Source organism: Pseudonocardia cypriaca, from assembly GCF_006717045.1.
In the GTDB taxonomy this organism is placed as follows: Bacteria; Actinomycetota; Actinomycetes; order Mycobacteriales; family Pseudonocardiaceae; genus Pseudonocardia; species Pseudonocardia cypriaca.
In genome coordinates this window covers 2785459-2842470 of record NZ_VFPH01000001.1, presented here as the reverse complement: position 1 = coordinate 2842470, position 57012 = coordinate 2785459, and the positions used below count along the sequence as shown (strand labels likewise).

Here is a 57012-nt window from a genome sequence, read left to right as displayed (position 1 = left end):
CCACCGCCGGTTCCTGCGCCGGTTCGTCCCCCGGGGCGCGCGCGTGCTCGAGATCGGCGCCGGGGGCAACCGGTTCACCACCGAGCTCGCCGCGAGGGGCTGCCGCGTCGTGGTCACCGACCCGTCGTCCGCCCGGCTGGCCGCCCACGAGCGCAGGGTTCGCGGCACCCCGGCTGAGCGCAGCGTGCTGCGGCGCGAGGTGCTCGACGCCACGGACGTGAGCCGGTACGCCGACGGCGAGTTCGACGCCGTGCTCGCATACGGGGGGCCGCTGTCGAGCATCCGCGGCTGTGCGGCCGGCGCCCTGCGCGGGTTGCTGCGGCTCGTCGCACCGGACGGCGTCGTCGTCGCGTCGGCGCCCTCGCTGCTCGGGTCGTGGCGCCAGCAGCCGCCCGGCCTCGACGGGCGGCCGGAGCCGGCCGACCGCAGGTACCGGTGGTCGGAGGTGGTGGCGCTCGTCCACGAGGCCGGCGGGGAGCTCGTCGACGGGAGCGCGAGCAACTGGGCGTCGGCCGGGGACCCCGGCGTGCTCGCGCACCTCGCAGCCGACCGCGACCGCTGGCGCCGCTTCCTGGACCACGAGGTCGCGGCGTGCTCCGAGCCGGGGGCGCGGGACGGCGGCACGCACATCCTGTTCGCCGCCCGCCCTGCTTGATCGCTAACGTCCGGGGCGTGTACCCGCCCATCGAGCCGTACGACCACGGGATGCTCGACGTGGGCGACGGCAACCACGTCTACTGGGAGACCTGCGGCAACCCGGCAGGCAAGCCGGCGCTCGTCGTGCACGGCGGACCCGGCTCGGGCTGCCGACCGGGCCAGCGACAGGCGGTCGACCCGAGCCGCTACCGGGTGGTGCTGTTCGACCAGCGGGGCTGCGGGCGCAGCATCCCGCACGCGAGCGACCCGGCCACCGGGATGAGCGTGAACACCACCGCGCACCTCGTCGCCGACATGGAGCGGCTGCGCGAGCACCTCGGCATCGACCGGTGGCTGCTGCACGGCGGGTCGTGGGGGTCCACGCTGATCCTCGCCTACGCGCAGCGGCACCCGCACCGCGTCTCGGAGATCGTGATCGCGAGCGTCACCACCACGCGGCGGTCGGAGATCGACTGGCTCTACCGCGGCGTCGGGCGCTTCTACCCGGAGGCCTGGGAGCGCTTCCGCCAGAGCGTGCCGCCCGGCGAGCGCGACGGCGACCTCGTGGCCGCGTACGCGCGCCTGGTGGAGCACCCGGACGCCGCCGTCCGGCAGCAGGCCACCCTGGACTGGCTCGCCTGGGAGGACGCGGTCATCTCCGCGGAGCCCAACGCCCGCACCGGCGCCTACGGCGACCGCCCGCCGGCGGCCCAGCTGGCGTTCGTGCGCATCTGCGCCCACTTCTTCTCCCACGGTGCCTGGCTGGAGGAGGGCGCGTTGCTGCGCGACGCCGGCCGGCTAGCCGGCATCCCGGGGTTCCTCGTCCACGGCCGCCTCGACATGGGCGGACCGCCCAGCACGGCGTGGGAGCTGGCCCGGGCGTGGCCGGACGCCGCGCTGGTGATCGTCGAGGACTCCGGCCACACCGGCAGCGACACGACGCGCGCACACATCACCGCCGCCCTGGACCGCTTCGCCCGCCGCTGACGGCTCCCCCGCTCCGGCGCGCCCACGCGGCCAGCTCCGTCCAGCCCATCCCCTCGACCGTCCCCCCGGCGTCGACCGCGCTGAACCGGCCGGGCCCGGTGAGCGTCACCGTCGAAGCGGCCCCCTCCGGCACCACGCTCCAGCCCTCCCGCGTGAGCAGCCTGGCCACGAGCGCCGACTCCGGCTCGGGTGCGACCACCGCGACCGGTGTCCCGCCGGGCGCCGGCCGGATCGTGAAGGCGCCCGCGACTGCGTCGAACGCGAGGCCGGGCGCGTCGAACACCTCGCCGACCGCCCCGCAGGCCACCAGCGCCTCGGGCGGCCCGGTCCGCAGGCTCCCGTCGCGGTCGAGTAGCCACACCTGGTCGGCCACCCGCAGCGCGGGCTCCAGGTCGTGGGTGGACACCAGCACGCACAGCCCGTCGTCGCGGGCGAGACGTCGCAGGAGGCCGAGCAGCCCGACGCGGGCGGACACGTCGAGGAACGCCGTCGGCTCGTCCAGCAGCAGCACGGCAGGCTCCTGGGCCAGCGCGCGGGCGACGAGTACGCGCTGGCGCTCCCCGTCGGACAGCTCCGCCACCCGCCGCCCGGCGAGCTGCCCGGCCCCCGCCGCCTCGACGGCCGCGGCCACCACGGCCCGGTCGGCGGCACGCAGCGCTCCAGTCGGACCGGTGTGCGGGTGGCGGCCGAGCGCGACGAGGTCCTCCACCGACAGCAGGCCCGGCTCGACGCGCTCGGTGAGCACCACCGCGAGCCGGCGGGCGCGCTCTGCGGGCGGCAGGGCCGCGAGGTCGGCGCCGTCCAGCGAGACGCTGCCGGCCAGCGGCGGGAGTAGGCCCGCGACGGTGTGCAGGAGGGTGGACTTCCCGGTGCCGTTCGGGCCGACCAGCACGGTCAGCTCGCCGGCCGCGGCTCGGGCGGACACCCCGGCCAGCACGGTCCGGGACGAGCGCCGTCCGGCCCGGTACCCGACCGAGAGCGCGTCGAGAACGATCACGGCGCCGCCGTTCACGAGACCGCGACCGCGAACCGCCTGCTCCGCAGCAGCACCGCGATCACCACCGGGGCGCCGACCAACGACGTCACGACGTTCAGCGGCACCACCACCTCGGTGCCCGGCGGGTGTCCCGCCACCACGCAGGCCAGCACCACCGCGGCCCCGACCAGCGCCGCGACGGGGAGCAGCACGCGGTGGTCGGAGGTGTCGACGAGCAGCCGGGCCAGGTGCGGCACCGCGATCCCGACGAACGCGATCGGCCCGCAGAACGCGGTGACCCCGCCACCGAGGAGCGCGACCGCGAGCACGACCATCGCCCGCAGCCGCCGGACCGGCACCCCGACGCTGCGCGCGTGCGCCTCCCCGAGCAGGAGCGCGTTCAGCGGCTTCACCGAGAACGCCGCCACGGCGAGCCCCGCGGCCACGACGGGCGCGAGCACAGCGAGGTCGGCCCGGCTCGTGCCGTCCACGCTGCCCAGCCCCCACACGACGAACTGCTGGGCGATCCGCGGGTCGCTCCACACGAGCACGAGGCTCACGACCGCGGTGGTCGCGGCGCCCACCATCACGCCGACCACCAGGAGCGTCACCACCGAGCGCACCCAGCGGGCGAGCACGAGCACCAGGCCCAGTACCGCCGCCGCACCCAGCGCCGCGGCACCGACGGCGCCCAGCCGGCCCACGCCCGCGAGGCCCTCGGTGAACGAGGCACCGCCGACCGCGGCGAGCGACAGCGCCACCCCCAGCCCGGCCCCTGAGCTCACGCCGAGCACGTACGGGTCGGCGAGCGGGTTGCGGAAGAGCGTCTGCACGAGTGCGCCCGCCACCCCGAGCGCGGCCCCGACAAGGACCGCGGTGAGCGCGCGCGGGAGCCGCACGGTGCCGATCAGCACGCTCCACCTCGGGTCCGACGGCGTGGCGCCCGCGAGCACCCGCACCGTGTCGGCCGGCGGGACGCTGACCGGGCCGAGCGCGACGGCCAGCACGAACAGCACGACCGCGACCGCGCCGGTTCCGGCCAGTAGCGCGCGCCGTCGCGTCACGACACCCGCCGCAGGTAGGTGTACGCGTGCCCGGGCAGCAGGTCCGGGTGCAGCACCGCGACCAGGTCGGCGAGCTGCTCGTCGGGACGGGTCACACCGCGCTCGTGCAGCTCGTTGCCACCGGTCGGGCCGATCCGCCGGTCGCGGTTCCACACCTGGCCGGTCCGCACGGCCGCCAGCTCCCCGTAGCGCGGGTCGGCCGCGGTGACGTCGGCGAGCGTCGGCCACGGCCCGTCGGCGATCCAGATCGGGGCCGCCCCGTCGGCGGTGTAGACGCTCTCGAAGTCCTTCGGGATGCCGCCCCGTGCCGGGTTGCCCGCCTCCGACCAGGTGGCGCCCGCGTCGCGCAGGAGCGCACCCGCGGTGCTCCCTCCGGTCGGTACCCGCCAGCCGCCCTCGTAGAGCTGACCGGCCAGCACCGGGACGGGCCCAGACGTGTGGACCGCGCCCGATGCAAGCGCGGCGAGGTCCCGGTAGCGCGTCTCGATGGCGGTGAACACCTGCTCGGCCTCGGCCTCCCGCCCGGTCAGCACACCCATCACCTTGATCCACTCGGCCTGCGCGAGCGGACCGCTCTCCAGGTACTCCGCCCAGCCGAGCACGGGGATCCCCGCCTCGCGCAGCGTGGGGAACGCGGGGTCGTCGGTGCCCTGGCTGAGCAGCACGTCCGGCGCGGCCGCCACCACGCGTTCGATGTCGACCTGCCCGCTGGTGGCGAACCCGGCCACCCGCCCGGCGTCGATCCGCGCCCGCACCTCGGGCCCGGAGACGAAGTCCGGCGTGCCGACGCCGGTGAGCACGTCGAGGGCGCCGATGTCGACGATCATCGGCAGCTGGGTGGTGGATGCGGCGTACACGCTGCGCACCGGTACCTCGATCACCGGCGCCCCGGCGAGCTCGGGGGGCAGCGCAGGCGCCGGAGCGCCGCAGGGCACCAGCACGGTCGACTCCGGCGGACCACCCGGGAACGGCTGGGCGACGGTCAGCACGCGGTAGCCACCAGCTTCGCGCACCGAGACGTTGGTGGCGTGCCGCAGCTCCACGGGCGCAGCCGCAGAGCTCGGCGGACAGTCCGTGGAGGGGTCTGCCGGTGCGGCCCCCGGTGCGGCGCAGGCGGCGACCACCAGCAGCACCAGCACGGCCAGCAGCGGTGCGACTCCGCGCAGCACGGCTCTCCTCACAGGCGGGGCGGGCGAGGCGTAGATCGTTCACGGGCCGCAGACACGCGGGCGGTCACCCAGGCCACCGCCTCCTCCACACTCGCGACAGCCGGCGCGTCCGGTGCCGGCGGGCGGGCGATCAGCACGACGGGCAACCCCAGCTCGCGCGCGGCCACCAGCTTCGCGGCGGTCAGCTCTCCCCCGCTGTCCCGCGCGACGAGCACCTCGATCCGATGCTCGCGCAGCAGCGCGCGCTCGGCGTCGGCCGTGAACGGGCCGCGTGCGAGCACGAGGTGGTGGCGGGGCGGGAGCGGCGGGGGCGGCGGGTCGACCGCACGCAGCAGGCACCACGCGTCGATGCCGGCGAGCGCGGCGAGGTCACCGGCGCCGGTGGCTAGGAACACCCGGCTGCCCAGCCGGGGCGCCAGCGCGGCGGCACCCCGCGCGTCGGGCACCCGGTGCCAGCGGTCCCCCGGCCCCTCGGTCCAGCCGGGCCGCCGCAGCACGACGAGGGGCACACCTGCGGCGGACGTGGCGGCCACCGCGTTGGCGGTCATGCGGGCGGCGAACGGGTGCGTCGCGTCCACCACCACGTCCGTGCCGTGCTCGCGCAGCCACCCGGCGAGGCCCTCGGCGCCGCCGAACCCGCCGATCCGGACCTCGCCGCACGGCAGTCGCGGCACCGCGACCCGCCCGGCGAGCGAGGAGGTCACGGCGAACGCGCCGTCGCGGTGCAGGACGGCGGCGAGGCGGCGCGCCTCCGCCGTGCCGCCGAGCACCAGCACGCTGGTCGGACTCACGGGCTGCGCCGCCGCAGCAGGTAGGTGTCCATGATCCAGCCCTTGCGGGAGCGCAGCTCGCCGCGCCGCCGCACGATCTCCGCCTTCACGTCCCGGAGCGGGCCGTGCACGAGCACCTCGTCGGGGGTGCCGAGGTAGGCGCCCCAGTAGATGTCCCAGAGGTCCCCCGGCAGCGCGGCGAAGGCGTCCACCGCGTCCAGCATCACGACGACGTCGTCCGCCCCCGGCGGCGGGCCCTCCTCGGCGAGCCTGCGTCCCGTCGTGACGGTGACCGGCCGCCCGACCCGGTTCAACGCGATCCGGTGCCCGGCGGCGAGCGCCTGCACGGCGCTGATCCCCGGGATCGAGACCACCTCGAACTCGACGGCGCCGCGGTTCCGGATCCGCTCCAGGATCCGCAGCGTCCCGTCGTAGAGCGCCGGATCGCCCCACACGAGGAACGCGCCGCACCCGTCGTCCGCGAGCTCGTCGGCGAGCATCCGCTCGTAGACCGCCGCCCTGCGCTCCTGCCAGTCGGCAACAGCACCCGCGTACCGTCCGGTCGGCGCGCTGCGGTCCCGCTCGGGATCGCGCGCCGTCACCACCCGGTGCGGCCGCGTGACGTGGCGGGCGAGCAGCGTGGCGCGCAGCGCGGCCAGCTCGGCCTTCGCCTCGCCCTTGTCGATCGTGAAGAACACGTCGACCCGGTTCATCGCGGCGACCGCCTGCAGCGTGAGGTGCTCGGGGTCGCCCGCGCCGATGCCGATCACGTAGACCGTGCGCACCGCCTCCCCCTATCCCGCGTCCGGGGCGTCGGGCGGCGGGACGTCCGGCACGCGCAGCACCAGCGTGCTCGGGTCGACGCGGATCGAGAGCTCCTGCGCGTCGCCGACCGGGTCGCCGTCGACCTGGCACGGCTGGGGAGCCTCGGTGCGGATCACGATCGAGCGGGCCTGCCAGTGCTCGACGCGCTCGTGGCCCCTGGGGCGCTTCGTGATCACGCGCAGGGCCACCGCGACCCAGCCCGCGAGCGTGCCCGGCGCGAGGCTCACCACGTCGAGGACACCGTCGTCGATCCTCGCGCGCGGCATGAGCACGAGCCCGCCGAGCAGCGTGCCGCTGTTGCCGACGAGGACGGTGCGGGTGCGGCGGCGCAGCGGCGGGCCGTCGTCGAGGCTGAGGGTCACGCGGATGCGCCGGCCGCGCATGGCGCGCAGGCCGGAGATCACGTAGGCGAGCGGACCGACCTTGACCTTCAACGCCTCCGGCGTGCTCTCCATGATCGCGGCGTCGAAGCCGGTGCCGGCCATCACGAGGAACACCCGCTCCTCCTGCGAGCCGTCGATCCGGATGCGGCCGACGTCGATCGCTCGGTCGTCACCCGTGAGCGCCACGCGGGTGGCGTCCGCAACGCCGTCCGGGGTACCGACGGTGCGGGCCAGCAGGTTCCCGGTGCCCGCGGGCACCAGGCCCATCGCCACGCCGGTGCCGGCCAGCGCCTCGGCCACCGAGCGGACGGTGCCGTCCCCGCCGCAGGCGAGCACCACGTCGGCGCCCTTGTCGATCGCGAGCTTCGCCTGCCCGGTCCCGGGATCCTCGACCGTGGTCTCGAGCCACAGCGGCTCGGCCCAGCCGAGGCCCGTGCAGACCGCCTCGATCCGCTGCTGCGTGCCCGGCTCGATCTTCGTGGGGTTCGCCACCACGGCGGCGAGCGGGCGGTCCTCCGGCTCGGCGGGCAACGGGTCGTGGTCGGGGGCGCGCCTGCGCCCCCGCAGCACGACGACACCCGCGAGCAGCCCCAGTACCGGCAGCGCCGCGAGCGCGAAGACCCACCACTCGGTCACGGCGGAACCCTATGCGCCGCTGCCGCTCCCGGCGCGCGGTGTAGGCCACACGACCCGACGGCGTACTCCACCGCGTGACGCACGCCGCAGAGCAGGCCGCTCCGGGGCTGGTCAGGCCGAGATGAGGGTGTGCGGGTCGGCGTAGGGCAGGCCCAGGTCGTGGGCGACCTGCAGGTTGGTGAGCGCCCCGTGGTGCGTCGAGAGACCGCCCGCCAGGGCGGCGTCCGCCGCGAGTGCGTCGGACCAGCCCAGGTTCGCCAGCCGCAGCACGTAGGGCAGCGTGGCGTTCGTCAGCGCGTAGGTGGAGGTGTGCGGCACGGCGCCGGGCATGTTGGCCACGCAGTAGAACACCGAGCCGTGGACGATGTAGGTCGGGTCGGCGTGGGTGGTCGGCCGCGAGTCCTCGAAGCAGCCGCCCTGGTCGATCGCGATGTCGACGAGCACGGAGCCGGGCTTCATCCGCCGCACGAGGTCGTTGCTGACCAGCCGCGGGGCGCGGGCGCCCGGCACGAGGACGGCGCCGATCACGAGGTCGGCGTCGAGGCAGGCCTTCTCCAGCTCGTGGCTGTTGGAGGCGACGGTGCGGACCCGGCCCGCGTAGCGGTCGTCGACCTGGCGCAGCTTGCCGAGGTCGAGGTCGAGCACGGTGACGTCGGCGCCGAGCCCGACGGCCATGGCCACCGCGTTCTGCCCGGCCACCCCGGCGCCGATCACGACGACGTTGGCCGGCCGCACGCCGGGCACCCCGCCCAGCAGCACGCCACGCCCGCCGGCCGCACGCATCAGGGCGTTGGCGCCGGCCTGCGGCGCGAGCCGGCCCGCAACCTCGCTCATCGGGGCGAGCAGCGGGAGGCTGCCGTCGGGCAGGCGCACGGTCTCGTAGGCGATCGCCGTGGTCCCCGCGTCGAGCAGGGCCTGGGTGCACTCCTTGGACGCGGCGAGGTGCAGGTAGGTGAACAGCACCTGGTCGCGGCGCAGCCGGTGGTACTCCTGCTCGATCGGTTCCTTCACCTTGAGCAGCAGGTCGGCGGCGGACCACACCTCGTCGGCGGTGGTGACGATGTGGGCACCGACCGCCTCGAAGTCGGCGTCGCTGATCGAGCTGCCGACGCCGGCGCCGCGCTCGACGAGCACGTGATGCCCGGCGCGGGTGAGCTCCTGGGCGCCTGCCGGGGTGAGCGCAACCCGGTACTCGTGGTTCTTGACCTCGCGGGGAACACCGATCCTCATGGACCGAGGATGAAGATACTGCTGACGAGCGGCAACTTCTCCGGCAGGAGATTCGGTAGATTGCGCCGATGCCGCTACCACCTGCAGGGACACGCCCCGAACGGGCGCTCCGGCCGCAGGACGTTCGCCTCGACCTCACCGACCGGGCGATCCTGCGGGTCCTCGCCGACGACGCCCGCATCTCCAACAAGGAGCTGGCCGACCGCGTCGGCATCGCCCAGTCCACCTGCCTCGCCCGCGTCCGCGCCCTGCTGGCGAACGGGGTGATCCGCGGCTTCCACGCCGACATCGACCCGCGCGCCCTCGGCCACGACCTCGAGGCCATGATCGCCATCCGGCTCCAGCCGCACGCGCGCGGCAGCCTCAACGAGCACGTCGCGGCCCTGTCCCGGCGCCCCGAGGTGCTGGACGTCTACTTCGTCGCGGGCGCCAACGACTTCCTGCTGCACGTCGCCACCGCCAGCACCGACGCGCTGCGGGCGTTCGTTGCCGACCACCTCAACCGCGACTCCGCCATCGCCGGCACCGAGACCAACCTCATCTTCGAGCACACCAGGGCGGCCGGCAGACGCGGGATCTGAGCTCCCGAATGATCCGCCCGGCCCCGTACGATCTGAGGCCATGAGTCCGGGGGGAAACGTGGACGTCGATCCTGTCGAGGAGTTCCCGCTCCTCTCACGCCTGTTGGCAGCCGCGGCCGAGCGGGGCGAGGGCACCGTTCTCGGGCTCGTCCCGCCGGGGCGGTCGCGGATCGGGCGCGTCTCGCGGGTCGACCCGGCCACGTTCGCCGAGCGGCTCGCAGCGGCCTACCGGGAGCGCTCGCCCTCGATGGTCCGCTACGCCACGCGCAAGGTCGGCGACCAGGGCCGCGCAGAGGACGTCGTGCAGCGGGCCTTCGAGAAGATCCTGCGCAGGCAGCAGGGCGACCCGCCCGAGATCACCAACATGCAGGCGTACGTGCTCACGGCCGTCTGCAACGAGATCAACCGCGAGCTGCGCGAGGTGATCCCGGCCCGCGCCAACGTCAGCATCGACGATCCCGATCGCGGCGACGACACCCCGAGCGCGCCGGTCGACGTCTCCACGCAGGTCGCCGACGCCGCGCTGCTGCGCGACGCGCTGGCCGCGCTCTCGCCCCGCGAGCGCGAGGCCGTCGTCATCCGGATGCAGTGGCAGCTGTCCGTGGCCGAGGCCGCCGAGCTGATGCAGCTGTCCACCGGCGCCGTGAAGCGCTACACCTCCGACGGGCTGCGCCGGTTGCGCGAGCGCCTCGACCCGGCCTTCGTCGCCTGAGCTACTGCCCGAGGAACTCGGCCAGCCCCGCGAGCAGGCGGTCGACGTCGCCGTCGTCGACGTAGGGCGCGAGGCCGATCCGGAGTGAGCCCGTGTCCCCGAGGCCGAGGCGGCGGGACGGCTCCAGGGCGTAGAACGCGCCCGCCGGGGCGTGCACGCCGCGTTCGGCGAGGAACGCGTACGCGGCGGCGGGCTCCCGGTCGGCGAACGTGACGAGCAGCGTGGGCGTGCGGTGCGCCGCCCGCGACAGCACGGTGACGCCCGGCAGCTCGGCGAGACCGGCTTCGATCCGCTCGCGGAGCCGGTCCTCGTGGGCCCCGATCGCGCCGAGGGCCGTCACGAGCCGATCCCGCCGGGTATCGCCGGTGCCGAGCCCGGCGAGGAAGTCGATCGCCGCAGTGGTGCCCGCGAGGAGCTCGTAGGGCAGCGTTCCGAGCTCGAAGCGCTCCGGCACGGCGTCGGGTGAGGGCAGCAGCTTCTGCGGGTGCAGCCGCTCCAGCACGGCGGGTGCCGCGGCGAGCACCCCGCAGTGCGGGCCGAGGAACTTGTACGGGGAGCACGCGAAGAAGTCCGCGCCGAGCGCCTCGACGTGCACGGGGAGGTGCGCGGCCGCGTGCACGCCGTCGACGTAGGCGAGCGCGCCCGCGCTGTGCGCCAGATCGGTGATCGCGCGCACCGGCGGGCAGGTGCCGAGCAGGTTCGACGCGGCCGTCACGGCGACGAGCCGCGTGCGCGGCGACAGGACCTCCGCGACGGCCTCTGCGGGGAGCTCCGCGGTGGCCGGGTCGAACTCGGCCCAGCGCACGCGCGCACCCACGGCCTCCGCGGCGAGCACCCAGGGCCGGACGTTGGCGTCGTGGTCGAGCGAGGTGACCACGACCTCGTCGCCGGGCGCCCAGGTGGCGGCGAGCGTGCGTGCGACGTCGAAGGTGATCTGGGTCATGCTCCGGCCGAAGACGACCCCGCCCGGGTCGGCGCCGAGCAGATCGGCGACGGCCCGGCGGGCGGCCACGACGATGTCGTCGGCGGCGCGCTCGGCGGCGGTGACCCGGCCGCGGTTGGCCAGCGGCGCCACCAGCGTGCCGGCCACCGCGTCCGCCACCTCGGCGGGAACCTGGGACCCGCCAGGACCGTCGAAGTGGGCGTAGCCCGCCCTCAGGGCCGGGAAGTGTGCGCGAACCGCCGCGACGTCGTAGACCACCCCGTCACCCTGTCATGCGCCGGGGCCGGCGATCACCAGTCCTCTGGCTCGGCGCCGCCCTCGGACCCGGGGGCCCGGTGCCGGCCCTCGCGCAGCCCGCGCTGGTAGGTGCTGAGCCGGTCCCGGACCCGGTCGGGCGCGCGGTCGGCGGGGGTGGCCTGCTGGCTGCCGTTCCGGCCGTTCTGCTCGGTCGAGCGCGGCGGCGGCACGAGCTGGTTGCCCGGGCGGCGCCGGGGCAGGCCGCTGGCCGTGGTGGGGAGCTCGGGTTCGGGGCGGGCGGCGCGGGCGGCGGCCTCGCGCCACTCGTCGTCCTGCGGGGTCTGCCAGTCGAGCGGGCCGGTGCCGCCCTGCCCGCCGCCCGCTTCGTCCTCGCGGAACCACGCGGACGCGATCGCCTCGAAGATCGGGGTGGCGTACCGGTCGTCGATCGGCTCGAGGGGCAGGTCGAGCAGCGGACCGAACAGCTCGTCCACCTGGGAGGAGGACGACGGCGAGTAGGCGGGCGCGTCGTCGAACGACAGCGACGGCCGTCCGTTGCCGTGGCCGTTGCTCGGCTCCACCACCGGGCCCGGCACCGGCGTGCTGGAGCCGTTGATGCCGCTCGGCGCATGTCCGTTGAGGCCACCGGCGTCGAAGCCGAACTCGTACGCCGACAGCGACGACAGCCCGGTGCGGTCCACCACCGGCTCCGGCGGGGGAAGCGGCGGTTCCTCCACCGTGACCACCGCCGGGGGGCAATGGACGCTCGCGACCAGCCCGGATCCGGTGGGCGGAGGGCCGCTGGGCGGACGGCGGAGCGTCACCCCGTAGCGGGAGCGGTGGGCGAGCTGCTCGGCAGCGGCTGCGGCCCGGCGACCGCCGAACCCGTCCGGGTCGTGGCGGGCCGCCCCGTTGACGAACGCGTCGACGGTGACGCCACGGTTGCCGGGCTCCACGCGGGCGACGAGCTCGATGCGAGCGCCCGGGTAGACCGCGGTGACGTGGTCGACGAGCTCGGCGAGCACGTGCACGAACTCCACCGCCGCCGCAGGCTCGACGAGGGCGGCCGGGGCGGGCCGCACGTCGACCCGGCTGGGCTCCTCGGCGAGGGCGGCGGCGTCGGCGGCGAGATCGCCGAGCCTGCGCGGCCCCGCCGACGCCGCACCGGGCTCATGGCCGGCGAGCAGCAACAGGCTCTCGGTGTCGCGCCGCATCCGGAGCGCGGTGTCATGCAGCTCGGGAAGGCCGGGCGGCTCGGAGTAGAGCTGCTCGGTGCGCAGCCGCTCCAGCAGCCAGATGTGCCGATCGAGCCTGGCCTGCAACCGCCGCGCGACCCCCGCGGCGGCATCGTCACCAACACCACGATCGCCGGCATCCCAGCGGCCGGTGCCCGCTGCGGATCCGAGGTGCGCGAGGTAGCCCGAGTCTCCCTCGTAACCCCTGTCCACCAGTCGGTCCTCTCCAACGGGTCGATGCCTCGCGCCGGCTCACGTCGAAGAGGCGTGACTCCCATCACGCTGCGGGCGGCGTGACCGGCTGCCCTGGCGACGCACGCTACCTCCCGACGGGCTCCCGCCGAACGCCAGCGGGGAGAGTGCGCTCAGGGCACGCCCTCATGCGGCGGGCGGCCCGGACCACTCCTGACCTGCACAGGACGGCACGCACCGTAGCCCATTCGGGTGCCTCACGCCTACCGGCGACTGGCGAGCGGCCGACTCGCCGCGGTCGAGTGGTAGAAGCGGTCACCGCCGATGAGTTCGGCTGCCGCGGGAGGTCACAAGTCTGCGCCAGGCGTGTCCGAACGCCTCGGACGACCGAACTGCGAGGAGGCTGCCATGACCGGAGTGCGGGTGCTGGTGGGGACGCGCAAGGGGGCGTTCGTGCTCACCGCGGACGGCACGCGCGAGCGATGGGCGGTGAGCGGACCGCACTTCGCGGGGTGGGAGATCTACCACGTGACCGGCTCGCCCGCCGATCCCGACCGGCTGTACGCGTCGCAGTCGAGCGGCTGGTTCGGGCAGATCGTGCAACGGTCCGACGACGGTGGGGCCACCTGGGAGCCGGTGGGCAACGAGTTCGCCTACGCCGGCGTGCCCGGCACCCACCAGTGGTACGACGGCACCCCGCACCCGTGGGAGTTCGCACGCGTGTGGCACCTCGAACCGTCGGCCACCGACCCGGACACGGTGCTCGCGGGCGTCGAGGACGCTGCGCTCTTCCGCAGCACGGACGGCGGGGCGGGCTGGCAGGAGCTGCCGGGCCTGCGCGAGCACGGCACGGGCTCGAGCTGGCAGCCGGGCGCGGGCGGGATGTGCCTGCACACGATCGTCGTCGACCCGCGCGACCCGGCGCGGATGCACGTCGCGATCTCCGCGGCGGGGGTCTTCCGCACCGAGGACGGCGGCGGGACGTGGGAAGCGGTGAACCGCGGCCTGCGGTCCGAGGGCATCCCCGACGCCGACGCCGAGGTCGGGCACTGCGTGCACCACCTCGCGATGCACCCGGACCGGCCGGACACCCTCTACATGCAGAAGCACTGGGACGTGATGCGCAGCGACGACGGCGGCGGCCTCTGGTACGACATCGGCGAGGGCCTGCCAAGCGACTTCGGCTTCCCGATCGAGGTGCACGCGCACGAGCCGGACACCGTCTACGTCGTGCCGATCACCAGCGACTCGCTCCACTACCCTCCCGAGGGCCGGCTGCGGGTGTTCCGCAGCCGCACCGGCGGGAACGAGTGGGAACCGCTCGCGAAGGGCCTGCCCCAAGAGCACTGCTACGTCAACGTGCTGCGCGACGCGATGGCCGTCGACTCCCTGGACACGTGCGGCGTGTACTTCGGGACGACCGGCGGCCAGGTGTACGCCTCCCGGGATGCGGGCGACACGTGGGCGCCGATCGTGCAGAACCTGCCGCCGGTGCTGTCGGTGCAGGTCCAGACGCTCTCATGAGCGGCGTCAGGGTGAAGCTGCCCGCACACCTGCGCAAGCTGGCTCGGGTGGACGGCGAGGTGCGGCTCGACGTGCCGGCTCCGGTCACGCAGCGGTCGCTGCTCGACGCGCTGGAGGCCTGCCACCCCGTGTTGCGGGGCACGATCCGCGACCACGGCACCCAGCGGCGGCGTGCGTACGTGCGGTTCTTCGCCTGCGAGCAGGACCTGTCCCACGAGGAGCCGGACGCTCCCCTTCCCGACGAGGTGGCGGCAGGGACGGAACCGTTCCTGGTGGTCGGTGCGATGGCGGGTGGTTGAGCGCTCGCACCGCCGCCGGGAGTTCAGGAACGCCACGTTCATGAACCTGAAGGACAGGAACGTGGCGTTCCTGAACCGTGGAGCAGGGGGCGCGGCGGCGTCACTCGAACCGCGACGGGTCGCCCGCTCCCCGGCGGATGATCTCGGGTTCGTCGCCGGAGAAGTCGACGACCGTGGTGGGCTCGGTGCCGCACTCGCCCGAGTCGAGCACCGCGTCCACCGCGTTGTCGAGCCGTTCCTTGATCTCCCAGCCCTGGGTGAGGGGCTCCGGCTCGTCGGGCAGCAGCAGGGTGGACGACAGCAGCGGCTCACCCAGCTCGGCGAGCAGCGCCTGGGCCACGACGTGCTCCGGGATGCGCACGCCCACGGTCTTCTTCTTCGGGTGCAGCAGCCGCCTCGGCACCTCCTTGGTGGCCGGGAGGATGAACGTGTAGCTGCCCGGGGTCGCGGCCTTGACCGCGCGGAACACCGTGTTGCTGATGTGCACGAACTGCCCGAGCTGAGCGAAGTCGCTGCACACCAGCGTGAAGTGGTGCTTGTCGTCGAGCTTGCGGATGGACCGGATGCGGTCGATGCCGTCCCGGTCGCCGAGCTGGCAGCCAAGCGCGAAGCACGAGTCGGTGGGGTAGGCGATCAGCCCGCCGTCCCGCACGATGGCCGCAACCTGCCCGATCGCTCGCCGTTGTGGATCGACCGGGTGGACGTCGAAGTACCGCGCCATGACGCGGAGAGTAGGGCCGACCCGGTCGTTTCCGCAGATCGAAACGCGGCGCGGTCGGGCCGAGGTGCCGAACCGCACACGCAGTGTGCCGGTACTACCTGGCCTTCCGTGGCGCCGCGCCCGTCCCGGCACCTCCCACCGGGCCTTCGATGGCGCCGCGCTCGTCCCGGGCAACCCCTCACCTGGCCTTCGGTGGCGCCGCGCATCGTGCGGGGCCGCCCCTCACGCCTCAAGGGCGCTGCGCGTCGCTCCGCGATCGCTGCGCGACCCTTGACCCGCGAGCCTCTACGGCCCCTGAGGGCCCGCTTCGCGGGCAGGCCCGGGCCTGCCCCTTCGGCGCGCGGCGCCACCGAAGGCGGTCTCACCACCATGATCAAGGCTTCGGCGCGAAAACGGCGAAATCCAGCCGGGAACGCGCCGAAACACCGATCATGGAGCGGGAGCGAGGCTTCAGCGGCGGTTGCGGCCAGGCTGATCGGCGCGAGGAGCACGCCAGCGTCGCGGGCGAGGCCGTCATGTACTGCTCGCGGCTGATCCGCCAGGTTCACGCACCCGTTCTCGTCCCACGCTGCCCGTCGGCCGGCAGCGTGGACCGACAAGGGGTGCGCGGGCACAAACCGGGTGCGCGACGGGCAAGAAGATGCCCGACACCGGCCGCCTGGCGGCGCCGCGCACCAAGAGGGCAGGCCCTTGGGCCTGCCCGCACTGCTTGCCCTCAAGGGGTCGCAGAGGCTCGCAGGTCAAGGGGCGCGAAGCGCTCGCGGAGCGACGCGCAGCGCCCTTGAGCTGTGAGGGGCGGCCCCGCACAATGCGCGGCGCCGCCAGGAGGCCCTGCAAGAGCACACCTTGTGACAGGAGGCGGTTCAGTACGGCTTGTCGATCGTGACCTTCTCGATGGTCCACTTCCGCGCCTGCTCGCTCAGGGTGACGCCGAGGCCGGGGCGGTCGGACAGGTGCATCCGGCCGTCGCGGATCTCGAGGCGTTCGGGGAAGAGCGGGTAGAGCCAGTCGAAGTGCTCCACCCACGGCTCGATCGGGTAGGCGGCCGCGAGGTGGACGTGGATCTCCATCGCGAAGTGCGGGGCGAGCTGCAGGTTCCGGTGCTCGGCCAGGGCGGCGAGCTTGAGGAACTGGGTGATGCCCCCGATGCGCGGGGCGTCGGGCTGCAGGATGTCGACGGCGTCGTGGCGGATCAGCTCGGCGTGCTCGGCGACGCTTGTGAGCATCTCGCCGGACGCGATCGCGGTGTCCAGGGACCGGGCCAGTGCGGCGTGGCCCTCGGCGTCGTAGGCGTCGAGGGGCTCCTCGATCCACACGAGGTCGAACTCCTCGAGCGCGCGCCCGACCCGCATGGCGGTCGGCCGGTCCCACTGCTGGTTGGCGTCCACCATGAGCGGCGCGTCGTCGCCGATGTGCTCGCGGACGGCGCGGACCCGCCGCAGGTCCGCCGCCCGGTCCGGCTGCCCGACCTTGATCTTGATGCCGCCGACACCGGACTCGAGGGTACGGGTGGCGTTGTCGAGCACCTGCTCGATCGGCTCGTGCAGGAACCCGCCGGAGGTGTTGTAGCAGCGCACGGAGTCGCGGTGGGCGCCGAGCAGCTTGGCGAGCGGCAGGGCTGCGCGCTTGGCCTTGAGGTCCCACAGCGCCACGTCGATCGCCGCCAGGGCCTGGGTGGCCGCGCCGCTGCGCCCGACCGACGCGCCCGCCCAGACGAGCTTGGTCCACAGCCGGGCGACGTCGCTGGGGTCCTCGCCGATCAGGTCGGGCGCGACCTCGCGGGCGTGGGCGAACTGCGCCGGCCCGCCGGCCCGCTTCGAGTAGCTGAACCCGACGCCTTCCAGGCCCGCCTCGGTCCAGATCTCGGCGAAGAGGAAGGCGACCTCGGTCATCGGCCGCTGGCGGCCGGTGAGCACCTTGGCGTCGCTGATGCCGGTCGGCAGCGGCAGCGTCACCGACGACAGGGTGACCGAGCTGATCCGGTCCAGGACGGCGGACATGCGGGTTCCTTCCGGGGAGGTCAGCGGACGAGGCAGCGTCATCGGACCAGGCAGGGGCGCTTGGGGTCGAACTCCCAGCCCGGCACGAGGTACCGCATCGCCACGGCGTCGTCGCGCGCACCCAGCCCGTGCTCGAGGTAGCGCTCGTGCGCGGCGGCGAGGGCGTCGCGGTCCAGCTCGACACCGAGGCCGGGGGTGTCCGGCACCGCGATGGCACCGCCCCTGATCTGCAGCGGCTCGCGGGTGAGCGCCTGCCCGTCCTGCCAGATCCAGTGGGTGTCGAGCGCGGTGATCGGCCCGGGAGCGGCCGCTCCGACGTGGGTGAACATCGCGAGCGACACGTCGAAGTGGTTGTTGGAGTGCGAGCCCCAGGTCAGCCCGAAGTCGGAGCACAGCTGCGCCACGCGCACCGAGCCGCGCATGGTCCAGAAGTGCGGATCGGCGAGCGGTATGTCGACGGCGCCCGCGCGGACGGCGTGCGCGAGCTGCCGCCAGTCCGTCGCGATCATGTTGGTGGCCGTGGGCAGGCCGGTGGCGCGGCGGAACTCGGCCATGGTTTCGCGGCCCGAGAAGGCGCCTTCGGCGCCGACGGGATCCTCGGCGTAGGCGAGGACGCCGTGCAGGTCGCGGCAGAGCTCGACGGCCTCGGCGAGGGGCCACGCGCCGTTCGGGTCGAGGGTGATGCGGGCGTCCGGGAAGCGGGCCGCGAGGGCTCGAACCGCGGCCACCTCCTCCTCGCCGGCGAACACGCCGCCCTTGAGCTTGAAGTCGGCGAACCCGTACCTGGCCTGCGCCGCCTCGGCCAGTGCCACGACGTCCTTCGGCGTGAGCGCGGGCTCGCGGCGCAGCCGCTCCCAGTCGTCGGCGGGGTTCTCCTCGGCGACGTACGGCAGGTCCGTGGCGCGCCGGTCGCCGACGTAGAACAGGTAGCCGAGCACCGGCACGGAGTCGCGCTGCTGTCCCTCGCCGAGCAGCTCGGCCACCGGCACCCCGAGGTGCTGGCCGAGCAGGTCGAGCAGCGCCGACTCCAGGGCCGTGACGGCGTGGATCGTGGTGCGCTGGTCGAAGGTCTGCAGCCCACGGCCGCCGCGGTCCCGGTCGGCGAACGCCTCCGCCACCGACCGCAGGAGCGACCCGGCCCTGGCCACGGGCTTCCCGACGAGCAGCTCCCCGGCGTCGGCGATCGTCCGCCGGATGGCCTCCCCGCCGGGCACCTCGCCGACGCCGGTGCAGCCCGCGCTGTCGGTCACGATCGCGATCGTGCGGGTGAAGAACGGCCCGTGCGCGCCGCTCAGGTTGAGCAGCATGCTGTCGTGCCCCGCGACGGGCACGACGTCCACGCGCGCGACGGTCGGGGTTCCACCCATGTCAGGAGACCTTCTGCACCAGCGTCGCCAGCTCGGCGCGCTCGTCGTCGGTGAGGTCGGTGAGCGGCGGGCGCACCCGGCCGCCGTTCCGGCCGACCGCCGTGAGCCCGGCCTTGATGATCGACACGGCGTAGCCCTTCCCGCGGTCGCGGATGTCGAGGTACGGGATCACGAACTCCGACAGCATCCGGTAGACCGTCTCCCGGTCCTGTCTGCGCACCGCGGCGTAGAAGCTCAGCGCGAACTCGGGCAGGAAGTTGTAGAGCGCCGAGGAATAGGTGCTCACGCCCAGCTGCAGCAGTGGAAGCGCGAACGTCTCGGCGGTGGGGAGGCCACCGATGTAGGTCAGCCGGTCGCCGAGCCGCGCGTAGATCCGGGTGAGCCGCTCGATGTCGCCGACGCCGTCCTTGAACCCGACCAGGTTCGGGTTGCGCTCGGCGAGCTCGGCGACGGTGGTGTCGGTCAGCACGGCGTTCGCCCGGCTGTAGACGATCACGCCGAGGTCGGTGGCCCGGCACACGGCGCTGACGTGCTCGGCGAGGCCCCGCTGGCTCGCCTCGGTGAGGTACGGCGGGAACAGCAGCACCCCGGAGGCGCCCGCGTCCTGCGCGGCCTCCGCCTGCGCCACCGCGAGCGCGGTGGCCCCGGTGGCCGGCGCGATCACGGGCACGCGGTCCCCCACCTCGGACACGGCCGTGCGGACCACGTGGTCGATCTCCGGCGGGGTGAGCGAGAAGCCCTCCCCCGTGCCGCCTGCGGCAAACAGGCCCGCGACGTCGAACCCGGCCTGCCAGGCCAGGTGCTCCCGGTACCGGGGCTCGTCGAACTGCAGGTCGGCGTCGAAGTGGGTCACCGGGAAGGACAGCAGGCCGGACCGGAGCCGGTCGGCGAGTTCGTCCGGGGGCAGCAGCGTCACGCGGTCACCGTAAGAACACGGACGATGCCTGTCCAAGAGCAGTTCCGCATGGTGCGATACCTGCCCAGCATCACGGGTAGCCGTCGAGGACCTCCAGCACCCGCCGTAGCGCGGGGTTGCCCGACTCCCGCACCCACAGCAGGTGCAGCTCGGCCGGCTCGGGGACGGGCGTGGCCAGCCGCACGAAGCCGACGCCCTCGATCCGCAGCCGGGTGGCCGACGCCGGCACGAACGCGATGCCACGACCGGCCGCCACCAGCCAGAGCATCGTGAGCACCTGGCTCACGCTGTGGACGATGTCCTCCTGGGGGATCGGCACGACGCCGGCGATCAGGTCGTAGAAGTAGCGCGCCTTGGTGGGCGAGTGCATGACGACCGGCTCGCCGACGACGTCGTCGGCCGTCGCGTCGCGGTCGAGACCCAGCAGCCGGTGGCCCGCCGGCACGGCGACGAGCATCGGCTCGCGGTGCAGCAGCCGCGAGTCGAACGTGTCGCGGTCGAACGGGGGTCGGGCGAGCCCGAGGTCGATCTCCCGGTTGGCCAGCGCCGCCACCTGCTCGCGGGTGACCATCTCCACGAGGTCGACGTCGACGTCGGGCAACTGGCGGCCGAGCTCGTTGAGCAGCTCGCCGAGGATCCCGTAGGTGGACGCGGCCGTGAACCCGATGCGCACCACGCCGCTGGTGCCGGACGAGACCCGCCGCGCCAGGTCGGGGGCCGCGTCGGCGAGTGCCAGCAGCCGCCGCGCCTCGGTGAGGAACACCCGGCCGGCCGCCGTGAGGTTGACCCGCCGGTTGTCCCGCACCAGGAGCTGCGCGCCGACGGCCCGCTCCAGCTTCTGGATCTGCCGCGAGAGCGGGGGCTGCGTCATCTTCAGGCGGACGGCGGCCCGCCCGAAGTGCAGCTCGTCGGCCACGGCGACGAACCCGCGCAGCTGCTCGAGCGTGTATGCCATGCACGAACGGTATCAATCCATGCCACAACGGATTTGGACAGGCATGACCGGCGTTCCTAGGCTCCCCCGGCAAGGAACGCGGCTTCTCGAAGGGGAGAACGACATGACCAGGACCGCCGCCGGGCGCTGCTGGCCGGCGATCGGGCTCGGGCTCGCCCTCGCCGTCTCACTCACCGCCTGCGGCGGCAACCTCGGCTCCGGTGGCTCCGCGGGCTCGGGGACCGCCGAGTTCCCGGGCGGAGAACCCGTCACGATCCTCGTCGGAGCGGACCCGGGTGGCAGCACCGACCTGATCGCCCGCGCACTCGCCGAACCGGCCTCCGACGACCTCGGCGTGCCGGTCGTCGTCGAGAACCGGCCCGGCGCGAACGGGGCGATCGCCGCGCGCGAGCTGGCCACGGCCGCCCCGGACGGCCACAGGCTGATGATCTTCAACGGCAGCCTCGCCTACATCACTCCCCTTGCGGTCTCGCCGGAGGAGGCCGTCGACATGGCCGACTACGAGATCATCACGGGCGTTTCCCAGGACGACTACGTGCTCGTGACCGCGCCGTCCTCCGGGCTGCGCACCGTCCAGGACCTCGTGAACGCCGGCCGGCCGATCACCTACGGCACCACGGGCGTCGGCACCGGCAGCGAGCTGTCCCAGGCGCTGCTGTTCCACCAGGCAGGTGTCCCCGCGAGCGCGGTTCCCTTCGACGGCGGCTCGCCCACGCTCACCGCGGTGCTCGGCGGCCAGGTCGACGTCGGGTCGATCCAGCTCGGCGAGGCGGTGGAACAGATCCGGGCGGGCACGCTCACGCCCATCGTGACGTTCGCCCGGCAGCGGCCCTCCTACCTGCCCGACACGCCCACCGCGGTGGAGGCGGGCTACGACGTGCCGGTGCAGCAGTCCCGTGCGGTCGCGGCGCCGAAGGGCACTCCGCCCGCCGTACTGGACCGGCTGCGCGCGTCGTTCCAGAAGGCGTTCGCCGACGACGCGTACCGCCGGTTCAACACCGACAACCAGCTCACCCCCAACGAGGTCGGCGGCGAGGAGCTGCGCGGCCAGTGGACCGGCAACCTCGACAGCTACCGCCAGGTCACCGAGCAGTACGGCATCAGGTTGGGCGGGGAACGATGAACGATCGGCTCGCCGACGCCGTCCACGAGGTGGAGGAGGCCGAGCACGAGTTCCGGCCGCCGGTGGCCGGCCGGGTGACCGACGTCGTCGTCGGGATCGCGGTGGTGGCGCTCGGCGTGGCCGCGCTGCTCGGGTCGCTCGCCCTCGGGGTCGGCAGCCCGCGCGCCCCCGGCACCGGGACCTGGCCGTTCCTGGTGAGCATCGTGCTCGTCGTCCTCGGGCTCGGGCTGCTGGTGATGACCGGCCGCACCCGCGACGCGGAGCGGTTCACCGGCGCCGGCGGGCTCGTGCTCGCGGGCCTGGCCACCATGATCGCGTTCGTCGCGGTGATCTCGGTGATCGGATTCGAGATCCCGGCCGCCCTGCTGATGTTCGTCTGGCTGAAGTTCCTCGGCGGCGAGTCGTGGCGGTTCTCGGTCGTCACGAGCCTCGCCACGGTGGCCGCCTTCTACGTCGTCTTCGTCGGGCTGCTCGCGGTCCCGATCCCGCACATGTTCTGAGGGGCTCACCCGTGGACCTGACTCCGGTGGTGGAGGGCTTCAGCGTGGTGCTGGAGCCGACCAACCTCCTGTTCTGCCTGCTCGGCGTCGTCATCGGCATGCTGATCGGCGTGCTGCCGGGCCTCGGCCCGGCGGCGACGATCGCGATCCTGCTGCCGATCACGTTCGGGCTCGAGCCGGTGACGGCGATCATCATGCTCGCCGGCATCTTCTACGGCGCCCAGTACGGCGGCACGATCACGTCGGTGCTGCTGCGGCTGCCCGGCGAGGCGTCATCGGTGGTCACCGTGTTCGACGGGCACGCGATGGCGCGCCAGGGCCGGGCCGGTACCGCGCTCGGCATCGCGGCCATCGGCTCGTTCATCGGCGGCACGGTGTCGATCGTGGCGCTGTCGCTGCTCGCGCCGATCGTCGCGGGCTTCGCGCTCGACTTCGGGCCACCGGAGTACACCGCGCTCGCGCTGCTGGGCATCCTGCTGGTCGCGACGGTCTCCAGTGGCCACCGCCTCAAGGCGCTCGTCGCCGCCTGCGTCGGGCTGCTGCTCGCCACCGTAGGCCGGGACGGCTTCACCGGAGCCGCGCGGTTCACCTTCGACAACCTCTCCCTCGCCGACGGCATCGACTTCGTGCCGATCGCGATGGGCCTGTTCGGGCTCGGGGAGATCCTCTACAACCTCGAGGAGCGCCACCACTCGGTGCAGGCGCCCAAGCGCGTCGGCGACGTCTGGCCGTCGCGCGCCGACCTGCGGGCGTCGTCAGGGGCGATCGGACGCGGGTCGCTGATCGGCTTCGTGCTCGGGATCCTCCCGGGCGGCGGGGCCGTGATCGCCTCGCTCGCCGCCTACGGGCTCGAGAAGCGCCGGTCCAAGCACCCCGAGCGCTTCGGGCAGGGCGCCGTGGAGGGCGTCGCGGCGCCGGAGACCGCCAACAACGCGGCCGCCACCTCGTCGTTCATCCCGCTGCTGACGCTGGGCATCCCGGCGAACGCGACGATGGCGGTGATCTTCGGGGCGCTGCTCATCCAGGGCGTGAGCCCCGGGCCCCAGCTGGTGACCGAGCACCCCGAGCTGTTCTGGGGCGTGATCAACTCGATGTACATCGGCAACATCCTGCTGCTGATCATGAGCATCCCGCTGGTCGGGCTCTTCGTGCGGATCCTGCGGGTGCGCGCCACGATCCTCGCGCCGATCACGGTGCTGATCACGCTCGTCGGCGTCTACACGGTGGGCAACGACGTCTTCGACATCGTGCTCGTGATCGTCTTCGGTGCGGTGGGCTACCTGATGAAGAAGCTCGGCTTCGAGCCGGGTCCGCTGGTGCTCGCCTTCGTGCTCGGCTCGCTGCTCGAGGAGTCGCTCCGCCGCTCGTTGATCATCTTCGAGGGCGATGCCACCGGGTTCGTGACCCGCCCGATCTCGGGCACGCTGCTCGCCGCGTTCGTGGTGGTCGCCCTCCTCCCGCTGGTCCGGGTCGTGCTCGCCCGGCGACGTTCCGAGTCGAAGGAGTCCGTGTGACGGTCCTGGTCGGGTTCGTACCCACAGCGGAGGGCGAGGCCGCCTTCGCCGCCGCCCTCGACGAGGCGCAGCGGCGCGGGGAGGACCTGCTGGTGCTCAACTCGCCGCGCGACGGGGCGCCCGTGAGCGCCGACGTCGCCCCGCCCGAGGTGGTCGCCGCCCTCACCGCCCGGGCGGGAGCGGCCGGGGTCGCGATGCGCCTCGTGCAGGAGCCGCGGCACGGGGAGCTGGCCGACGCGGTCCTCCGCGCGGCGGGCGACGCCGACGCCTCCGTGATCATCGTCGGCCTGCGCCGCCGCTCCCCCGTCGGCAAGCTCATCCTGGGCAGCAGCGCGCAGCGGATCCTCCTGGAGGCCGACCGGCCGGTGCTGGCGGTCAAGCCCTAGCGGGCTGCGACCGCCACCCGCAGCCCGAGCCCGACGAGGACGGTGCCGCTCACCGCCTCCAGCCGCGCCCTGATCCGCGGGCGGCGGAACCAGCCGCCTGCCCGCGCCACCCCGGCCGCGAGTGCCAGGTAGAAGCCGGTCTCCAGCACGACCTGCAGCGCGGCGAACCCGGCGGTGGTCGCGAACAGCGGCATGTCGGCCGGCACGAACTGCGGGTAGAACGCGATCATGAACACTGCGGCCTTCGGGTTGGCGAGCATGACGACGAACCCCTCGCCGAACGCCGCCCATCCCCTGGCGGGCGAGGCCGCCACCGGCTCCGTCCCTTCCCCGACCTCCCGGCGCTGCCGCCACGCCGCCCGCCACGCCCGCACCCCCAGGACGATCAGGAACGCAGCTCCCGCCACCCGCAGCACCAGGTAGGCGACCTCCGACGCCGCCACCAGCGCGGCGAACCCGGCGGCGGCGAGCAACGCCCACACGTACAGCCCCGCCTCCAGGCCCAGCACGGTGGGCACGGCGCCCCGGAACCCGTGCAGCGCCGCCCGCCGAAGGATCAGCGCCATGGCAGGCCCGGGCGAGGCGGAGATGAGGAAGACGGCGACGACGAAGGCGGGCAGCGCGGCGACGAGATCCACGCGGTGGACACTCCCAGCCGAGGTCTGCGAGATCCACCCGATAACCCGACTCCGGTTCCGACGAGCGGCGCGTTCGTCGGAACCTAACCGACGAGCGCGCCGTTCGTCGGATCAGGAGAGCGCGGGTGGGACGCAGAAGTCCAGGTCGCAGCCCTGGTCGGCGCCCAGCACCCGTTCGTGGAACAGCCTTCCGTAACCCGTCGCCGGGCCGGGTGGGGGCGGTGGGAGCGCCTCGCGGCGGCGGGCCAGCTCCGCCTCGTCGACGAGGAGGTCGAGGCGGGCCTCGCTCACCGAGAGCCGGATGCGGTCGCCGGTGCGCACCAGCGCGAGCGGGCCGCCGATCGCGGCCTCGGGCGTGACGTGCAGGACGATCGTGCCGTACGCGGTGCCGCTCATCCGGGCGTCGGAGATGCGCACCATGTCCTTGACGCCTGCGCGGGCGAGCTTGCCCGGGATCGGCAGGTAGCCCGCCTCGGGCATGCCGGCGCCGCGCGGACCGGCGTTCTGCAGCACGAGGACGTCGTCGGGGGTGACGTCCAGGTCGGGGTCGTCGATGCGGGCGGCGAGATCCTCGAGCGAGGTGAACACGACGGCCCGGCCGGTGGTCTCGAAGAGCGCGGGGTCGGCGGCCGACCGCTTGATCACCGCGCCCTGCGGCGCGAGGGATCCCCGCAACCAGACCAGGCCACCCACCGGGCGCGCGGGGTCGGAGAGCGGGCGGACGACGGACCGGTCCACCCAGCGCGGCCCCTCGCCGAGCAGGTCGCCGAGCGTCTTCCCCGTGACGGTCGGGGCCGACAGGTCGAGCAGGTCCCGCAGCTCGTGCAGGACGGCGGCGAGACCACCGGAGGCGTGCAGGTCCTCCATGTAGTGGTCGCCGGTGGGCTTGAGCTCCACGAGGACCGGGGTGGTGTCGCTCAGGGCGTTCAGCTCGTCCGGGTCGATGCGCAGGCCGAGTCGCCCGGCCACTGCGGTGAGGTGGACGAGCGCGTTCGTCGAGCCACCGATCGCGAGCAGCACGCGCAGCGCGTTGCGTACCGACGCCGGCGTGACCACCTGGTCCGGGGTGCGCCCGGCGCGGGCGATCTCCACCGCCGCCGCGCCGGTCGCCTCGCCGACCCGCAGCCGGTCGGCGTGCACGGCGGGCGCGGTGGCGCTGCCGGGCAGGGCCATCCCCAGCGCCTCGACGATGCAGGCCATCGTGCTGGCGGTGCCCATCACCGCGCAGGTGCCCGCGGTGGTGGCGAGGTTGCGCTCCACCTCGGCGATCTCGACGTCGTCGACCTCGCCGGCGCGGTAGCGGGCCCAGAACCGGCGGCAGTCGGTGCAGGCACCCAACCGCTCGCCGTGGTAGCGGCCGGTGGACATCGGCCCGGTGACCAGCTGGATCGCCGGGCGGCCCGCCGAGAACGCACCCATGAGCTGCGCCGGCACCGTCTTGTCGCAGCCGCCGACCAGCACGACCGCGTCCATCGGCTGCGCCCGCACCATCTCCTCGACGTCCATGGCCATGAGGTTGCGGAACACCATCGAGGTGGGGGTCAGGAAGCTCTCGCCGAGCGAGATCGTCGGGAACGCCATCGGCAGACCGCCCGCGGAGAGGATCCCGCGCTCGACGGACGTCACCAGCTCCGGCAGCGCCCGGTGGCAGGGGTTGAAGTCGCTCGGCGACGTCGCGATCCCGATCACCGGACGGTCGAGGGACTCCGGGGAGCGCCCGCTCGCGTGCAGGAAGCTGCGGCGCAGGAACCGCGAGAACGCCACGTCGCCGTAGTTCGCGAAGCCGCGATCGAGACCGTTCACGAAGCGACCCGCAGCGCGTGGGGCGTGTGGCGCAGGTGCTCCAGCAGCACGGGGAGCAGCGGTTCCGGGGCGGGCGGGGCGGGCGGGCGCACCGCGGGCGCGGCGATGAGCCCGCGGTGCACGAAGCTGTGCTTGCGCAGGGAGAGCGCGATGCCCGACTGGAACTCGAAGTTGACCAGCGGCAGGTAGTCCCGCCACACCTCGCGGGCGGCCGAGAACCCGCCGTCCCGGAACGCGCCGACGCAGGCGATCAGGCCCTCGGGCACCGAGAACCCGGTCATCGCCCCCGCGGAACCGACGGCGAGCTCGTCGAGCAGGCCGGTGCCACCGAGCCCGCCGAACACCGGCACGTCCAGCCCGGCCACCAGAGTGGCGACGGCGGGCGGGCTCGGCGACGACTCCGACTTCACGGCAACCGCCGCCGGGATCTGCCGCACGGCCGCGACCAGGTCGTCCGTCGCGATGGACACCCCGCTGACCACGGGGTAGTCCTGCACGACGATCCCCTGCCCGGTGCGCTCGGCCACCGAGTTGACCTGGGCGGCCACGGCGTCCGGGTCGGGCGAGCCCACCTGCACCATCAGCCCGGCCGGCGCGCGGTCCAGCACGTCGAGCACGTTCTCCGCCTCGGCACAGGCCGCCTCGGCATCCAGCGCGGACAGCCCGATCACCATCGGCAGCTCACCGGCCGCCTTCGCGGCCGTCCGCACCACGGTGCGTCGCTCGTCCGGGGTGAGCCGGGCCGCCTCCCCGAAGACCCCGAGCACGGTGAGCCCGGTTGCCCCGATCCGGACGTAGTGCTCCACCTGCCCCGCGAGGGAATCGGTGTCGACCGCGGAGCCGTCCGGGGTGAGCGGTGTGGCGAGGACCCCCCACACCCCAGGGGCGAGCTTCTCGAATGTCACGGAGTTCCTTTCGTCGTGACTGCGGTGGCCACGGTGTAGGCCTCCAGGCTCTCCGTACCCCCCTCGCGACCGTAACCCGACAGGTGCACCCCGCCGAACGGGGACGCCGCGGACGCGAGCGCCGTCTCGTTCACCCCGATCATGCCGACGTCGAGCCCTGCGACCACGGTGTCGGCCCTGGCCAGGTCGCAGGTGAACACGTAGGCGGCGAGCCCGTAGGGCACGTGGCCAGCGCGGGCGAGACCCTCGTCGAGGTCGGTGAACCGCAGGACCGGCAGGATCGGGCCGAACGGTTCCTCGGCGAGCAACGCGGCACCGGGCGGGACGTCGGTGAGGACGGTCGGCGGGTAGAACCAGCCCGGCCCGTCGGGGACCCGGCCGCCGCACCGCACAGCGGCGCCGTCGGCCGCCGCCTTGTCGACGAGCTCGGCCACCGCCGCCCGCCGCCGCTCGTTGGCGAGGGGCCCGACGTCGGTGTCCGGGTCCGCCCCCGGGCCGACCCGCAGCTCCGCCACCCGGTCCAGGACGGCGGCGACGAACCGGTCGTGCACACCGTCCTGGACGAAGATCCGGCTCGGCGAGACGCAGACCTGCCCGGCGTTGCGGAACTTCGCCCGCACCACGGTCGCCGCGGCCCGCTCCACCGCCTCGTCGTCGAGGTCGTCGAGCACCAGCACCGGCGCGTGGCCGCCCAGCTCGAGGGTCAGTGGCTGCAGGTGCGTGGCCGACAGGCGCACGAGCTCCTGCCCCACGGGCACCGACCCGGTCAGCGTGATCTTCGAGATGGTCGGCGACGCGATCAGGTGGGTGCTCACCCGCGGCGGGTCGCCGGTGACCAGGTTGACCACGCCGTCCGGCACGCCCGCGTCCTGCAACGCCGCGACCAGCGCCATCGCCGTGCGTGGCGCCTCCACGGCCGGGCACAGCACGATGCTGCACCCGTACGCGACGGCCGGGGCGAGCTTGCGGGCCGGCAGCGAGGCCGGGAAGTTCCAGGCGGTGAACGCCGCCACGGGCCCGACCGGGCGGCGCTCCACCCAGGACCGGCGCCCTGGCTCGGTGGCGAGCACCCGCCCGTAGGAGCGCACGGCCTCGCCTGCGAACCAGTCGAAGTACTCGCCCGCCTGCCGCACCTCGGCCCGCGCCTCCGCCAGTGGCTTGCCCTGCTCCTGGGTCAGGACGGCCGCGACCTCCTCCGCGCGCTCGGCCAGCAACAGCGCCGCCCGCCGCAGGACGGCGGCGCGCTCGGCCGGGGCGGTCCGCCGCCAGGTCGCGAACCCGGCCGCCGCGGCGGCGAGCACGTCGTCGAGGTCGTCGTCGGCCGCGTTGGGCACCCGGGCGACCACGTCCCCGGTGGCCGGGTCGTGGACGTCGATCGTCCGGCCGTCGGAGGCGTCGCGCCACACGCCCCCGACGAACAGCCGCTCCGGCACCCCGCTCACGAGGCGGCACCCGGCACGAGCACGAGCAGGCTCACCGCCGGCAGCGGCAGCTCCACGGTGAGCGACAGACCCTGCCCGTCCTCCACCGCGACGGTCGTGTCGTCGGCGTAGCGCTCGAGGCCCTGCCGGTCGGCGATCGTGGCCAGCTGCTCCGGCGTCGGCTCCTGCGGGGCGCCGAGGTCCTGCCACACGGTGTGGCTGTTGCTGTGGCCCGCGTCGATCCGCCAGTGCGAGAGCGTCCACTCGCCCGCGGCCAGGCCGTCGACCCGGAGGTCGACCACGGTCGGGTCGTCGTCGACGGCGTACTGGTCGTCGGCGTGCCGCCACACGAGCACGGCGACGCTCCCGTCGGTGGAGCCGGCCGAGGCCAGCACGTCCACCTCTTCGGCCAGGCCCGCGCCCAGGGCGGAGAGGTCGTCGACCGCGACGGCGGCGTCGGAGCTCGCCGCGATCCTGCGGTCGCCCAGGTGCGCGAGGGCGCGGTAGGCGTTCATCAACGGCTTCTCGATGCCCGACGCCGTGACGAAGCTGCGGGTGCCCTCGAAGTAGCGCTCCCCCTCCATGGAGAAGCTCCACGTCGTCGCCTCGGCCACTTGCGCGGTGCGCCGCGCGTTCAGGTCGAGGACCTTCTTCATGAGCTTGACCTGGAACACCGGGTAGTACTCGGTGTTGCGGTAGGCGAAGTTCGGGTTGTCGTACACACCCCAGTGGGCGGGCACCGACGCGTCGCACTCGTCGACGATCGCGGGCAGGCCGGTGTACTGCGGGAACTCCTCGATCACCGCGAGCGCCCTGTCGATCTCGCGCAGCATCTTCGTCGTCGACGGCGACTGCTGCTCCGGTGCCGGGGCGCCGATCGGGCCGTAGGTGCGCCACGGGGTGAAGTGCGCGCCCTTGGTGTGGAACGAGACGAAGTCCAGCGGGAGGTCCCGGTCCGCGCACGCGGCGAGGAAGCCGCGCAGGAACACGGCGCCCTGATCGCCGCCGGTCACGGCGGGCCCGCCGACCCGCGCCTGCGGCAGGACGCTGCGCACCGCGGCGGCCGTCACCGCGTACAGCTCGTGGAACTCCTCCGGCGTGCCGCGCCAGTAGGAGATGTCGGGCTCGTTCCACAGCTCCCACAGCCAGTGCGACACCTCGTCGGCGCCGTAGCGGTCGCGGCAGTGCTCCGCGAGCGCGGCGACGAGGCCGCCCCACTTCGCGTAGTCCTTCGGCGGGTAGGACCACCAGCCGGCCTCGTACTCGCTGTAGAGCGTGGGGCTGGGCGTGAACGCGAAGTCGGCCTTCGCCCGCTCCTCGGGCACCAGCGCCCGCGGGGTGAAGGCCAGCTCGACGAGCGGGTGGTGCCCGGCCCCGACGATCGTGTCGTAGGTGAGGTCGGCGATCGTGAAGTCGTAGAACGGGTTGCCGTCGGCGTCCTCGTGGTAGACGTTCCCGGCACCCCAGTGCGGCAGCCCGAGCCCCGTGCCGCTGTTGAAGACGTAGTGCGGGCGCACGTGGTACGCGGTCTCGGCGAACGAGCCGATCGTCTTCAGCGTCCGCTTGCCCTGCGGCGTGTAGGTCCAGTTGATCTCGTCGTACCCGAGGCTCGCCCACGGACGCGGCAGCACGCCTCGGTCGTCGCGCGCGTCGACCCGCACCTCGGCCCGCCGCACGTGCGGAGCGTCGGGGTCCGACGGGGCGTGGCGCAGCGCCTGCACGGCGCTCGGCGAGCTGTTCTGGTCTGTCATGTCTCCCTTTCCGGTCAGGCGTAGACGTAGTCGGTGCCGGGCTGCCAGTCCGGGAACGCCCAGTCGTCCGCGGAGACCTGGGCGCCTTCGGCGACGGCCTTCTGCAGCGCGTTGTCCCGGTCGGCGGTGTAGGCGTCGCTGAGCTGGCGGAGGGCGGCACGCAGGTCCGGGATGTCGCCTCCGAGGTAGCCCTGGACGATGTCGCCGAGGTCGGGGCTGATGGGCGCCTGCAGGGCCTGGACGGCTGCGACCTGCGGGTTGCGCACCACGGGCTCCGGCATGCGCTTCACCTGCTCGGTGAAGAACCCGATCACCCGCCGGTACGGCTCCGTGACGTCCGCGGTCGCGACGATGTCGAGGTCCAGCGGCGGCTGGTCCATGCCGGCGGCGAGGCCGGCGTGGTACTCGGGCGTGGTGAAGGAGCTGACGAGCGCCGTGGCGTGCGCGGCGTCCTTGGTGTTGCCGGCCACGAAGATCTGCGAGGCCGGCGCCCCGCGGTAGACGACGGGCTGCGCGCCCGGCTCGGGGGTGAGGATGGGCCCGACCTCCATGGTGGGCACGAACTCCGGGTTGACGGCCCTCACCCCGCCCGCGCACCACGGCCCGTCCGGGAAGAAGCCGGCCGTACCGGCTGCCCAGCGGGTGCGCGCGTTGGCAACGGTGAAGTTGATCGCGCCCGGGACGATCAGGCGGGTGTCGTTCAGCTCCTTCCAGAACTCGATGGCGGTCACGTACGCGTCGTGGTGGAAGGCGAACTCGCCGGTGGCGAACACCAGCCCCTCGAACCCCGGGAATCCTGCGGCGCACGCCATGTCGTTGATCTGCTCGCCCATCCGCGCCTTGCCACCGAGCGCGAGCATCATCGGCGCGGTGCCGCTCGCCGAGATCCGCGTGCACGCGTCGCGGTAGGCGTCGTAGCTGGTGGGCGGGTTCGCCGGGTCGATCCCGGCCGCGGCCACGATGTCGCGGTTGAACCAGGTGGCCGCCGAGTACTGGCGGAAGGCGAACAGCGGCAGCCCGTACACCTTGCCGTCGATGTTCGTGATGCCCTCGGTGAGCGCCCCCTCCGGCAGACGCGCCTTCACCTCGTCGGAGAGGGCCAGCTCGTGGACCCACCCCTCCCGCACCAGTGCGGCGAGCGGGATGTTGAGGATGTTCGTGTAGACGTCCGGCAGCTGCTTGCTCTGGTTGGCCAGCTGCAGTGCCTCGGACGCACGCGTCACGTCGTTGTAGGTGTAGTCGACGCCGACGCCCAAGGCCTGGGACTGGCGTTCGGCCCAGTCCTTGTGGAAGTTCTGCAGCGCGCTGTAGTGGTCCCACCACCGCAGCCCGCCCCCGCCACCGGATCCGCCCGACCCGCCTCCGCAGGCGGCGAGCAGCGTGGTGGCGGCGAGGGCACCGCCGGCGCCGAGGAAGGCTCGGCGGCTGATTCCGGACATATCTACTCCTCGTTGAGTGCTAGTCGGGATCATCAGGACTTGACGGCGCCTGCGATGCCTTCGACGAAGTAGCGCTGCAGGAACAGGAAGAGCGCCACGATGGGGACGATCGAGATGACACCGGCGGCGGCCATTCCCGACCAGTCGGTGGCGTTCTCCCCCACGAACGCCTGCATCCCAACGCTCAGGGTCCGCAGCTCCGGGCGGCTGAACGAGAAGACGAGCGGCAGGAAGAAGGCGTTCCAGGTGGCCAGGAACGTCAGCAGGGCGACCGTGGCCGTGACCGGCATCGACAGCGGCAGCATGATCGTCCAGAAAACCCGGAGGAAACCGGCGCCGTCCATGATCGCCGCTTCCTCGAGCTCCTTCGGGAGCTGCCGGAAGTAGCCGGCGTAGATCAGGATGAAGGACACGTTCGCCGCGCCGCCGAGGGCGAGGATCATCCCCGTGAGCGAGTTGAGGACGCCCAGCTCCATCGACAGCTTGACGATCGGGATGATCGTGTAGCCGGTCGGCACGAACAGCGTGGCGACCAGGATCCCGACGATCAGCCTCGACCCCGGGAACCGGTAGCGGCCCAGCACGTACCCGCACAGCGCGCAGCGGACGACGACGATCACGACCGTCGCCACCGTCACGATCACCGTGTTCAGCATGTAGCGGCCGAACCCGGCGTCGTCCCACGCCCGGGCGTAGTTCTCCCAGACGAACACCTCGGGCCACAGGCTCACGCCGCCGCTGAACACCTCGGTGGAGCTCTTCAGCGAGGCCGACACCATCCACACGAAGGGGTAGATCCACAGCAGCGCGAGGAGCGTCAGCAGCAGGACCGTGCCCCACCACGGGACGCGTCGGAACAGGTCACGGAGGCTGCTGGCGCGGCGGGGCGCCGGGTGCGTCGCGATCATCGTGTCTCCACCCTCAGGCGCCGGGCGGCGTACACCGCCCACAGCTGGAAGAACCCGAACACCATCACGAACAGGCCGAACAGCACCGCGGCCGCCGATGCGAACCCCAGCTGCGGGATCGAGGCGGCGAAGGCCCAGCGGTAGATGTAGATCTCGATGACCTCGGTGCTGAAGAACGGGCCCCCGCCGGTCATCGTCTGCATCAGGTCGAAGGCGCGGAACGTGTCCTCGACGGTCAGCACGGTGATGATGATCAGGAAGGGCATCAGCAGGGGCAGCGTGATGTGCCGGAACGTCTGCACCGCCGACGCCCCGTCGATCTTCGCGGCCTCCAGGAGATCGCGTGGGATCGTCTGCAGGGCCGCCAGCCAGTAGATCATCGTGATCCCGAAGAACTTCCAGACGTAGACGGCCGAGACGGTCAGCAGCGCGAGTCCGGACTCACCGAGGAAGTTGATCCCCCTGGACTGCCCGAGCGTCTGCAGAGCGGCGTTGACGGGCCCGCTCGCCGGGTCGAAGACGAACTGCATGACGACCCCGACGATCGCCGTCGTCGTCACGACCGGGAGGAAGTAGACCGTCCGGAACAGCGCGGCGAACGGCAGCTTCGGCGAGTTGAGCACGATCGCGAGCAGGAGGCTGAGGATGATCCTCGCCGGCGCCACGAGCAGCATGAAGACCACGGTGACCCACACCGAGTTCCAGAACCCCGGATCGGCGAGGACCGCCTCGTAGTTGCTGATCCCCACGAAGCGCTGCTCGGACTCGAACCCGTTCCACTCGACCAGCGAGTACCAGTAGCTCGCGACGATCGGGTAGATCGTGTACAGGCCGTACAGCACCACCGTGGGCATGAGGAACGCCCAGATCCACAGGTTCCGGCGGCGGAGGTGAACGCCTCGGACCGGGGCGGGCCTCAGGGGCTCAGCCGTCGAGGTCATGACGGGCGGGTCGGCCAGAGTCGATTTCGCCATCGGTGGCCTCCGGAGTGTGAGCGCTCACAAGCTGCGCCGGCTTCCGTCGTCTTCTCACGCGGGATGTTCAGTCGACCGGGACGGGGCGGTTCGCCCCGGCGCCGGCCGGCAGCGGGAGGGCATCGGGGCGGGTGGCCATCGCGCCCTCCTCGTCGAGTGACTGCCGATCTGCCGGTAGCCTGGTCGGGAGGTAGCAAAAAGTCAATTGTTAACAATCTACGGGGTTGCGAACGCAAGGGGGAGACTGTGCCTGGGCCACTCGAACAACTCACCATCGAGACCCAACCCAGCCCTGCGCTGTCGGCCACAGTGGTGCCCGCGATCCGGCAGATGATCACGACGGGCGTGCTCCCCCAGGGCGAGCACCTGCGGGAGGCCGAGCTCGCCGCCGCCCTCGGCATGAGCCGCGGGCCGGTCCGCGAGGCGCTGGTCGAGCTCGCGCGGGAGGGCCTCGTGGTGCTGCGCCGCCACCGCGGCGCCCAGGTCATCACGCTCACCACCGAGGACGCCGAGGAGGTCTACACACTCCGGCGCGCGCTGGAGCGGCTCGCCGTGGAGCGCGCGTGCGGCCGGCTCACCGCGGACCACCTCGCCGAGCTCGACGCCATCCTCGACCGGATGCAGCAGCTCGACGCCGGCTACTCCCCCGCGCTGGCCGTCGAGCTCGACCTCGCCTTCCACGACGTGCTCGTCCACGCGGCCGAGCACTCGCGGCTGGAGCGCTCGTGGCAGCAGATCCGCAGCCAGATCGCGATGTTCCTGCACGACCGCCACCTCGCCCGGCGTGACTTCCACGAGATCGCCCACCCCGAGCACCGAGCCGTGCGCGACATCATCGCGGCCGGCGACGTCGGCGCCGCCATCACGGTGATCGACAAGCACCTGGTCGGCGCCTACGACCGCCTGAAGGCCGCTCGCACGGAATCGGCGGCAGCCGACGTCTGAGCCCGCTCCCCAGAGGCGTCGCAGGCTCCCGATTCTTACCGAGCGAGCGCTCGCTTTATAGTGCCTGCGGGTCGGGACGGCCGGCCCACCCCTGACGAGGAGCCAGCCGAGATGACCATGCAGGACCCGGTGGAGCGCCTTCGCGACGCCATCAACTCCCACGACCCGCGGCAGGTCGCGGACTGCTTCACCGCGGACTACCGCTGCGAGGTGCCGCACCGTCCCGCGGAGAGCTTCGTCGGCTCGGACCGCGTGGCCGACAACTGGGCCGCCCTCTTCGAACGTCTACCGGACCTGAACGCGCGGGTGATCCGCCGAGCTGCAGGCGGAGCCGAGCTCTGGTCGGAGTGGGAGATGACCGGCACCGGTCCCGCTGGTGCTCCTGCGCTCCTGTGCGGCCCCGTCATCATGAGCACACGCGACGGCCGGATCGCGTCGACGCGGTTCTACCTCGCCCCGGTCGCCGGTCCCGCCGCCGGCTGACGACCCGGCCGTCAGCGGTCGCCGCGGTCCCGCGATGCCTCGGACGGGACGTCGACGAGCTCCGTCAGGACGTCGACGAACCGGCGCTCGTCGACCGGCACACCGGCTGCGACCAGTGCGGCCATCCCGATGACCGCGGCGAGCGCGACCTGGGCGACGGCGTCGCAGTCCCGGCCTGCGGACCCGGGACCTTCTTCGGTGCGCAGGAGCTGTGCGAGGTGGCTCTCGAGCCTGCGATGGATCGGCACGACCTTCGCCGCGAGATCGGGCTCGACCGCCGCTTCCCCCCACACCTGCACGGACAGACGCGCATGGCTGCTGCCGGGCCCGACCAGCGCTGCGAGGCGGGCCAGCAGGTCGCGAGCGCGTTCGGCGGGGAACTCGCCGTCCACCTCGCCGCCCCGTCCCTCCCCGACCGCGATCACCAGGTCGGCCTTGCTCGGGAAGTACCGGTACACGGCACCCATCGACAGGCCCGACTCGCGGACGACGTCGCTCATGCTGGTGCGGGCGAAACCACGCTCGGCGAACAGGCCGGCGGCCGCGTCCAGGATCTGCTGGCGACGCGCCGCGAGGTGTTGCTCGCTGACCCGTGGCACCCGTCCCCCTCCACCCTGAGCCGACCCTTCGACCCCGACGTTAGCCGAGGCGTCGGCGGAACCACGTCGTCAGGGCGGCGTCGACCTCGCGGGCCACCGGCAGCTGTGGCGCGGGCTCGATGCCCGGCTCCTCGGCCAGCGGGTGGGCCAGGCCGGGGATCGACAGCAGCTCGGCCCGTTCCCCCGCCGCCTCCACGAAGCTGAGCGCGTCGGCCCGCAACCCCGGGTGGTCCAGCTCGCCGCTGACGACCAGCAGCGGTGCACGATCGGCGATGGTGGCCGCCTTGGCGACGAAGTCCAGGCTGTCGACGATCTCCTCGGTCTCGGCGTCGTACGGGTAGTCGCCGGGGAACAGTTCGACGACCGACCGCATCCGGATGGCGCCGTTCACGACCGCACCCGCGAAGACCGGGATGTCCGTCTCCGCGAGGACGCGCAGCGCAACGGCCCCACCCAGCGAGCCCCCGAGGACGCCGATCGGGCCGTCGCCGACCGGCAACTGCGCCCGGATCGACTCCAGCGCGGCCGGGAGCTCCTCGGTCGCCTGCCGGACGAACGGGTGCAGGAACAACTTGACCGGATCTTTCTGGAACAGCTCCACGATCGCGTCCGTCTTGCCGTCGACCATGCGCGCCCCGCACATCGGCATGCCGAGGTGCACCCGCCACGCGGGCACGTCGTGCATCGGCAGCGCGGCGGCGAATGCGGCGTCCGACCGCGGCGCGTCCAGCATGTGCCAGGTGACGATCAGCGGCGCTGCGCCGCCGTCGGCGGGCGGCAGCGCGGTGAAGGGCACGCCGGCGGCCGTGCCCGTGATCGGTGAGTGCATGCGGCCACGCTAAGTGCGCGGACCACGTGCCCGGAATTGCTTACGCCACCAGCGAAAACAGTTCAACCGCGCTTTTCCAGGAACGCGAGGCCGCACAGCACCGGGAGGCTCGGACCGAAGAGCAGCGGGCCGACGGCGAGCGGGAGCGCCAGCACCGGTGCGAGCACCACGGCGGCGAGCAGCGTGAGGCCGCGGCGCGGGGAGCCGAACGCGAGCACGAGGGCGCGGCGGCGCCACGACGCCGCGTCGGCGGGGTCGTGACCCGCCACGACGGCCAGCGCCAGGTGGTAGACGGCGAACGCGGCGAGGCCGCCCACCTGCACCGCGATCAGCGGGATCGCCACCGGCTCGGGCCGCCCGGCGAGGAACGCGATCGCGCAGAGCATCGCCACCGGTGCCGCGGTGGCCACCAGCGCGTGCCGCCACAGCGCCCGCCAGAACCGCGGGAACGCCCCGAGCACGCCGGTGAAGACGCGGCTGTCCCCGTCGCGCTGCCACCGATCCAGGGCGGCCGCCACCGCCGCGAGCGCAGGCAGCCAGGTCACCACCCCGACAGCGAGCACGCAGAAGGCGACGCCGGCGAGAGCCGGATAGGCGACGAACTCGAGTCCCCGCAGGGCAGCCCCGGCCCACCCCGACCCCTCCCCGTTCCGACGAACGGCGCGTTCGTCGGTACCTATCCGACGAACGCGCCGTTCGTCGGATGGGGCGAGGGGCGCCAACCGGGAGGACGGGCTCACAGCCGGGTCACCCTGGCTCCGGCGGTCAGCAGCGCGCCGCCGGGTTCCGGGAAGCGCACCTGCTCGTCACCGAAGTCGACGCCCGTCCCGTCCGGGAGCGCCGTGGCGCTGGCGGCCGCCGGGGACAGCGCGTGCGTCGGTTCGACGGCGGTGAGGAGCACCGCCTCCGCCCGGCGCGGTGTGCTGATCCGCAACGTCCGCAGTGTCTTGGTGATGCGCAGGCTGGGGGTGCTGCCGGTGGGGTTCGCCTCGACCGCCGTGTCGGCCTGCTCCACGTGCAGGCCCGGGGTGAGAGCCGTGAGCCACGCCTGGCCGGAACCCGAGCGGATCGCCCACCGGCCGTCGACGGGTTCGGCGGGCCAGTCGCTATGCAGGAGGAACGTCCACTCCCGGGGCTCGTCGGCGGCGAGCCGGTCCAGGAGCACGAGCCGGCCGCGCGGGGTGACGACCAGCGTGCGGTCCACCCGCCGCACCCCGAGCGCGGGGTCGAACATCGCCGCCGACTCGGCCACCGCGTGCACCCACCCGTCGGCGATCGCCACGTCGCGGAGCCGGGGCTGCGACTCGAACGGCAGGTCCTTGTAGACGTGGTAGCGCCCCTCCCCCGCCCAGCCCTGCCCGTCGACCAGCACGAGGTTGTGCTCGGCCGCCCGCTTGGCGTTGCTGTAGCCGCAGTCGACGGCGAGGAAGGCGCCGTGCGCGGCGAGCACGAACCCGCCTGCGTCCGGGTGGTGGTGGCCTGCGGACAGCGTGTCCCAGCCACGCTCGCGACGGAACCGCTCGGCCGTCTCCCAGGCGGTGTGCCCGCCGCCGGGGGCGGCCTTGAAGCTGACGAACGCGGCGTCGTCGGCCCACGAGGTGCGGGCGGTGACCTGCCCGAGGTCCGGGAAGTGGGCGACGGTCGGCTCGGCGGTCGGGTCGACGGGGGTGACGTCCGGGTCGTACCAGAGCAGCTCGTAGAACGCCTCCGGCATCACGCCCGGCTTGACGCCCGAGGCGTAGGCCTCACGCCAGAAGTGCCGCTCCGCGACCCGGTTCGCGAGCCACTGGGCCCGCCCGTCGCCGTAGGCCGACGCGAGCTTGTAGTAGAGCGCGACGCTGTGGCCGCTGCGGCGGTCGTGGCAGTCGCCGTGGTCGACGTTCTCCTGAAACCCGGGCGCGCACTGGTGCAGCCGCCAGGTGAACGTGTTGGCGAGGAACGACCCGCGCCGCCACCAGTCGAGGCCCTCGGTGCGTTCGAGCAGGTCGACGTAGATCGCGAGCCACGGCACGCCGTAGCGCCAGTAGACGACACCCTCGGAGTCGGACCCGTCGGCGGGCATGAGCTCGAGGACCTGGGCGAAGTCGTCCCTCGCCCGCGCGGTCCACTCCGGCCGGTCGAGGGCGTAGCCGGCGGTGGCGAGGCCCGCGTAGCAGATCCAGTTGTGGTTCTGCCAGAAGCTGGACGACCACCAGGAGCCCTCGGTCTCCACCGCGTACCGGTGGAGCCGCTCGCCCTGCAGCTCCAGCTTGGCGCGCAGGGCGGCCGCGCGGTCGGCGGGGAGGTCGTCGCGCAGCCAGGAGTAGGCCAGCGACAGCCCGTGCAGCAGCCAGCCCGCGTCCAGGTCGTGGTCGGGCAGCTTGGCCTTGCCCCAGTGCGGGTACGAGATGGCCGTGCCGATCCAGCGCCACGCCTCGTCGAGGTAGCCGCGCTGCCCGGTGAGCCGGTAGGCGAGGGCGAGGTTGGCCGCGGCCGGGCCGAAGTAGGTGATGCTGGCGGTGGGGTGCTCCGGCGGCGGGGTCTGGCCGCGGTACCAGTCGCACTGCTCGGCGAGGCGCCGCCACTGCGCGGCGTGCGTCGAGGTGAGGGACGCACGCAGCTCGTCGAGGCGGCCTGCGATCAGGAGCGGTTCCACAGCACTAGCCCACCTTGTAGGTCGATCGGAAGGTGACGGCCGTCGCGTCCTCGGCCACCCAGTCGACGTGGGTGCGGGCGCGCTGCGGGTCGTCCGCCGGACCCGGGCCCGGCCGGGCGACGAACCGCGCGGGCACCGACGCGGTGTGGGTTCCGCGCAGCGTCCCGTCCCAGTCCGACACCACCGAGCCGTCCGGCTGGACCCGGAGGGAGAGCGGCACGTCGGGCCGCAGGTGCGCGGCGATCCGGCGGGGTCGGTCGGCGGTGACGGTCAGCTCGTCGCGCAGCGCGCCGTCGGGGGCGAGCACCAGCCGCCGCACCGCGCTCACGCCGTCGTACGCGCTGCCGCAGGCGGTGGTCACCTCGTCGGTCCCGGCGCTCACCAGCTCCCCCGCGCACTCGGCCTGGTCGAGCCCGTCGACGGAGAAGGCGGGATGCGCCGCCGTCGACGCGTAGTGCCGCCGCCAGTACGCATGCCCGTACGGGACCTGCCCCGGGTCGGGCTGCCAGGCGACGTCATCGCCGTAGAGGTAGAGCGACAGCTTGTCCAGGTGGCCGTGCGACCCGCCGTGCGCGCCGTAGTCGACGATCGCCTGCAGGCCGTTCGCGTGCAGGATCGCGTAGCCGGCGTCCCGGTACACGGTGACCGGCCGCCGCGCCGCGGGCCTCATGTCGAGGTCGGCGAGCTCGCGGTCCCACTCGGCCCGCCGGTACGGGCCGTCGTGCAGCGACGGGAGCAGCCCGCCGGGCGTGACCAGCACCCGCAGCACGTCGGCCATCGCGTCGATCCGCCCGCGCACCGTGGCCGGCACCTTCACGCCCGGCACGGCCGCGATCGCGTGGCGGTAGGCCCGCAGCACGAACGAGTGGTAGTAGGTGCTCGCCTCCCACTCCCAGCCGTCGGCGTGGGTGGCGACGAGGACGTGCGCGAAGATCCCGTGCGGCCCGTCGAGCCACTCCGGCTTCCCGGTGCAGGCGGCGCCCGCCGCGTCCAGCCACGCGGTGTAGTTGGAGGCGAACCGGCCCTCCGCCACGAGCGAGTCGCGGGCCACGCGGGCGGCCTCGGCCAGCCCGGCCGTGAGCTCCGGCACCGGGTCGCCGAGGAGCCGCGCGGCACGCCCGATCGTCACGGCCCAGATCGCCTCGGTGAGGGCCTGGTGGAACAGCCGCCCGCGCAGCATCCAGCCCGCGGCACCGTTGTGGGCTGCGGTGCCGAGCGCCGCGTACCGGTCGGCGTACTCGCCCAGCAGCGCGACGGCGGCCGCCCGCTCGTCCGCGGACCCGCCGGCGGCCGCGAGGATCGCCCGTGCGGACGCCTGGTGGGCGAGCACCGTCCACGCGCCACGCACGTCGGCGTCGTCGACGCGGCAGCCGTACGCGCACGGCGCCCCGTCCTCCGGGAACTCGCCGGTGAGCAGGCCGACGTGCTCGAGCTCCACCCCGTGCGTCGGGCACACGTAGTGGTGCCACCAGCCGCCCCGCTCATTCGGCAGGACCGCCACCGGGTTCACCGGTACCCGACGCCCCCGTCGATGTCGACGGTGGTGCCGTTGATGAACGCGCCGGCGTCCGAGCAGAGCCAGACCACGGCGCCCGCGACGTCCTCGACGGTGCCGCCGCGACCGACCCCGATGCCTCCGACCATCGCCTTCTGCGCCTCGGGCGGGGTGAACGTGTCGTGGAAGGCGGTGCCGCCGATGAAGCCGGGGGCGAGCGCATTGACCGTGATGCCGGCCGGGCCGAGCTCCTTCGCCAGGCCCTTGGTCAGCCCGACCACGCCCGCCTTCGAGGCGGCGTAGACGGCCGCGCCCGCGCCGCCACCGTTGTGCGCGGCGAGCGAGGCCATCGTGACCACGCGGCCCTTGGTGCCCGCCGCCCGCAGGTGCGGGATCGCGGCGCGCACGGTACGGAAGGTGGAGCCGAGGTTGACCTCCACGACCTTCGAGAAGTGCTCGTCGCTCATGTCCGCCACCGGGGAGCGCCCGATGAGGTGGCCCGCGTTGGTGACGAGGATCTCCAGGCCGCCGAGGAAGGCCACGGCCTCGTCGACGAGCCGGTCGACCTCGCTGGTGACGGTGACGTCCGCGCCGATCGCGGTGGCCTTGCGCCCCAGCGCGCCGATCCGCTCGACGACCTCGGCCGCCGGTCCGGCCGAACGCCCGTAGTGCACCACGACGTCGGCACCCGCTGCGGCCAGTGCCTCGGCGATCCCCGCGCCGATGCCGTGGCCCGCGCCGGTGACCAGGGCGCGGCGGCCCGTCAGATCGAAGCTCACACGATCTCCTTACTTGCTACTTGATCCCTGCAGTGGCGAAGCCCTGCACGAAGTATCGCTGGGTGAACAGGAACAGCACGATCATCGGGACGGTGGCGAGCACCGTGCCGGCCATCATGTACTCCCACAGCGTCGCGTCGGTCTGCTGGAACGCGGCCAGCCCGACCTGGATCACCCGCAGGTCGACGCTGCGGGTGACGATGAGCGGCCACACGAAGTTGTTCCAGCTGTTCTCGAACGTGATCAGCGCGACCGTCGCGATGGCCGGCTTCATCAGCGGCGTCATCACGCGGGCGAAGATCCCGAACTCGCCGAGCCCGTCCAGTCGGCCGGCCTCCTCCAGCTCGCGCGGCAGCGACAGGTAGAACTGGCGGAACAGGAAGATCGCGAGCGGCGTCACCGCCCCCGGCACGATCAGGCCCCACCACGAGTCCAGCCAGCCGCTGCCGCCGCGGCCGAGGAAGTCGTTGCCGCCGAAGAGCGGCATGGTCTTCGCGAGCAGGTACTGAGGCACGATCTTGGTGAAGGTCGGGATCATCATCGTCGCGAGCACGAGCATCAACAGCACCGAGCGCCCCCGGAACGGCAGCCGGGCGAGCGCGTACCCGGCCATCGCCGCGAGCACCACGTTGATCACGGTGTGGCTGACGGCGATGACGAGGCTGTTCCGGAAGTAGGTGCCGAACGGGGCGAACGCCAGCGCGTCCGGGTAGTTCACCCACTGCCACACCGAGGGCAGGATCGTGGGCGGGTAGGACATGACCTCCGCGTGCGACTTCAGCGAGGTCAGCACCATCCACACGAACGGCGCCACCATCAGCAGCGACAGCAGGATCAGGACGGCGTGCAGGACGATCCGCCCGGGCCGGGGCGCACCCCCCACCCGCCCCGGCCCGGACGCCCCCGACGCAGGCGCGGGCTGGACCACGGCGCTCTCAAGCGACATCGTCCCTCCCGGTGAATCGCCTGCCGACGATCGTGAGCACGAGCAGGAAGGCGAAGAGCACCATGCTCTGCGCGCTCGCCGTGCTCATGTCGAAGCGTTGGAATGCCGACTTGTAGATCTCGTAGGTCATCACCGTGGTCGCGTTCGCCGGGCCACCCTCCGGTGTGAGCACGTAGAACTGCTCGAACACCTGGAACGAGTCGATCAGCGAGATGACGAGCACGAAGAACGTGGCCGGGCCGAGCAGCGGCAGCGTGATCGCGAAGAAGCGGCGCACGGGACCGGCGCCGTCGATCTCGGCGGCCTCGTAGAGGTCGGACGGGATGCCCTGCAGCGCGGCGAGGTAGATGACCATCTTGAGCCCGATGCCCTTCCAGACGCTCATCAGGATCACCGAGGTCATGGCCCACGCCGGGTCGGAGGTCCAGGCGGGGCCGCGGACCCCGAACAGCGACAGCACCCAGTTGAACAGGCCGATGTTCGGCTCGAACATCCACATCCAGACCAGCGCGATCGCGACGGTGGCGGTGATGTGCGGCATGAACACCGCGGTGCGGTACCAGGCCCGCGCCCGCAGCTTCGTGTTGAGCAGCACGGCGATCACCACGGCCACCGCCATCGCGACGGGCACCGTGAAGAACGTGTAGACGACGGTGTTGCCGATCGCCTTCCACCAGAGCGGGTCGCGGAAGATCGCGACGAAGTTGTCCAGGCCCGCCCATGACATCGTGCCGGCGAGGATGTCGTAGCGGGTGAAGGCGAGCACGAACGTCGCGACCGTGGGGATGCCGATCCACCACGCCAGGTGCAGCACGGCCGGGGCGAGCATGAGGTACGCCGCCCGGCGCCGGTCGCCCCCCAGCGAGCGACGGCGCCGGTGCGCCCCCACCGCCGGGCGGGCGGTGGGGGGTGCCACGGCGGGTGCAGCCATCGTCAGCGCCCGGCCAGCGCAGCGGAGGTCTCGGCCGCCAGGTCGTCGAGGGCCTGCTGCGGGGACTTCTGGCCGAGCATCGCGCTCTCGATAGCCGGCTTGAACTTGTCGCGGACGTCGAGCCATGCCGGCACGCCGCCCTCCGAGTGGACCGCGTCGAAGTGCTGCATCGCGAACTGGATCGCCTTGTTCTGCTGCACGAACTCCGAGGTCTCCAGGGACTTCAGGGCGGGGATGTTGCCGCGCTGCTGGTTGGCCGCGAGCGCCGGCCCCTCGGACGCCAGGAACTCGGCGAGCGCCTTCGCGGCGGCCGGCGCCTTGCTCTGGGCGGCGACGGTGGCGAGGGTGCCGCCCTGGAAGATCGCGGGCCGCTCGTCCTGGATCACGAAGAACCCGAGCTTGTCCTGCGCGATCAGGTCGGGCGCCTCCCGCTCGATCGCGGTCCAGAAGTTGTGGTGCCCCACCAGCATCGCCGCTCTGCCCTGCGCCATCACGTTGCCGGTCGGCGAGTTGGGCACGGTCCAGCCGACCTCCTCGCTGCGGTCGGTCTGGATGACGTCGGTCATCGTCTGCAGCGCCTTGACCCCGGCGGGCGAGTTGAACGCGGGCGAGCCGTCCGGGTTGAACAGCTCCCCGCCTGCGGCCCAGAGCAGGGTGAGGAACGCCTGGCGCGGGTCGATGCCGAGCACGTCCAGCCCGGCGACCAGCAGCTTCCCGTCCGGGCCCCGCTGGGTGAGCCGCTTGCCGTACTCGCGGAGCTCCGCGAAGTTCTTCGGCGGCTCGGTGATCCCGGCCTGCGCGAAGAGGTCCTTGCGGTAGATCCCGATCCGGGTGTCCATCATGATCGGCAGGCCGTAGACCTTGCCCTGGAAGACACCGGGGTCCACGGCGCCTTCGTAGTAGCGCGTCGCGAGCTGGGCCGGGTCCTGCTGCAGGTCGGCCAGCACGCCCTTCTCCGCGAACGGCGGGATCCAGCCGACGCCCATCAGCATCACGTCGTAGGGCTGGCCGCTCGCGATCGACGTGGTGAGCTTCTCGTTGAGCTTGCTGTAGGAGGTGTAGTCCGGCTTCACGGTGACACCGGGGTACTTCTGCTTGAACGCGGCGAGCTGCTCCTCCAGCACCGCGGCGCCGTCCGCCCGCTCGAAGATCGGCGTGAGCAGGCTGATCTCGCCGCTGACCGCGCCGTCTCCCCCGCGGTCGGGCGCAGGCCCGCCACAGGCGGCCAGGACCACGAGGCCGGCCGCCGCAGCCGCCACGGCCCGCAGGGCGGACCTGTGTCGGTTGGTCATCGTTGAGCTCCCCTCACTGCTGCAGTGTGTGGATCGGCCGGACGGGTGGCGCTCACCACTGCAACGTTGCACCATTGCAACGATGCACCAAACTAGGGGCGCCCTCATGCCCTGTCAACGATCGACATCGGGGTGAGTGTGGAGGCCGAGGAGGCGCCGTGAGTGTGACGATCCACCAGGTCGCCGCGGAAGCGGGCGTCTCGCCGAGCACCGTGTCGAACGTGCTCAACGGCCGATCCGACCGGATGCTGCCGCAGACCCGCGAGCGCGTGGAGGACGCTATCGCGCGGCTCGGCTACCGCCCCAACGGCCCGGCCCGGCAGCTGCGCACCGGCCGGTCCCAGGTGCTCGGGCTGGTCGTGCCCTCGGTGGCGAACCCGTTCTGGGGCACCTTCGCGCGCCACCTGGAGGCCGCCGCGCTGCAGGCCGGGTACCGGGTGCTGCTGTGCAACAGCGAGCGCGACCCGGCCCGGGAGCGCGACTACCTCGAGGAGCTGTGGGCCGACGGCATCCGCGGCGTGGTGCTCTGCTCGTCGCTGCCGTCGCTCGAGCACGTGCTGCCGCTCGTGGAGCGCGGGCTCACCCTCGTGGCCTTCGACCGCACGGCCCAGGCGGGCGACCCGCCGTCGCTGGTGAACATCTCCGTGGACAACGCCGTCGGCGCCGAGCTCGCCACCCGGCACGTCCTGCAGCTGGGCCACCGCAGGCTCGCCTTCGTCACCGGCTCGCTGCGCAGCGTCAACCGGCGTGCCCGGTACCGCGGGTTCGAGGCCGCGCTCGAGGAGTACGGCCTCGGCGCCGACGACGCGATCGTCTGGTCCGGCGGCACCCCGGACCACTACGGCGACCGCTTCGGCGACCTCGACTTCCCGGAGCTCGGCCGGGCTGCGGCTCGCGACCTGCTCGCGGACGACCGCCCGCCCACCGCGATCGTCGCGATCAACGACATGTGCGCGCTCGGCATCACCGCGGGCGCCCGCGACGCCGGCGTCCAGGTGGGCACCGACCTCTCCGTCGTCGGCTTCGACGACATCGTGCTCGCCGACCTCGCCACCCCGCCGCTCACCACGATCCGCCAGCCGCTGCCCGCGATGGCCGACGCCGCGTTCGCCCACCTGCGCGTAGGCGTCGAGCAGGGCGGCGGCTCACCCAACGGCGGGTCCCTGCTGCTGCGCCCGGAGCTGGTGGTGCGCGGCTCCACCGGCCCGGTTCGGCGCCCCTGAACGCGCGGGCTACCCGGCCGACAGCCGCCTCGCCACCCCGTTCGCCGCCGCGACGACCTCGGCGACCGCGGGGTGCAGCAGCCGCCCGTCCCGCTTCACCACGTAGACCGTGCCGGGCTCGGCGATCCCCAGCTCGCGCAGCAGCGCCACCGGCCGCCGGGCCACGGGGCCCGCACCGACGTGCACGGCGATCCGCAGGCCCAGCTCCCGGGCGAGGGCCCACTCCGCGACGACCTCCTCGACCGGCAGGTATGACGGACCGTGGCCGCCAGCATCATCGTGACCAGGCCGTCGTCACCGGGCAGCACGTCGGTGCGCACCCGCCGCACGTCGCCTGCGAACCACGGCCGCGGCTCGTCGAGGACCGGGCGCCCGTACCCGAAGACCGCCCGCACCCCGGAGGCCTGCAACCCCTCGACGACGGCGGCGGCGTGCTCGGGTGTGTAGACGATGTGCGCGTGGTCCTGCACGGTCGTGATGCCGGCGTCGAGGCACTCCAAGCCGGTGAGCAGGCTCGCCGTCGCCACGTCGGCCGGGTCCAGGGCGGGCGCGAGGCGCCCCGCGACCCGGTCCAGGTAGCCGGCGAGGTCGACGTCGAGGGCGGCGGCGCGCAGCACGGACTGCCAGCCGTGCCGGTGGGTGTCGACGAAACCGGGCAGCACGACCCGCTCCCGGGCGTCGATCACCTCGGCCCCCGGCGCGTCGAGGCCGCACCAGCAACGTGATCAACCGGCTCGCCGCCCGCGGGCTGGTCGCCCGGCAGCCCGATCCGGACGACCGGCGCGGCACCCTGGTGGCCCTCACCGACGATGGCGTGGCACTCGCCGAGGAGGCGGTGCGCACGAGCACCGCCGCCCACGCCGCGGTGCTCGCGGCCGTGCCCGAGCCGGTGCTCGCCGCGGCCGCCGGGGCGTTGCGCGAGGTGTTCGCCGCAGTCGGGTCCATCCGCAGGCCGGGCGCGCCGGCAGCACGACGGCTCCGCCGCCCCGGCCCCGGATGAGGCCGAGCGGCACCCACTAGCCTTCCCGGGTGCAGGTCGACCACGACGCCGGGCGCACCGGGTTCCTCGACGGGCTGAAGGCGCTGCGGGCAACTGCCGACGGGCTCGACGACGGCCAGCTGCTCGCCGCCAGCCGCTGCCGGGGCTGGACGGTCGGCGACGTGCTCGTGCACGTCCACCTCGGCCTGCAGGAGATGCTCCTCGGCGTCGTCAGCCCCACCGACCGCGCCCCGGACACCGACGCCGCGAGCTACTGGAGCACCCCGACCGGCCTCCGGTGCGCGGCCGGCCCGGTGGGGCACGTGCGCTTCGTCCGCGCGATGGCCGGGGCCTACCGCCGCCCCACCGCGATCGTGGCGCACCTGCACCCCACCGCCGACGCGCTCGCCGCCGCCGTCGAGGTGCTGCCGGACGGCGTCGTGGCGACCCAGGGCCACGCCATGCGCACCGGCGACTTCCTCGCAAGCTGGGCGCTCGAGCTCGCCGTCCACCACCTCGACTTGGGCGCCGAGCTCACCCTCTCGCCCCCAGCGGCCACCGCGCTCGCACTCGCCCGCACCACCGTCGAGGAGCTCGCGGGCGGCCGGCTCCCCTGGGACGACGACACGACCGTGCTGATCGGCACCGGCCGCGTCCCGCCGGACGAGGAGCACGTCACGCAGGCCGGCCCACTCGCCGCCCACCTCCCCGTGCTCGGCTGACCTCCCCACCGGAACGGGTCGTTCCCTGACTGCGACGTGACGCGCTCGCGGCTACCGTCAGGCGGTGTGCGGGGGCGTGTGATCCTTCGAGCGGTCGGGTTGTTGCTCGGTCTGTGCCTGCTCGCCGGAGTCCTCGTGGCGGGTGTGACGTATCCGCTGGCCGCGGGGGCCGGGCTGGCCGTCAACGAGGCGAGCGACAGCCTCAGCGGGCTGTCGGCCGAGCTGATCACCGGCTCGCTCCCGCAGACCACCACGATCACCGACAGCCGCGGCAACCCGATCGCCCACATGTTCGCCCAGGACCGCGAGATCGTCGCGGCGGACGAGGTGGCACCCGCGATGGTCGCCGCGCTCATCGCGGTGGAGGACCGGCGCTTCTTCGAGCACGGCGGCGTCGACTGGCCGGGCACCATGCGGGCCGTGCTCGCCAACACCGCGTCCGGTGACATCGAGCAGGGCGCGTCCACCCTCACCCAGCAGTACGTCAAGAACTACACCCTCTACGTGCTCGCGAACACCGACGCGGAACGACTGCAGGCCGTCGAGCAGACGCCCGCCCGCAAGCTGCGGGAGGTGCAGATCGCGCTCCAGCTCGAGCAGCAGCTCACCAAGAACGAGATCCTCACCCGCTACCTCAACACCGTCTACTGGGGCAACGGCGCCTACGGCATCGCCGCGGCGGCCCGCACCTACTTCGGGGTCACCCCCGACCGGCTCAACATCCCGCAGGCCGCGCTGCTCGCCGGCCTGGTGCGCAGCACCAGCGGGTTCGACCCGGTGCGCCACCCCGATGCCGCCCGCGAGCGCCGCGACCTCGTCATCAAGCTCATGCAGGCCCAGGGCATGATCGACAGCGATCAGACGCAGGCTGCCCTGGCGGCCCCGCTCGGCGTCGCCTCCCCGCTCAACAGCTGGCCCAACGGCTGCATCGGCTCCGGCGACAACGGGTTCTTCTGCAGCTACGTCATCGCGCACCTCGCCGCCGCCGGGATCCCCCGCACCCAGCTGGAACGAGGCGGCTACACCATCCGCACCACCCTCGATCCGGACGCGATGGCCGCGATGACCGCCTCGCTCAAGGCACAGGTGCCGCCGGACTCCCCCGACGCCGCCAACGTCATGGCGATCGTCCAGCCCGGCAGCGACGAGCACCGGGTGCTGGCGATGGGCTCCAGCCGCGTCTTCGGCCTCGACGCCGCGGCCCGCCAGACCAGCTACGGGCTGCCCTACGAGCCGGTGAACCTCGGCGCAGGCTCGACGTACAAGATCTTCACCGCGGCCACCGCCCTGGAGAAGGGCCTGGGCATCAACACCCAGATCGAGGTGCCGCCCGGCGGCTACGCCTCCCCGATCTACCGCGACGGCAACGGCAGGCCGATCCCGGTGCAGAACGCGGGCAGCTACGCGCCGCGGCTCTCGCTCACCGACGCGCTCGCCCAGTCACCCAACACCGCGTTCATCAAGCTGGAGGAGTTCACCGGCGTCCCGCCCGTCGTCGACATGGCGGTCCGGCTGGGCATGCGCTCGCTCGCCACCACCCCGTTCGTCGACCCCGGCACCGGGCGGCCGACCGACCGCTCGATCGCCGAGGTCACCAAGGCGCAGCGGCAGGCGTCGTTCACGCTCGGCGTCACGCCCACGAGCGTGCTGGAGCTCGCGAACGTCGGCGCCACGCTCGCCAGCGCCGGCAGGTGGTGCCCGCCCGACCCGATCGAGTCGATCACCGACGCGGCCGGCAACCCGGTGCCCGTGCCGGAGGCGCCCTGCGAGCAGGCCGTCGAGCCGGGCCTGGCCAACACGCTGCTCACGGGCATGTCCAAGGACGACAAGCCCGGCGGCACGGCGGCGGGCGCCGCCGCCCAGTTCGGCTGGAACCGGCCGATGGCCGGTAAGACGGGCACCACCCAGGTGCACCAGTCCGCCGCGTTCTTCGGGGTGGTGCCGCAGATGGCAGGCGCCGTGATCACCTTCGACAACTCGGCGAACCCCCGGCCCCTCTGCGACGGCCCCGGCGCGCCGTTCGCCTGCCGCAGCGGCAACATCTTCGGCGGCAAGACACCGGCCCAGACCTGGTTCGGCACGATGCAGCCGCTGCTCGCCGGGAAGCCGGTCGAGCCCCTCCCGCCCACCGACCCGCGCTACCTCGAGGGCGGCGAGGCCACGCGCATCCCCGACGTCATCGGGCGTCCCGAGGCCGAGGCGCGCGCCATGCTGGAACGCGCGGGTTTCCCGGTGAACGTCGGCACCGTCGACAACGCGGCACCGGCCGGCACCGTGATCGGGCAGTCGCCGCGGGGCACGGCGCTGCCCGAGGAGACGATCACGCTGCAGATCAGCAGCGGTCAGGTACCGCCGCCGCCCCCGCCGCCGGGCGCCGGCTGATCTCCCCCGTACGACCGGGGGCGTAGCCGAGATGCCTCCGCCGAGCCGACGCCGCGGCGCGCCCGGCGGGCCAGCATCGAAGGCATGACCGAGAACATCACGACACCTTCCGACCTCACCGGTATCCGCGCCTCCGACGCCGAGCGCGAGGCGGTCGCCACCCGCCTGCGCGAGGCCGTCAGCGCCGGGTTCCTCACCCTCGCCGAGGCCGACGAACGCCAGGCCGCCGCCTACGCCGCCGTCACCCGCGCCGAGCTCACCCCGCTCACCGCCGACCTGCCGACCGCGGAGGAGCCCGCCGCGCCGCCCGAGCCCCGGCGCGGCCCGCTGACCAGCGGGGCACGCAGGCGCCTCGCCGTGCACGCCGCGGTCGTCGGCTTCCTCGCGGCGTTCCTCGTGACGCGGTGGGCGATGGACCCCGCGCCGTGGTTCTGGCCGGTGTGGCCGATGTTCTGGCTCGGCATCAGCCTCCTGGTGCACCGCCGCTTCGCCACGCGCGCCGCCACTCCACCCGCCGCCGCGGCCTGATGGGCCACCGGAACAGGAAAGAACGCAGCCATGACGGATGAACCAACGACCCCCGGCCAGCCGGCCGTCGTCGACCGGGCCACCTTCCAGGCCGAAGTCGACGAACTGCGGGACCGGGAGAAGGCACACACCCGGGAAGGCGACGCGATCGCCGCGGCCCGTCGGCGCCTCCCCGTGGTCGAGGTCGACTCCGAGCTCGAGCTGATCGGGCCCGACGGACCGCTCACCCTGCTCGATGCGTTCGAAGGGCGCCGGCAGCTCATCGCCTACTACTCGATGTGGTGGCCTGGCCGGCCCGCGCCCGAGCAGTGCGAAGGCTGCACGTTGTTCCTCAGCCAGGTCGCCGAGCTGTCCTCCCTGCACTCCCGTGACATCACCTACGCGGTCTTCAGCCAGGGCCGCAACACCGCGTTCGGCCCGGCCGACCCACAGGCGTCGTACGACGAAAGCCTCCGCTACCGCGACTTCATGGGCTGGGACATGCCCTGGTACTCGGCGCAGCCCTCCCTCGACGCGCTCCTCGTCGGTCGTGAGCTCGGCCTGATGCACCTCGTGTGCTACCTACGGGACGGCGACCGCGTCTTCGAGACCTACTGGACGAACCGCCGCGGCGTGGAGGCCATGGACTACGGCTACGCACTCATGGACCTCACCGTCTACGGACGCCAGGAACCCTGGGAGGACTCCCCCACCGGCTGGCCACAACACTGCTCCATGAGGAGTGACGGTGGCTCGCCCACCTGGCCGCCGGTATCGGAGGAGTGGGGCGGACGCCCCATCGCCCAGTGGCCGCGACTCGACGCCGGCCACCCCGACGACCTCGCCGTCGGCCCCTGAGCGTCGGTGTGTGAGCGTCAGGGGTGGGCGCTCGCCACCAGGAGGCGAGCCCCCGCCGCGCCGCCCCGCAGGTTCAGGTGCGCTGCGCCGCTCGGCTCCGACCACGCCGTCCGACGGGCCGCCACGGGCTCGCCGGCCACCACCGCATCCCCCTCGATCACGAGGGCGAACGCGCGGTCGGCGGCCGGGACGCGCAGGTCGAGCACCGCGCCCGCGTCGAGCGTGACGAGCACGACCTGCGCCGGCGAGGCGGGCCGGGCCAGGCCCGTGACGCCGTCGACGGTGCCGGCGAGCACGTCCACCTCCGCGGCGGGGCGGACGAGCCGCGGTCTGTCGGCGGCGCGCAGCTGCTGGTGTCCCGGCGCCGCCGACCGCGCCCGTGCGGGCAGGTCGAGCCACAGCTGCAGGACGTGGGCGTGCGCCCCGCGGGCCGCGACCTCCCGGTGGGTGATGCCGCTGCCCGCCGTCATCCACTGCGCGTCGCCCGCCTCCAGCACGCCAGCGCCACCGGCGTCGTCCTCGTGCTCGAGCGCCCCGTCCAGCACCACCGTGACGGTCTCGATGCCGCGGTGCGGGTGCCACTCGAAGCCCGGCGCCGAGAACCGGTCCTCCGACAGCACGAGGAACGGGGCCGTCCGGCCGGGGTCGCCGGGCCGCACGTGCAGCCACTTGTCGTCGACCTCGGCGTCCGGCCCCGCGTGCAGGGCGTCCTCGACCCTGTTGATCGAGCGCACCGGCTCAGCCGAACAGCTTCCCGATCTGCTGGCTGACCGTGAGCACGGCGAGCACGCCGAACAGCACCACCGACCACACCAGCGCGCCGACCCGGAACCCGCGGATGCGGATCGCCTCCGGCAGCAGCTTCCGGTTGATCACGATGAGCAGGCCGGAGTAGATGAACATCATCGTCCCGCCCACGCAGGCCGCGATCACCGCGAGCACGATCGGCTGGGAGAAGCCGGCCGAGATCACGACGATCCCGATCAACGCCAGGCCCCACACCAGCGCGGCGTACAGCTTGCTCTCGTCGACGTCCGGGAAGTACATGGTCTTCAGCACGTCGGCGGCGAGCCGGCTGGTGTAGTCGACGATGCCGAGAGCCGCTGCGAACAGCGACACCGCGCCGACCACCCAGAAGAAGTAGCCGAACCAGGTGCCGACCCGCTCCATCAGCACGTTCCCCTCGATCTTCAGGAACGAGATGTCGTTCTTGACGTCGGGGTGGCCGAACACCGTGGCGTAGGCCAGGAGCGACATGAACACGATCGACACGAACGAGATCAGCACGAACGTCCACAGCTGCTCGCGGTTGGCGAACTTCCACCAGCCGCGCCAGTTGTCCAGGTTCTCGTCGGTGGGGACGAACACGTAGCCGACCCGGCCGCGGGCCTCGGGCTCACCGGTCAACGGCGACACGATCTTCGGCACGTAGTGCCCCATGCCGAAGCCCTTGTCCCGGATCCAGTTGCTCTGCACCAGGTTCTGCCCGCCGCCCGCGCCCGCGAAGGCCAGCGCGCCCATCAGCGTGGCGAACCCGAGCTCGGCGGCCGGGAACTGCGCCTCGGTGATGATCGTCGGCACGTCCGCCCACGCCCCGCCGATGGCGAACGCTGCGCCGATGATCACCAGCAGCAGGACGGCCGCCACCTTGACCATCTGGGCGCGTTCCAGGGCGTTGTAGACCACCGGGGCCAGCGTGAGGATCGCGCCCACGAGCACGAGCAGCACGATCGCGATGATCGACGGGTTGCCGCCGAAGATGTAGCTGAACAACGTGCCCGAGCTGGTCACCCAGGCCGGCCACAGGTTGGCGAAGTAGGCGAGGATCGCGAACACCAGGCCCCAGTGCCGCCAGAGCCGGCTGAACCCGGTGAGCGCGGTCTCGCCGGTGGCGAGCGTGTAGCGCTCGATCTCCATGTTCAGGAAGTACTGGGTGATCAACCCCACCAGCGCGGCCCAGACGAACCCGAGCCCGATCTGCGAGGTGATGTACGGGAACAGGATGAACTCCCCGCTCGCCAGCCCGACCCCGGCGGCGATGATGCCGGGGCCGACGTACCGCCACTGGTTCAGCGGCGGGGCGGGCAGCTCACGCACCTGCGGTGCGGGCAGGTGCCTCGTGGGGAAGAGCTTCGACGGGTCTGCCGAGACCGCGTCGTCGCGACCGGTGGACATGGTTACTGCCTTTCCTGGCTGGATCGATCGGGTTGGGTCGGACGCGGTCAGCGGCGCACGTCCTCCTCCGCGCCGAGCAGCGTCAGTTCGTGCGGCCGGGGCGAGGCCTCCCAGTCGCCGGGCACCGTCACGGCGAGCGCCCCGGTGACGGCCGCCGTGCGCAGGCCCTCGTGCGGGTCGCGGCCGGTGAGCCGGCACGCGAGGTAGCCGGCGACGAAGGCGTCACCCGCGCCGACGCTGTCGACGACCTGCACCGGCACGGCCGGCACGTCGATCAGCTCGCCGCCGATCAGCGCGGTGGCACCGTGTCTGCCGCGCTTGATCACCACCTCGCGTGGTCCCAGCTCGGCGAGCCCCGACGCGAGCTTCTCCGGGCCGGTCCGGTCGTCGACCTCGAGCGCGATGCGCGCCTCGTCGTCGCCCGCGAAGAGCATGTCCGCGGCGGCGGCCAGCTCCCGGAACACCGGTGCCGCGGTGGCGGCGTCCCACAGCCGGGACCGGTAGTTGAGGTCCACCGACACCGGCACCCCCGCGGCGCGGGCCCGGCGCAGCGCCTCTCGGACGGCCGCTGCCGGGCCCTCCCCGAGCGCCGGCGTGATCCCCGTCAGGTGCAGCACGCCGGCGTCCTCGACGACCCCCGCCGGCACGTCCTCGGGCCGCAGGTGCGAGCCCGCGCTGCCGTGGCGGTAGTACGTCACGTTCTGCACCGAGCCGGTGCGCCGCTCGCGGAGCATCATCGCGGTCGGCGCGTCGTCGCGGTGCACGACGGTGTGTACCCGCTCTGCGAGCAGGTTCCGCTCGATGAGGTCGCCGATCGGGTCGCGGCCCAGCCGCCCGATCCAGGTGGCCGCCACGCCGAGCCGGGACACGCCGATGGCGACGTTCGACTCGGCCCCGCCCATGGACAGCCGCATCCCCTTCGCCAGCGAGAGCGGGCCGACGTCCTCGGCGACGAGGAGCCCGAGGGTCTCGCCGAGGGTGACCAGCCCCCCGCGCTGCGCCGCCGATCCGCTCGCGAGCTCGCGCTGTTCTCTCGATTCGCTCGCCGGCTCGCTCATCCGCGCGCCGCCTCGAGCGCCGCGACGGCCCGCTGGGCGAGCGCGGCGAGGTCCCCGTCCGGCGCGAGCGCGTCGCCGATCAGCGGGCCACCCATCCCGACGGCCACCGCCCCTGCGGCCAGCCACTCGCCGATCGAGGCGATGCCGACGCCGCCGGTGGGCACGACCGGGATGTCCGGCAGCGGGGCGCGCACGTCCTTCAGGTAGCCGGGGCCGAGCTGCCCTGCGGGGAACAGCTTGACCGCGCTCGCACCGGCCTTCCACGCCGCGGCGATCTCGGTGGGGGTGAACGCGCCGGGGTAGCTCGCGATCCGGCGGCGCAGCGCGGCCGCGATCACCTCCGGCTCCACCGACGGGGACACGACGAAACGCGCGCCCGCGTCCACCGAGCGGTCGACGTCCGCCGCGGTGAGCACGGTGCCCACGCCGACCTCGACCTCAGCCGGGACCCGGGCCGCGAGCCGCTCGACGACGTCGAGGGCGCCCTTGGTCGTCAGTGTCAGCTCGAGGCTGCGGACACCGGCCTCGACGAGGACGTCGACCACGGCTTCTGCCCGGTCGGCGTTCTCGGCCCGCAGGATCGCCACGACGCGGCTGGCGGTGAGCCCGGCACCCACCGGTACGCGGTCCTGGTCGGCGCGGTCCTGGTCGGCACGGTTGGCGCCGGGTGCGCTGGATTCGGCCACAGGCGGTGGTCCCCCTTCCTCGGGTGCCGGAAACGGGCTCCGCGACGGCACCTGCGACGTTCCATGTAGTGGAATAGTGTTCCACTACAGCTCGGAGCATGATGTACGCCCGGGGCCTCGACGACAAGGCATCGAAGCACCGGCGTGATCGAGAACGCGTGCGAGTTACGCGATCATGGCACCGCACGATCACCGACGCGCCTCAGTCGCGCCGTTCCCACGACCCCAGCACCATGAGCGTGCGGGTACCCGTGACCGAACCGGAGCGGCGGAGCGTGTCGATCACCAGCTGCAGGTGGGCGAGGTCGCGCACGCGCACCTGGACGAGCGCGTCCGGGTCGCCCGCGAGCGTGAAGACGGCCTGCACCTCGGGGATGGACCCGACGGAGCGCACGATCGCGCTCACCCTGGTGTTCCCGAGGAACCGCAGCTCGATGAACGCCTCCACGCCCGCACCGAGCCTCGCGTGGTCCACCTGCACGGTGAACCCTGTGATGACGCCGATCTCGCGCAGCCGGTCCACCCGCCGCTTCACCGCCGCGACGGAGAGCCCCACCTCGCCCGCCATGTCCGAATAGGTGCGCCGGGCGTCGACGCGCAGCAGGTCGAGCAGGAGCCGATCCGTGTCGTCGACCTCGGCCATGAGGGCCCCTCCACGCAAACGACCCGGCCTGCCGGGTGATCCGGACACAAGGGTTTTGCGTGTCCATGGTGCGATGCCGCACAGGCCTTGCGCGAGCCCGGGCGCACCGGGTCTCCTCGTCCTACCTGCACCGACGGAGGTCGCCCGTGCCGCCCACCGCGCCGCCCACCACAGTCACGCTGGACGACAAGTACACGGCCCGCCACGGCAGGGTCCTGATCTCGGGGATCCAGGCGATCGTCCGGATGATCCTCGAACAGCGCAGGCTCGACACCGCCCGGGGCCTGAACACCCGAGCGTTCGTCAGCGGTTACCAGGGATCCCCGCTCGCCGGGCTGGACCAGGAGATGGTCCGCGCGCGGCCGTTCCTCGACGATGCGGGCGTGGTGTTCCGGCCCGGCCTGAACGAGGAGCTCGCCGCCACCGCCGTCGCCGGCACCCAGCTCCTGCGCCAGGCGCCCGGTCGGCGCCATGACGGCGTCACCGGCTTCTGGTACGGCAAGAACCCCGGCCTCGACCGCGCCGCCGACGCCGTCCGCCACGGCACGCTCGCCGGCACCACCGCCCTCGGCGGGGCGGTCGCCCTGATCGGCGACGACCCCGCCTGCAAGTCCTCCACCGTGCCGAGCTCGTGCGAGCCGATGGCGCAGAGCCTTCTGCTGCCGCTGCTCGCGCCCGGATCGGTGGCCGAGATCGTCGAGCTCGGGCTGCACGCCGTCGCACTGTCGCGCGCCTGCGGCCTCTGGACCGGCCTGAAGATCGTCGCCGACGTCGCCGACGCCGCCGCCACCGTCGACGTCGGTGCGCTGGACCTCGGCGTGCCGCTGCCCGGCCGGGCCGAGGACGCACCCCGCGTCCTCGTCGGTGCCACCGCCCTCGAGGCCGAGCACGACGCCCTCACCCGCCGCCTCGACCTCGCCCGCGCCTACGCCCGCGCGGCCGGGCTCAACCGGGTCGCGTTCACCTCGCGCACCGCCCGGCTCGGCGTGGTCGCCTCCGGTACCTCGGCCGCCACCGTGCAACGCGCCCTCGACGACCTCGGCCTCGACGAGGCCGCCATGGAGGCGCTCGGCCTGCGGATCATCACCCTCGCCATGCCGTTCCCGGTGGACGCGGCCGTGCTCG

55 protein-coding genes and 1 pseudogene (2 of these 56 cut by a window edge) are annotated in these 57012 nt (G+C 73.3%); 19 read left to right on the top strand and 37 right to left on the bottom strand.

All coding sequences use genetic code 11. The features are described 5' to 3' along the window. Both FB388_RS13560 and pip read left to right on the top strand, forming a co-directional pair. On the top strand, positions 1–655 hold the 3' portion of the coding sequence (locus tag FB388_RS13560) for a class I SAM-dependent methyltransferase (protein ID WP_170225597.1). It extends 110 nt beyond the left edge of the window; 655 of the gene's 765 nt are visible here — the last part of the coding sequence; its start codon lies beyond the left edge, outside the window; it ends in the stop codon at positions 653–655. A 17-nt stretch (positions 656–672) separates the two neighbouring features. Further along, positions 673–1623 carry a prolyl aminopeptidase gene (gene pip, locus FB388_RS13555; protein WP_142100873.1) on the top strand — a complete coding sequence of 317 codons (951 nt, stop codon included), beginning with the start codon at positions 673–675 and terminating at the stop codon, positions 1621–1623. Here pip and FB388_RS13550 read toward each other — a convergent pair. The 7 genes from FB388_RS13550 to ald form a co-directional block, all read right to left on the bottom strand. Next, positions 1589–2620, bottom strand: coding sequence for an ABC transporter ATP-binding protein (locus FB388_RS13550; protein ID WP_211361895.1), 1032 nt, complete (start codon positions 2618–2620; stop codon positions 1589–1591). The genes pip and FB388_RS13550 overlap by 35 nt on opposite strands. 11 nt (positions 2621–2631) lie before the next feature. Next, a complete protein-coding gene (locus FB388_RS13545) occupies positions 2632–3663 on the bottom strand; it encodes a FecCD family ABC transporter permease (protein ID WP_142100871.1) in 1032 nt (343 codons plus the stop codon). Then, positions 3660–4832: an ABC transporter substrate-binding protein gene (locus tag FB388_RS13540; RefSeq protein ID WP_211361894.1), complete on the bottom strand. Its 1173-nt coding sequence runs from the start codon at positions 4830–4832 to the stop codon at positions 3660–3662. Before FB388_RS13540 ends, FB388_RS13545 begins: the two co-directional genes overlap by 4 nt. A gap of 8 nt (positions 4833–4840) precedes the next feature. Further along, positions 4841–5623 carry a cobalt-precorrin-6A reductase gene (locus tag FB388_RS13535; RefSeq protein ID WP_246121889.1) on the bottom strand — a complete coding sequence of 261 codons (783 nt, stop codon included), beginning with the start codon at positions 5621–5623 and terminating at the stop codon, positions 4841–4843. Further along, on the bottom strand, positions 5620–6387 hold the full coding sequence (gene cobF / locus FB388_RS13530) for a precorrin-6A synthase (deacetylating) (protein ID WP_142100867.1): 768 nt from the start codon (positions 6385–6387) through the stop codon (positions 5620–5622). Before cobF ends, FB388_RS13535 begins: the two co-directional genes overlap by 4 nt. A gap of 9 nt (positions 6388–6396) precedes the next feature. Beyond that, entirely contained in the window at positions 6397–7446 is a 1050-nt protein-coding gene (locus tag FB388_RS13525; protein WP_211361893.1) for a diacylglycerol/lipid kinase family protein, read from the bottom strand. Between the two features lie 111 nt (positions 7447–7557). After that, a complete protein-coding gene (ald, locus tag FB388_RS13520; protein ID WP_142100866.1) occupies positions 7558–8676 on the bottom strand; it encodes an alanine dehydrogenase in 1119 nt (372 codons plus the stop codon). 68 nt (positions 8677–8744) lie between these two features. Between ald and FB388_RS13515 the strand changes: the two genes are divergently transcribed. Both FB388_RS13515 and FB388_RS13510 read left to right on the top strand, forming a co-directional pair. Then, complete coding sequence (locus FB388_RS13515; protein WP_142100864.1) at positions 8745–9257, top strand: Lrp/AsnC family transcriptional regulator; 513 nt, start codon at positions 8745–8747, stop codon at positions 9255–9257. 40 nt (positions 9258–9297) lie between these two features. After that, positions 9298–9969, top strand: a complete 672-nt coding sequence (locus FB388_RS13510; RefSeq protein WP_142100861.1) for an RNA polymerase sigma factor — start codon at positions 9298–9300, stop codon at positions 9967–9969. 1 nt (position 9970) lies between these two features. Here FB388_RS13510 and FB388_RS13505 read toward each other — a convergent pair whose 3' ends face one another. Both FB388_RS13505 and FB388_RS13500 read right to left on the bottom strand, forming a co-directional pair. Further along, entirely contained in the window at positions 9971–11170 is a 1200-nt protein-coding gene (locus FB388_RS13505) for a cysteine desulfurase-like protein (RefSeq protein WP_142100859.1), read from the bottom strand. A gap of 32 nt (positions 11171–11202) precedes the next feature. Further along, on the bottom strand, positions 11203–12597 hold the full coding sequence (locus FB388_RS13500; RefSeq protein ID WP_142100857.1) for a hypothetical protein: 1395 nt from the start codon (positions 12595–12597) through the stop codon (positions 11203–11205). 387 nt (positions 12598–12984) lie between these two features. Between FB388_RS13500 and FB388_RS13495 the strand changes: the two genes are divergently transcribed. Both FB388_RS13495 and FB388_RS13490 read left to right on the top strand, forming a co-directional pair. Then, positions 12985–14100 carry a WD40/YVTN/BNR-like repeat-containing protein gene (locus FB388_RS13495; RefSeq protein ID WP_142100855.1) on the top strand — a complete coding sequence of 372 codons (1116 nt, stop codon included), beginning with the start codon at positions 12985–12987 and terminating at the stop codon, positions 14098–14100. Next, complete coding sequence (locus FB388_RS13490; protein WP_142100853.1) at positions 14097–14399, top strand: ubiquitin family protein; 303 nt, start codon at positions 14097–14099, stop codon at positions 14397–14399. Before FB388_RS13495 ends, FB388_RS13490 begins: the two co-directional genes overlap by 4 nt. A gap of 100 nt (positions 14400–14499) precedes the next feature. On the opposite strand, the gene FB388_RS13485 is transcribed toward FB388_RS13490, so the two are convergent. The 5 genes from FB388_RS13485 to FB388_RS13465 form a co-directional block, all read right to left on the bottom strand. Continuing rightward, positions 14500–15120 carry an L-threonylcarbamoyladenylate synthase gene (locus FB388_RS13485; protein WP_142100851.1) on the bottom strand — a complete coding sequence of 207 codons (621 nt, stop codon included), beginning with the start codon at positions 15118–15120 and terminating at the stop codon, positions 14500–14502. Between the two features lie 863 nt (positions 15121–15983). Next, a complete protein-coding gene (locus FB388_RS13480) occupies positions 15984–17120 on the bottom strand; it encodes an L-talarate/galactarate dehydratase (RefSeq protein WP_211361892.1) in 1137 nt (378 codons plus the stop codon). Between the two features lie 38 nt (positions 17121–17158). Next, positions 17159–18487: an enolase C-terminal domain-like protein gene (locus FB388_RS13475; protein ID WP_142100847.1), complete on the bottom strand. Its 1329-nt coding sequence runs from the start codon at positions 18485–18487 to the stop codon at positions 17159–17161. A 1-nt stretch (position 18488) separates the two neighbouring features. Beyond that, a complete protein-coding gene (gene kdgD / locus FB388_RS13470) occupies positions 18489–19403 on the bottom strand; it encodes a 5-dehydro-4-deoxyglucarate dehydratase (RefSeq protein ID WP_142100845.1) in 915 nt (304 codons plus the stop codon). A gap of 70 nt (positions 19404–19473) precedes the next feature. Beyond that, positions 19474–20358, bottom strand: coding sequence for a LysR family transcriptional regulator (locus FB388_RS13465; protein WP_142100843.1), 885 nt, complete (start codon positions 20356–20358; stop codon positions 19474–19476). A gap of 103 nt (positions 20359–20461) precedes the next feature. On the opposite strand from FB388_RS13465, the gene FB388_RS13460 reads away from it, so the two are divergent. Genes FB388_RS13460 through FB388_RS13445 form a run of 4 tightly spaced genes read left to right on the top strand, consistent with a single transcriptional unit; the run spans position 20462 to position 23881 of the window. After that, a complete protein-coding gene (locus tag FB388_RS13460; RefSeq protein WP_142100841.1) occupies positions 20462–21481 on the top strand; it encodes a tripartite tricarboxylate transporter substrate binding protein in 1020 nt (339 codons plus the stop codon). After that, entirely contained in the window at positions 21478–21981 is a 504-nt protein-coding gene (locus FB388_RS13455) for a tripartite tricarboxylate transporter TctB family protein (protein WP_142100839.1), read from the top strand. The genes FB388_RS13460 and FB388_RS13455 overlap by 4 nt, the downstream gene beginning before the upstream one ends. 11 nt (positions 21982–21992) lie before the next feature. After that, complete coding sequence (locus tag FB388_RS13450; protein ID WP_142100837.1) at positions 21993–23495, top strand: tripartite tricarboxylate transporter permease; 1503 nt, start codon at positions 21993–21995, stop codon at positions 23493–23495. Further along, on the top strand, positions 23492–23881 hold the full coding sequence (locus tag FB388_RS13445) for a universal stress protein (protein ID WP_142100834.1): 390 nt from the start codon (positions 23492–23494) through the stop codon (positions 23879–23881). The genes FB388_RS13450 and FB388_RS13445 overlap by 4 nt, the downstream gene beginning before the upstream one ends. Here FB388_RS13445 and FB388_RS13440 read toward each other — a convergent pair. The 8 genes from FB388_RS13440 to FB388_RS13405 all read right to left on the bottom strand — a co-directional run bounded on the left by FB388_RS13440 (position 23878) and on the right by FB388_RS13405 (position 33720). Further along, a complete protein-coding gene (locus FB388_RS13440) occupies positions 23878–24519 on the bottom strand; it encodes a LysE family translocator (RefSeq protein WP_142100832.1) in 642 nt (213 codons plus the stop codon). The genes FB388_RS13445 and FB388_RS13440 overlap by 4 nt on opposite strands. A gap of 111 nt (positions 24520–24630) precedes the next feature. After that, a complete protein-coding gene (locus FB388_RS13435) occupies positions 24631–26322 on the bottom strand; it encodes a dihydroxy-acid dehydratase (RefSeq protein WP_142100830.1) in 1692 nt (563 codons plus the stop codon). Further along, complete coding sequence (locus FB388_RS13430) at positions 26319–27227, bottom strand: dihydrodipicolinate synthase family protein (RefSeq protein ID WP_211361891.1); 909 nt, start codon at positions 27225–27227, stop codon at positions 26319–26321. The genes FB388_RS13435 and FB388_RS13430 overlap by 4 nt, the downstream gene beginning before the upstream one ends. Continuing rightward, on the bottom strand, positions 27224–28669 hold the full coding sequence (locus FB388_RS13425; protein ID WP_142100828.1) for an NAD-dependent succinate-semialdehyde dehydrogenase: 1446 nt from the start codon (positions 28667–28669) through the stop codon (positions 27224–27226). The genes FB388_RS13430 and FB388_RS13425 overlap by 4 nt, the downstream gene beginning before the upstream one ends. Next, complete coding sequence (locus FB388_RS13420; protein ID WP_142100826.1) at positions 28666–30399, bottom strand: GH39 family glycosyl hydrolase; 1734 nt, start codon at positions 30397–30399, stop codon at positions 28666–28668. Before FB388_RS13420 ends, FB388_RS13425 begins: the two co-directional genes overlap by 4 nt. 14 nt (positions 30400–30413) lie before the next feature. Further along, positions 30414–31838: an ABC transporter substrate-binding protein gene (locus tag FB388_RS13415; RefSeq protein WP_142100824.1), complete on the bottom strand. Its 1425-nt coding sequence runs from the start codon at positions 31836–31838 to the stop codon at positions 30414–30416. Positions 31839–31870: 32 nt separating this feature from the next. Further along, the gene (locus FB388_RS13410; protein ID WP_142100822.1) at positions 31871–32746 is read right to left on the bottom strand and encodes a carbohydrate ABC transporter permease; all 876 of its coding nucleotides are present in this window, start codon (positions 32744–32746) and stop codon (positions 31871–31873) included. Then, positions 32743–33720, bottom strand: a complete 978-nt coding sequence (locus tag FB388_RS13405) for a carbohydrate ABC transporter permease (protein WP_211361890.1) — start codon at positions 33718–33720, stop codon at positions 32743–32745. Before FB388_RS13405 ends, FB388_RS13410 begins: the two co-directional genes overlap by 4 nt. A gap of 246 nt (positions 33721–33966) precedes the next feature. Here FB388_RS13405 and FB388_RS13400 point away from each other — a divergent pair, with 246 nt between their 5' ends. Together FB388_RS13400 and FB388_RS13395 are read left to right on the top strand one after the other, a co-directional pair. After that, a complete protein-coding gene (locus FB388_RS13400; RefSeq protein WP_211361889.1) occupies positions 33967–34665 on the top strand; it encodes a GntR family transcriptional regulator in 699 nt (232 codons plus the stop codon). A gap of 111 nt (positions 34666–34776) precedes the next feature. After that, entirely contained in the window at positions 34777–35148 is a 372-nt protein-coding gene (locus FB388_RS13395) for a nuclear transport factor 2 family protein (RefSeq protein ID WP_142100818.1), read from the top strand. Positions 35149–35159: 11 nt separating this feature from the next. Here the strand turns inward: FB388_RS13395 and FB388_RS39385 are convergent, their stop codons facing one another. From FB388_RS39385 to FB388_RS13350, 9 genes are all read right to left on the bottom strand, one after another. Then, positions 35160–35747 (bottom strand): TetR/AcrR family transcriptional regulator, encoded by a 588-nt coding sequence (locus FB388_RS39385; RefSeq protein ID WP_170225596.1) that lies wholly within the window; start codon positions 35745–35747, stop codon positions 35160–35162. A 40-nt stretch (positions 35748–35787) separates the two neighbouring features. Beyond that, positions 35788–36576 (bottom strand): alpha/beta hydrolase, encoded by a 789-nt coding sequence (locus FB388_RS13385; protein ID WP_142100816.1) that lies wholly within the window; start codon positions 36574–36576, stop codon positions 35788–35790. Positions 36577–36638: 62 nt separating this feature from the next. Then, entirely contained in the window at positions 36639–37139 is a 501-nt protein-coding gene (locus FB388_RS13380; protein WP_211361888.1) for a hypothetical protein, read from the bottom strand. Positions 37140–37312: 173 nt separating this feature from the next. Beyond that, on the bottom strand, positions 37313–39211 hold the full coding sequence (locus FB388_RS13375) for a heparinase II/III family protein (protein WP_142100814.1): 1899 nt from the start codon (positions 39209–39211) through the stop codon (positions 37313–37315). A 4-nt stretch (positions 39212–39215) separates the two neighbouring features. Then, positions 39216–40712: a heparinase II/III domain-containing protein gene (locus FB388_RS13370; RefSeq protein ID WP_142100812.1), complete on the bottom strand. Its 1497-nt coding sequence runs from the start codon at positions 40710–40712 to the stop codon at positions 39216–39218. A gap of 5 nt (positions 40713–40717) precedes the next feature. Further along, the gene (locus FB388_RS13365) at positions 40718–41485 is read right to left on the bottom strand and encodes an SDR family NAD(P)-dependent oxidoreductase (RefSeq protein ID WP_142100810.1); all 768 of its coding nucleotides are present in this window, start codon (positions 41483–41485) and stop codon (positions 40718–40720) included. Between the two features lie 16 nt (positions 41486–41501). Further along, positions 41502–42431 (bottom strand): carbohydrate ABC transporter permease, encoded by a 930-nt coding sequence (locus FB388_RS13360; RefSeq protein ID WP_142100808.1) that lies wholly within the window; start codon positions 42429–42431, stop codon positions 41502–41504. Continuing rightward, complete coding sequence (locus FB388_RS13355; RefSeq protein ID WP_142100806.1) at positions 42421–43362, bottom strand: carbohydrate ABC transporter permease; 942 nt, start codon at positions 43360–43362, stop codon at positions 42421–42423. The genes FB388_RS13360 and FB388_RS13355 overlap by 11 nt, the downstream gene beginning before the upstream one ends. A 2-nt stretch (positions 43363–43364) precedes the next feature. Then, positions 43365–44654: an ABC transporter substrate-binding protein gene (locus tag FB388_RS13350; protein WP_142100804.1), complete on the bottom strand. Its 1290-nt coding sequence runs from the start codon at positions 44652–44654 to the stop codon at positions 43365–43367. 158 nt (positions 44655–44812) lie between these two features. Here FB388_RS13350 and FB388_RS13345 point away from each other — a divergent pair, with 158 nt between their 5' ends. After that, on the top strand, positions 44813–45877 hold the full coding sequence (locus FB388_RS13345; protein WP_246121888.1) for a LacI family DNA-binding transcriptional regulator: 1065 nt from the start codon (positions 44813–44815) through the stop codon (positions 45875–45877). Between the two features lie 95 nt (positions 45878–45972). On the opposite strand, the gene FB388_RS13340 is transcribed toward FB388_RS13345, so the two are convergent. Continuing rightward, positions 45973–46563, bottom strand: coding sequence for an amidohydrolase family protein (locus FB388_RS13340; RefSeq protein WP_142100802.1), 591 nt, complete (start codon positions 46561–46563; stop codon positions 45973–45975). 29 nt (positions 46564–46592) lie between these two features. Here FB388_RS13340 and FB388_RS13335 point away from each other — a divergent pair. From FB388_RS13335 to FB388_RS13315, 5 genes and pseudogenes are all read left to right on the top strand, one after another. Further along, positions 46593–46877, top strand: a pseudogene (locus tag FB388_RS13335) (winged helix DNA-binding protein); the annotation flags it as partial. Positions 46878–46906: 29 nt separating this feature from the next. Next, entirely contained in the window at positions 46907–47578 is a 672-nt protein-coding gene (locus FB388_RS13330) for a maleylpyruvate isomerase N-terminal domain-containing protein (RefSeq protein ID WP_142100798.1), read from the top strand. A gap of 66 nt (positions 47579–47644) precedes the next feature. Next, positions 47645–49960 carry a transglycosylase domain-containing protein gene (locus FB388_RS13325; RefSeq protein WP_246121887.1) on the top strand — a complete coding sequence of 772 codons (2316 nt, stop codon included), beginning with the start codon at positions 47645–47647 and terminating at the stop codon, positions 49958–49960. Between the two features lie 84 nt (positions 49961–50044). After that, positions 50045–50488: a DUF1707 SHOCT-like domain-containing protein gene (locus tag FB388_RS13320; RefSeq protein ID WP_142100797.1), complete on the top strand. Its 444-nt coding sequence runs from the start codon at positions 50045–50047 to the stop codon at positions 50486–50488. A gap of 30 nt (positions 50489–50518) precedes the next feature. After that, the gene (locus FB388_RS13315; protein ID WP_142100795.1) at positions 50519–51325 is read left to right on the top strand and encodes a DUF899 family protein; all 807 of its coding nucleotides are present in this window, start codon (positions 50519–50521) and stop codon (positions 51323–51325) included. A gap of 17 nt (positions 51326–51342) precedes the next feature. Here the strand turns inward: FB388_RS13315 and FB388_RS13310 are convergent, their stop codons facing one another. From FB388_RS13310 to FB388_RS13290, 5 genes are all read right to left on the bottom strand, one after another. Continuing rightward, positions 51343–52059, bottom strand: a complete 717-nt coding sequence (locus tag FB388_RS13310) for a pirin family protein (RefSeq protein ID WP_142100793.1) — start codon at positions 52057–52059, stop codon at positions 51343–51345. A gap of 4 nt (positions 52060–52063) precedes the next feature. Further along, the gene (locus tag FB388_RS13305) at positions 52064–53500 is read right to left on the bottom strand and encodes an Nramp family divalent metal transporter (RefSeq protein ID WP_142100792.1); all 1437 of its coding nucleotides are present in this window, start codon (positions 53498–53500) and stop codon (positions 52064–52066) included. A 47-nt stretch (positions 53501–53547) separates the two neighbouring features. Beyond that, positions 53548–54558 carry a sugar kinase gene (locus FB388_RS13300; RefSeq protein ID WP_142100791.1) on the bottom strand — a complete coding sequence of 337 codons (1011 nt, stop codon included), beginning with the start codon at positions 54556–54558 and terminating at the stop codon, positions 53548–53550. Next, positions 54555–55244, bottom strand: coding sequence for a bifunctional 4-hydroxy-2-oxoglutarate aldolase/2-dehydro-3-deoxy-phosphogluconate aldolase (locus FB388_RS13295; protein WP_246121886.1), 690 nt, complete (start codon positions 55242–55244; stop codon positions 54555–54557). Before FB388_RS13295 ends, FB388_RS13300 begins: the two co-directional genes overlap by 4 nt. Positions 55245–55446: 202 nt before the next feature. Then, the gene (locus tag FB388_RS13290) at positions 55447–55887 is read right to left on the bottom strand and encodes an Lrp/AsnC family transcriptional regulator (protein ID WP_142100790.1); all 441 of its coding nucleotides are present in this window, start codon (positions 55885–55887) and stop codon (positions 55447–55449) included. A gap of 146 nt (positions 55888–56033) precedes the next feature. Here FB388_RS13290 and FB388_RS13285 point away from each other — a divergent pair, with 146 nt between their 5' ends. Next, positions 56034–57012: the start of an indolepyruvate ferredoxin oxidoreductase family protein gene (locus tag FB388_RS13285; RefSeq protein ID WP_246121885.1), read on the top strand. Its footprint extends 2453 nt past the window's final position; only the first 979 of its 3432 coding nucleotides appear in the window; it begins with the start codon at positions 56034–56036; the stop codon falls past the right edge of the window.

Excerpts from the sequence above, each read along its gene's own strand:
- FB388_RS13305 (WP_142100792.1), bottom strand. The coding sequence starts at position 53,500 with ATGTCCACCGGTCGCGACGACGCGGTCTCGGCAGACCCGTCGAAGCTC.
- FB388_RS13460 (WP_142100841.1), top strand. The coding sequence starts at position 20,462 with ATGACCAGGACCGCCGCCGGGCGCTGCTGGCCGGCGATCGGGCTCGGG.
- FB388_RS13320 (WP_142100797.1), top strand. The coding sequence starts at position 50,045 with ATGACCGAGAACATCACGACACCTTCCGACCTCACCGGTATCCGCGCC.
- FB388_RS13515 (WP_142100864.1), top strand. The coding sequence starts at position 8,745 with ATGCCGCTACCACCTGCAGGGACACGCCCCGAACGGGCGCTCCGGCCG.
- FB388_RS13360 (WP_142100808.1), bottom strand. The coding sequence starts at position 42,431 with ATGTCGCTTGAGAGCGCCGTGGTCCAGCCCGCGCCTGCGTCGGGGGCG.
- ald (WP_142100866.1), bottom strand. The coding sequence starts at position 8,676 with ATGAGGATCGGTGTTCCCCGCGAGGTCAAGAACCACGAGTACCGGGTT.
- FB388_RS13490 (WP_142100853.1), top strand. The coding sequence starts at position 14,097 with ATGAGCGGCGTCAGGGTGAAGCTGCCCGCACACCTGCGCAAGCTGGCT.
- FB388_RS13495 (WP_142100855.1), top strand. The coding sequence starts at position 12,985 with ATGACCGGAGTGCGGGTGCTGGTGGGGACGCGCAAGGGGGCGTTCGTG.
- FB388_RS13350 (WP_142100804.1), bottom strand. The coding sequence starts at position 44,654 with ATGACCAACCGACACAGGTCCGCCCTGCGGGCCGTGGCGGCTGCGGCG.
- FB388_RS13315 (WP_142100795.1), top strand. The coding sequence starts at position 50,519 with ATGACGGATGAACCAACGACCCCCGGCCAGCCGGCCGTCGTCGACCGG.
- FB388_RS13385 (WP_142100816.1), bottom strand. The coding sequence starts at position 36,576 with ATGCACTCACCGATCACGGGCACGGCCGCCGGCGTGCCCTTCACCGCG.
- FB388_RS13415 (WP_142100824.1), bottom strand. The coding sequence starts at position 31,838 with ATGTCCGGAATCAGCCGCCGAGCCTTCCTCGGCGCCGGCGGTGCCCTC.
- FB388_RS13485 (WP_142100851.1), bottom strand. The coding sequence starts at position 15,120 with ATGGCGCGGTACTTCGACGTCCACCCGGTCGATCCACAACGGCGAGCG.
- FB388_RS13510 (WP_142100861.1), top strand. The coding sequence starts at position 9,298 with ATGAGTCCGGGGGGAAACGTGGACGTCGATCCTGTCGAGGAGTTCCCG.
- FB388_RS13475 (WP_142100847.1), bottom strand. The coding sequence starts at position 18,487 with ATGGGTGGAACCCCGACCGTCGCGCGCGTGGACGTCGTGCCCGTCGCG.
- FB388_RS13410 (WP_142100822.1), bottom strand. The coding sequence starts at position 32,746 with ATGATCGCGACGCACCCGGCGCCCCGCCGCGCCAGCAGCCTCCGTGAC.
- FB388_RS13465 (WP_142100843.1), bottom strand. The coding sequence starts at position 20,358 with ATGGCATACACGCTCGAGCAGCTGCGCGGGTTCGTCGCCGTGGCCGAC.
- FB388_RS13395 (WP_142100818.1), top strand. The coding sequence starts at position 34,777 with ATGACCATGCAGGACCCGGTGGAGCGCCTTCGCGACGCCATCAACTCC.
- FB388_RS13405 (WP_211361890.1), bottom strand. The coding sequence starts at position 33,720 with ATGGCGAAATCGACTCTGGCCGACCCGCCCGTCATGACCTCGACGGCT.
- FB388_RS13290 (WP_142100790.1), bottom strand. The coding sequence starts at position 55,887 with ATGGCCGAGGTCGACGACACGGATCGGCTCCTGCTCGACCTGCTGCGC.
- FB388_RS13420 (WP_142100826.1), bottom strand. The coding sequence starts at position 30,399 with ATGACAGACCAGAACAGCTCGCCGAGCGCCGTGCAGGCGCTGCGCCAC.
- FB388_RS13455 (WP_142100839.1), top strand. The coding sequence starts at position 21,478 with ATGAACGATCGGCTCGCCGACGCCGTCCACGAGGTGGAGGAGGCCGAG.
- FB388_RS13355 (WP_142100806.1), bottom strand. The coding sequence starts at position 43,362 with ATGGCTGCACCCGCCGTGGCACCCCCCACCGCCCGCCCGGCGGTGGGG.
- FB388_RS13480 (WP_211361892.1), bottom strand. The coding sequence starts at position 17,120 with ATGTCCGCCGTCCTGGACCGGATCAGCTCGGTCACCCTGTCGTCGGTG.
- FB388_RS13300 (WP_142100791.1), bottom strand. The coding sequence starts at position 54,558 with ATGAGCGAGCCGGCGAGCGAATCGAGAGAACAGCGCGAGCTCGCGAGC.